Origin of the sequence: Maricaulis sp. (assembly GCF_017642925.1) — a bacterium.
Classification (GTDB): domain Bacteria; phylum Pseudomonadota; class Alphaproteobacteria; order Caulobacterales; family Maricaulaceae; genus Maricaulis.
In genome coordinates this window covers 57,672-113,097 of the sequence record NZ_JAEPOL010000013.1, presented here as the reverse complement: position 1 = coordinate 113,097, position 55,426 = coordinate 57,672, and the positions used below count along the sequence as shown (strand labels likewise).

At 65.8% G+C, this 55,426-nt stretch carries 53 protein-coding genes and 1 tRNA gene (1 of these 54 running past the window's edge); 36 read left to right on the top strand and 18 right to left on the bottom strand.

Going from position 1 to position 55,426, the window contains the following annotated elements:
* The 9 genes from JJ918_RS12075 to serS all read left to right on the top strand — a co-directional run.
* Nucleotides 1-997, top strand: partial view of a deoxyguanosinetriphosphate triphosphohydrolase gene (locus tag JJ918_RS12075; RefSeq protein ID WP_291887579.1) — the 3' portion only. The gene continues 209 nt to the left of window position 1, outside the view; the window shows 997 of its 1,206 coding nt (coding positions 210-1,206); the start codon falls outside the window, past its left edge; its stop codon occupies nucleotides 995-997.
* 126 nt (nucleotides 998-1,123) lie between these two features.
* The gene (locus JJ918_RS12070) at nucleotides 1,124-1,981 is read left to right on the top strand and encodes an SPOR domain-containing protein (RefSeq protein ID WP_291887575.1); all 858 of its coding nucleotides are present in this window, start codon (nucleotides 1,124-1,126) and stop codon (nucleotides 1,979-1,981) included.
* The gene (gene nagZ, locus JJ918_RS12065; RefSeq protein ID WP_291887573.1) at nucleotides 1,978-2,997 is read left to right on the top strand and encodes a beta-N-acetylhexosaminidase; all 1,020 of its coding nucleotides are present in this window, start codon (nucleotides 1,978-1,980) and stop codon (nucleotides 2,995-2,997) included. The genes JJ918_RS12070 and nagZ overlap by 4 nt, the downstream gene beginning before the upstream one ends.
* A gap of 13 nt (nucleotides 2,998-3,010) precedes the next feature.
* A complete protein-coding gene (locus tag JJ918_RS12060; protein WP_291887570.1) occupies nucleotides 3,011-3,835 on the top strand; it encodes a ScpA family protein in 825 nt (274 codons plus the stop codon).
* A complete protein-coding gene (gene scpB, locus JJ918_RS12055; RefSeq protein ID WP_291887568.1) occupies nucleotides 3,828-4,634 on the top strand; it encodes an SMC-Scp complex subunit ScpB in 807 nt (268 codons plus the stop codon). Before JJ918_RS12060 ends, scpB begins: the two co-directional genes overlap by 8 nt.
* 67 nt (nucleotides 4,635-4,701) lie before the next feature.
* Nucleotides 4,702-4,917, top strand: a complete 216-nt coding sequence (locus JJ918_RS12050) for a twin-arginine translocase TatA/TatE family subunit (protein ID WP_291887566.1) — start codon at nucleotides 4,702-4,704, stop codon at nucleotides 4,915-4,917.
* A gap of 3 nt (nucleotides 4,918-4,920) precedes the next feature.
* Nucleotides 4,921-5,280 carry a Sec-independent protein translocase protein TatB gene (gene tatB / locus JJ918_RS12045; protein ID WP_291887563.1) on the top strand — a complete coding sequence of 120 codons (360 nt, stop codon included), beginning with the start codon at nucleotides 4,921-4,923 and terminating at the stop codon, nucleotides 5,278-5,280.
* 5 nt (nucleotides 5,281-5,285) lie between these two features.
* On the top strand, nucleotides 5,286-6,104 hold the full coding sequence (gene tatC, locus JJ918_RS12040; RefSeq protein ID WP_291887560.1) for a twin-arginine translocase subunit TatC: 819 nt from the start codon (nucleotides 5,286-5,288) through the stop codon (nucleotides 6,102-6,104).
* 69 nt (nucleotides 6,105-6,173) lie between these two features.
* On the top strand, nucleotides 6,174-7,448 hold the full coding sequence (gene serS, locus JJ918_RS12035; RefSeq protein WP_291887557.1) for a serine--tRNA ligase: 1,275 nt from the start codon (nucleotides 6,174-6,176) through the stop codon (nucleotides 7,446-7,448).
* Nucleotides 7,449-7,669: 221 nt separating this feature from the next.
* On the opposite strand, the gene JJ918_RS12030 is transcribed toward serS, so the two are convergent.
* Entirely contained in the window at nucleotides 7,670-7,936 is a 267-nt protein-coding gene (locus tag JJ918_RS12030) for a type II toxin-antitoxin system death-on-curing family toxin (RefSeq protein ID WP_291887554.1), read from the bottom strand.
* A 96-nt stretch (nucleotides 7,937-8,032) separates the two neighbouring features.
* Nucleotides 8,033-8,260, bottom strand: coding sequence for a hypothetical protein (locus tag JJ918_RS12025; protein WP_291887551.1), 228 nt, complete (start codon nucleotides 8,258-8,260; stop codon nucleotides 8,033-8,035).
* A 158-nt stretch (nucleotides 8,261-8,418) separates the two neighbouring features.
* On the opposite strand from JJ918_RS12025, the gene surE reads away from it, so the two are divergent.
* From surE to secF, 6 genes are all read left to right on the top strand, one after another.
* Entirely contained in the window at nucleotides 8,419-9,213 is a 795-nt protein-coding gene (surE, locus tag JJ918_RS12020; protein ID WP_271185197.1) for a 5'/3'-nucleotidase SurE, read from the top strand.
* Between the two features lie 41 nt (nucleotides 9,214-9,254).
* Nucleotides 9,255-9,896: a protein-L-isoaspartate(D-aspartate) O-methyltransferase gene (locus JJ918_RS12015; RefSeq protein ID WP_271185198.1), complete on the top strand. Its 642-nt coding sequence runs from the start codon at nucleotides 9,255-9,257 to the stop codon at nucleotides 9,894-9,896.
* 195 nt (nucleotides 9,897-10,091) lie between these two features.
* Complete coding sequence (locus JJ918_RS12010; RefSeq protein ID WP_291887547.1) at nucleotides 10,092-11,018, top strand: M23 family metallopeptidase; 927 nt, start codon at nucleotides 10,092-10,094, stop codon at nucleotides 11,016-11,018.
* A 136-nt stretch (nucleotides 11,019-11,154) separates the two neighbouring features.
* Nucleotides 11,155-11,457, top strand: a complete 303-nt coding sequence (gene yajC, locus JJ918_RS12005) for a preprotein translocase subunit YajC (protein WP_271185200.1) — start codon at nucleotides 11,155-11,157, stop codon at nucleotides 11,455-11,457.
* 34 nt (nucleotides 11,458-11,491) lie between these two features.
* Nucleotides 11,492-13,147: a protein translocase subunit SecD gene (secD, locus tag JJ918_RS12000; protein WP_291887543.1), complete on the top strand. Its 1,656-nt coding sequence runs from the start codon at nucleotides 11,492-11,494 to the stop codon at nucleotides 13,145-13,147.
* Between the two features lie 11 nt (nucleotides 13,148-13,158).
* Complete coding sequence (gene secF / locus JJ918_RS11995; protein WP_291887542.1) at nucleotides 13,159-14,112, top strand: protein translocase subunit SecF; 954 nt, start codon at nucleotides 13,159-13,161, stop codon at nucleotides 14,110-14,112.
* A 171-nt stretch (nucleotides 14,113-14,283) separates the two neighbouring features.
* Here the strand turns inward: secF and JJ918_RS11990 are convergent, their stop codons facing one another.
* The gene (locus tag JJ918_RS11990; RefSeq protein WP_291887540.1) at nucleotides 14,284-15,552 is read right to left on the bottom strand and encodes a serine hydrolase; all 1,269 of its coding nucleotides are present in this window, start codon (nucleotides 15,550-15,552) and stop codon (nucleotides 14,284-14,286) included.
* Nucleotides 15,553-15,645: 93 nt separating this feature from the next.
* A complete protein-coding gene (locus JJ918_RS11985; RefSeq protein ID WP_291887537.1) occupies nucleotides 15,646-16,248 on the bottom strand; it encodes a superoxide dismutase in 603 nt (200 codons plus the stop codon).
* Between the two features lie 107 nt (nucleotides 16,249-16,355).
* Here JJ918_RS11985 and JJ918_RS11980 point away from each other — a divergent pair, with 107 nt between their 5' ends.
* Together JJ918_RS11980 and JJ918_RS11975 are read left to right on the top strand one after the other, a co-directional pair.
* Nucleotides 16,356-17,171 (top strand): squalene/phytoene synthase family protein, encoded by an 816-nt coding sequence (locus tag JJ918_RS11980; protein ID WP_291887534.1) that lies wholly within the window; start codon nucleotides 16,356-16,358, stop codon nucleotides 17,169-17,171.
* A gap of 87 nt (nucleotides 17,172-17,258) precedes the next feature.
* The gene (locus tag JJ918_RS11975) at nucleotides 17,259-17,954 is read left to right on the top strand and encodes an SDR family oxidoreductase (RefSeq protein WP_291887531.1); all 696 of its coding nucleotides are present in this window, start codon (nucleotides 17,259-17,261) and stop codon (nucleotides 17,952-17,954) included.
* Between the two features lie 21 nt (nucleotides 17,955-17,975).
* Here JJ918_RS11975 and JJ918_RS11970 read toward each other — a convergent pair whose 3' ends face one another.
* The 6 genes from JJ918_RS11970 to JJ918_RS11945 form a co-directional block, all read right to left on the bottom strand.
* On the bottom strand, nucleotides 17,976-19,808 hold the full coding sequence (locus JJ918_RS11970) for an alpha/beta fold hydrolase (RefSeq protein WP_291887528.1): 1,833 nt from the start codon (nucleotides 19,806-19,808) through the stop codon (nucleotides 17,976-17,978).
* A 196-nt stretch (nucleotides 19,809-20,004) separates the two neighbouring features.
* Nucleotides 20,005-21,969, bottom strand: coding sequence for a S9 family peptidase (locus JJ918_RS11965; RefSeq protein WP_291887526.1), 1,965 nt, complete (start codon nucleotides 21,967-21,969; stop codon nucleotides 20,005-20,007).
* A gap of 66 nt (nucleotides 21,970-22,035) precedes the next feature.
* A complete protein-coding gene (gene trmFO, locus JJ918_RS11960) occupies nucleotides 22,036-23,448 on the bottom strand; it encodes a methylenetetrahydrofolate--tRNA-(uracil(54)-C(5))-methyltransferase (FADH(2)-oxidizing) TrmFO (RefSeq protein WP_367277700.1) in 1,413 nt (470 codons plus the stop codon).
* Nucleotides 23,449-23,470: 22 nt separating this feature from the next.
* Nucleotides 23,471-24,823, bottom strand: a complete 1,353-nt coding sequence (locus JJ918_RS11955; protein ID WP_291887520.1) for a M48 family metallopeptidase — start codon at nucleotides 24,821-24,823, stop codon at nucleotides 23,471-23,473.
* Complete coding sequence (locus JJ918_RS11950) at nucleotides 24,813-25,616, bottom strand: DUF898 family protein (protein ID WP_291887518.1); 804 nt, start codon at nucleotides 25,614-25,616, stop codon at nucleotides 24,813-24,815. The genes JJ918_RS11955 and JJ918_RS11950 overlap by 11 nt, the downstream gene beginning before the upstream one ends.
* Nucleotides 25,616-26,002 (bottom strand): DUF898 family protein, encoded by a 387-nt coding sequence (locus JJ918_RS11945; RefSeq protein ID WP_291887515.1) that lies wholly within the window; start codon nucleotides 26,000-26,002, stop codon nucleotides 25,616-25,618. The genes JJ918_RS11950 and JJ918_RS11945 overlap by 1 nt, the downstream gene beginning before the upstream one ends.
* Nucleotides 26,003-26,204: 202 nt before the next feature.
* On the opposite strand from JJ918_RS11945, the gene JJ918_RS11940 reads away from it, so the two are divergent.
* From JJ918_RS11940 to JJ918_RS11920, 5 genes are all read left to right on the top strand, one after another.
* Complete coding sequence (locus tag JJ918_RS11940) at nucleotides 26,205-27,335, top strand: energy transducer TonB (RefSeq protein ID WP_291887512.1); 1,131 nt, start codon at nucleotides 26,205-26,207, stop codon at nucleotides 27,333-27,335.
* A 70-nt stretch (nucleotides 27,336-27,405) separates the two neighbouring features.
* On the top strand, nucleotides 27,406-28,305 hold the full coding sequence (locus JJ918_RS11935; protein ID WP_291887510.1) for a hypothetical protein: 900 nt from the start codon (nucleotides 27,406-27,408) through the stop codon (nucleotides 28,303-28,305).
* Nucleotides 28,306-28,406: 101 nt separating this feature from the next.
* Entirely contained in the window at nucleotides 28,407-29,456 is a 1,050-nt protein-coding gene (locus tag JJ918_RS11930) for a hypothetical protein (RefSeq protein WP_291887507.1), read from the top strand.
* Nucleotides 29,457-29,526: 70 nt separating this feature from the next.
* On the top strand, nucleotides 29,527-30,408 hold the full coding sequence (locus JJ918_RS11925) for a hypothetical protein (RefSeq protein WP_291887504.1): 882 nt from the start codon (nucleotides 29,527-29,529) through the stop codon (nucleotides 30,406-30,408).
* A 48-nt stretch (nucleotides 30,409-30,456) separates the two neighbouring features.
* Entirely contained in the window at nucleotides 30,457-31,089 is a 633-nt protein-coding gene (locus JJ918_RS11920) for an exopolysaccharide biosynthesis protein (protein ID WP_291887502.1), read from the top strand.
* A gap of 7 nt (nucleotides 31,090-31,096) precedes the next feature.
* Here JJ918_RS11920 and JJ918_RS11915 read toward each other — a convergent pair whose 3' ends face one another.
* The gene (locus tag JJ918_RS11915; protein WP_291887500.1) at nucleotides 31,097-31,633 is read right to left on the bottom strand and encodes a hypothetical protein; all 537 of its coding nucleotides are present in this window, start codon (nucleotides 31,631-31,633) and stop codon (nucleotides 31,097-31,099) included.
* A gap of 112 nt (nucleotides 31,634-31,745) precedes the next feature.
* Between JJ918_RS11915 and JJ918_RS11910 the strand changes: the two genes are divergently transcribed.
* Nucleotides 31,746-32,486 (top strand): cytochrome b/b6 domain-containing protein, encoded by a 741-nt coding sequence (locus JJ918_RS11910; RefSeq protein WP_291887497.1) that lies wholly within the window; start codon nucleotides 31,746-31,748, stop codon nucleotides 32,484-32,486.
* Between the two features lie 14 nt (nucleotides 32,487-32,500).
* Here the strand turns inward: JJ918_RS11910 and uvrA are convergent, their stop codons facing one another.
* Nucleotides 32,501-35,374, bottom strand: coding sequence for an excinuclease ABC subunit UvrA (uvrA, locus tag JJ918_RS11905; protein WP_291887494.1), 2,874 nt, complete (start codon nucleotides 35,372-35,374; stop codon nucleotides 32,501-32,503).
* A gap of 602 nt (nucleotides 35,375-35,976) precedes the next feature.
* On the opposite strand from uvrA, the gene ssb reads away from it, so the two are divergent.
* The 6 genes from ssb to JJ918_RS11875 all read left to right on the top strand — a co-directional run bounded on the left by ssb (nucleotide 35,977) and on the right by JJ918_RS11875 (nucleotide 42,305).
* Nucleotides 35,977-36,471: a single-stranded DNA-binding protein gene (gene ssb, locus JJ918_RS11900; RefSeq protein WP_291887490.1), complete on the top strand. Its 495-nt coding sequence runs from the start codon at nucleotides 35,977-35,979 to the stop codon at nucleotides 36,469-36,471.
* A gap of 345 nt (nucleotides 36,472-36,816) precedes the next feature.
* Entirely contained in the window at nucleotides 36,817-37,212 is a 396-nt protein-coding gene (locus JJ918_RS11895; RefSeq protein WP_271185221.1) for a BlaI/MecI/CopY family transcriptional regulator, read from the top strand.
* Nucleotides 37,209-38,864: a M56 family metallopeptidase gene (locus JJ918_RS11890; protein WP_291887485.1), complete on the top strand. Its 1,656-nt coding sequence runs from the start codon at nucleotides 37,209-37,211 to the stop codon at nucleotides 38,862-38,864. The genes JJ918_RS11895 and JJ918_RS11890 overlap by 4 nt, the downstream gene beginning before the upstream one ends.
* Nucleotides 38,865-38,931: 67 nt before the next feature.
* The gene (locus JJ918_RS11885; RefSeq protein WP_291887482.1) at nucleotides 38,932-40,485 is read left to right on the top strand and encodes a serine hydrolase; all 1,554 of its coding nucleotides are present in this window, start codon (nucleotides 38,932-38,934) and stop codon (nucleotides 40,483-40,485) included.
* A 60-nt stretch (nucleotides 40,486-40,545) separates the two neighbouring features.
* Entirely contained in the window at nucleotides 40,546-41,841 is a 1,296-nt protein-coding gene (locus JJ918_RS11880) for an NAD(P)H-binding protein (RefSeq protein WP_291887479.1), read from the top strand.
* Nucleotides 41,841-42,305 (top strand): DUF2269 domain-containing protein, encoded by a 465-nt coding sequence (locus tag JJ918_RS11875; RefSeq protein ID WP_291887476.1) that lies wholly within the window; start codon nucleotides 41,841-41,843, stop codon nucleotides 42,303-42,305. Before JJ918_RS11880 ends, JJ918_RS11875 begins: the two co-directional genes overlap by 1 nt.
* A gap of 4 nt (nucleotides 42,306-42,309) precedes the next feature.
* Here the strand turns inward: JJ918_RS11875 and JJ918_RS11870 are convergent, their stop codons facing one another.
* From JJ918_RS11870 to JJ918_RS11860, 3 genes are all read right to left on the bottom strand, one after another.
* Complete coding sequence (locus JJ918_RS11870; RefSeq protein WP_291887474.1) at nucleotides 42,310-42,873, bottom strand: superoxide dismutase family protein; 564 nt, start codon at nucleotides 42,871-42,873, stop codon at nucleotides 42,310-42,312.
* A gap of 29 nt (nucleotides 42,874-42,902) precedes the next feature.
* Nucleotides 42,903-43,943: a hypothetical protein gene (locus tag JJ918_RS11865; protein WP_291887472.1), complete on the bottom strand. Its 1,041-nt coding sequence runs from the start codon at nucleotides 43,941-43,943 to the stop codon at nucleotides 42,903-42,905.
* Nucleotides 43,944-44,008: 65 nt separating this feature from the next.
* Nucleotides 44,009-45,280: an ectonucleotide pyrophosphatase/phosphodiesterase gene (locus tag JJ918_RS11860; protein WP_291887469.1), complete on the bottom strand. Its 1,272-nt coding sequence runs from the start codon at nucleotides 45,278-45,280 to the stop codon at nucleotides 44,009-44,011.
* Between the two features lie 251 nt (nucleotides 45,281-45,531).
* Between JJ918_RS11860 and gyrA the strand changes: the two genes are divergently transcribed.
* The 4 genes from gyrA (at nucleotide 45,532) to JJ918_RS11840 (ending at nucleotide 50,362) form a co-directional block, all read left to right on the top strand.
* Nucleotides 45,532-48,384: a DNA gyrase subunit A gene (gyrA, locus tag JJ918_RS11855; RefSeq protein ID WP_367277699.1), complete on the top strand. Its 2,853-nt coding sequence runs from the start codon at nucleotides 45,532-45,534 to the stop codon at nucleotides 48,382-48,384.
* A 69-nt stretch (nucleotides 48,385-48,453) separates the two neighbouring features.
* Complete coding sequence (gene coaD, locus JJ918_RS11850; RefSeq protein ID WP_291887463.1) at nucleotides 48,454-48,942, top strand: pantetheine-phosphate adenylyltransferase; 489 nt, start codon at nucleotides 48,454-48,456, stop codon at nucleotides 48,940-48,942.
* A 2-nt stretch (nucleotides 48,943-48,944) separates the two neighbouring features.
* Nucleotides 48,945-49,904 carry a peptidylprolyl isomerase gene (locus tag JJ918_RS11845; RefSeq protein ID WP_291887461.1) on the top strand — a complete coding sequence of 320 codons (960 nt, stop codon included), beginning with the start codon at nucleotides 48,945-48,947 and terminating at the stop codon, nucleotides 49,902-49,904.
* A gap of 5 nt (nucleotides 49,905-49,909) precedes the next feature.
* The gene (locus JJ918_RS11840) at nucleotides 49,910-50,362 is read left to right on the top strand and encodes a peptidylprolyl isomerase (protein ID WP_291887459.1); all 453 of its coding nucleotides are present in this window, start codon (nucleotides 49,910-49,912) and stop codon (nucleotides 50,360-50,362) included.
* 73 nt (nucleotides 50,363-50,435) lie between these two features.
* On the opposite strand, the gene JJ918_RS11835 is transcribed toward JJ918_RS11840, so the two are convergent.
* On the bottom strand, nucleotides 50,436-51,332 hold the full coding sequence (locus JJ918_RS11835) for an endonuclease/exonuclease/phosphatase family protein (RefSeq protein WP_291887456.1): 897 nt from the start codon (nucleotides 51,330-51,332) through the stop codon (nucleotides 50,436-50,438).
* Nucleotides 51,333-51,478: 146 nt separating this feature from the next.
* Here JJ918_RS11835 and queA point away from each other — a divergent pair, with 146 nt between their 5' ends.
* Both queA and tgt read left to right on the top strand, forming a co-directional pair.
* Nucleotides 51,479-52,540, top strand: coding sequence for a tRNA preQ1(34) S-adenosylmethionine ribosyltransferase-isomerase QueA (gene queA, locus JJ918_RS11830; RefSeq protein ID WP_291887454.1), 1,062 nt, complete (start codon nucleotides 51,479-51,481; stop codon nucleotides 52,538-52,540).
* Nucleotides 52,537-53,688, top strand: a complete 1,152-nt coding sequence (gene tgt / locus JJ918_RS11825) for a tRNA guanosine(34) transglycosylase Tgt (protein WP_291887451.1) — start codon at nucleotides 52,537-52,539, stop codon at nucleotides 53,686-53,688. The genes queA and tgt overlap by 4 nt, the downstream gene beginning before the upstream one ends.
* A 98-nt stretch (nucleotides 53,689-53,786) precedes the next feature.
* Here tgt and JJ918_RS11820 read toward each other — a convergent pair whose 3' ends face one another.
* Together JJ918_RS11820 and JJ918_RS11815 are read right to left on the bottom strand one after the other, a co-directional pair.
* A complete protein-coding gene (locus JJ918_RS11820) occupies nucleotides 53,787-54,392 on the bottom strand; it encodes a PRC-barrel domain-containing protein (RefSeq protein WP_291887449.1) in 606 nt (201 codons plus the stop codon).
* 127 nt (nucleotides 54,393-54,519) lie between these two features.
* A complete protein-coding gene (locus tag JJ918_RS11815; RefSeq protein ID WP_291887446.1) occupies nucleotides 54,520-55,122 on the bottom strand; it encodes a hypothetical protein in 603 nt (200 codons plus the stop codon).
* Between the two features lie 143 nt (nucleotides 55,123-55,265).
* On the opposite strand from JJ918_RS11815, the gene JJ918_RS11810 reads away from it, so the two are divergent.
* Nucleotides 55,266-55,341, top strand: a tRNA-Lys gene (locus JJ918_RS11810).
* Nucleotides 55,342-55,426 lie beyond the last annotated feature (85 nt).

Below are 55,426 nucleotides of genomic sequence, written 5' to 3'. Positions count from 1 at the left end.
TCAGTACCGCACCCGCCTGACCCACTCCCTGGAAGTCGCCCAGATCGCCCGCACCCTGGCGCGTACGCTGGGGGCCGACGAGGACCTCGCCGAGGCGCTGGCCCTGGCGCACGATCTGGGGCATCCGCCCTTCGGTCATGAGGGCGAGCGCGTTCTGGCCCAGCGCATGAAGGATTATGGTGGCTTCGACCACAACGCCCAGACTCTTCGCGTCGTGACCAAGCTGGAGGTCCGTTATCCGCAGTTCGAGGGGCTGAACCTGACCTGGGAGACGCTGGAAGGCGTGGTCAAGCATAATGGCCCGCTGCTCACCGAGGCTTCGGGCGAGGCGGACCTGGCCTGGGCTTTCACCGATTACGACGGCTGGCGCGAGCTGGAACTCGACACGCATGCCGGCCTGGAAGCCCAGATCGCGGCCCTGTCCGACGACATCGCCTACAATAATCACGATATCGATGACGGGCTGCGCTCGGGCCTCCTGCAGTTGGAGCCACTGCTGGAACTGCCGCTGGTCGGCGAGATTTTCCGCCGCGTCGAGAAACGCTGGCCCGGCCAGCCGCGCACCATCGTCATCCACGAGGCCGTGCGCGATCTGATCGGCGTCATGGTGGGGGATGTTCTGGAAGAGACGCGCCGGCGGATCGATGCGGCCCGGCCGGAGACGGCGGAGGATCTGCGCCGGCTCGACCAGCCCGTCGTGGCCTTCTCCGAGGAGATGGTGCTGCACCTGGCCGCGCTGCGCCGCCATCTCTTCGCCCATATGTACCGGCACTACAAGGTGAACCGGATGATGAGTCAGGCGGGTCGTGTGATGCGTGATCTGTTTGATCTTTATCTCAACGATCCCGGCGTCTTGCCGACCGATGTTCAGGCGGGGATGCAGGGCGCCGGCACGGCCGAGTCGGCGCGTCATGTCTGCGATTACATCGCCGGCATGACCGACCGGTTCGCCGTTGAGGAACACCGCCGCCTGTTCACGGTTCAGGGATATTTCTGAGCCAGGCTGCCGGATGCGGCCGCACCGGGCTGCACCGGCGCATGAATTGCGGCGCCATCCGGTGCTATCGTTTTTCGCGCGGGAAGCGATTCGCTTGCCGCAAGAGCTGTGAGACGCCAGAGCACGATGACCGACAAGGATGATGACAGCCGCATCGGCGCCTATGCCCCGCCAGCGGACGAGTTCTCCACTTTCGATGCGCGCGAGGAAGACGCGCGCCGCGGCCCGCTGCTGCTGACGGCAGCGCTGGCGGTGTTCATCCTGTTCCTCGGTGTCGTCTGGAGCGCCTATAATCAGGGTCTGCGCGAAAGCGGCCGTGATGGCGCACCGCGCCTTGTTCCGAACGAAGAGCCCTATCGCGAACGTCCGGCCGATCCGGGCGGCGAGGAGACGCCGGACACCGATCTGGAAGTCTATGACCGCCTGACCGGCGACAGCGATGAGGGGGACGGTCCGGTCTCCCTGCGCCCGGCACCGGAAGAGCCGATCGAGGACAGCCGTCCGGCCCTGCGGGTCGAGACGGTCGATGCCGACGAGACCGGCGAGGACGTCACGCCGCGCCCGGCGCCCGAGCGTCCGGCCGAGACCCAGCCCGATCCCGAGCCGCAGGAAACCGCACCGGCGCAGAGCGAGCCGGAGCCCGAGCCTGCTACGCGCGATCCGGAACCCGCCGCCCCGGCGGAAACCCGACCCGAACCCGCACCGGCTCAGACGGCCCCGGCAGTGAACCGCAATGGCGACTGGGTGGTCCAGATTGCCGCCTTCCGCAGCGAAGCCGACGCCGAAGCGGCCTGGGTCGCCTTCCGCACACGCTTTTCCGATATCGCGTCGGGCCTGGCGCCGGATGTGGCGCAGGTCGAGATTCCCAATCGCGGCACTTATCACCGCCTGCGCATCGCGGCCTTCGAGACGCGCGATGATGCGGTCAGCTTCTGCTCGACCCTGCAGGGGCGCGGACAGGACTGCCTGGTGGCGCGCCGATGAGCGGCGTGTCCTCGGCGATCTATGGCCTGGCCGGCCTGACGCTCGATCCGGAAGAAAAGGCCTTCTTCCGCGATGCCGACCCCTGGGGCTTCATCCTGTTCGCCCGCAATGTCGAAGGCGTGCGCCAGCTGTCTCGTCTGACGCTGGAGCTGCGCGATTGCGTCGGCCGGGATGCCCCGATCCTGATCGACCAGGAAGGCGGGCGCGTGGCGCGTCTGAAACCGCCAACCTGGCGGGCAGCTCCTGCGGCCCAGCGTTTCGCCGATCTTTATCTCAGGGACGAGGAAGCCGCGATCGAGGCGACGCGGCTCAATCATCGCCTGCTCGCGCACGAGCTGCGCGCGGTCGGGATCGATGTTGATTGTGCGCCCGTCGCCGACCTGCGCATCGAAGGCGCCGATGCCATCATCGGCGATCGCGCCTTCGGGACGACGCCGGAACCCATTGCCCATCTCGGCCGCGCCGCGATGGAAGGGCTGATGGCGGGCGGTGTCGCTCCGATCATCAAGCATATTCCCGGTCATGGCCGGGCGAAGGCCGACAGCCATCTGGAATTGCCCGTCGTGCCGGAAGAGCACGGCCTGCTGGCGGAGACCGATTTTGCGCCCTTCAAGGCCCTGAACGATGCGCCGATGGCGATGACGGCCCACATCGTCTACGCCGACATCGATGACAGCGCCCCGGCGACCCAGTCGCGCGAGGTCGTTGAAAAGGTGATCCGCGGCGAGATCGGTTTTGACGGTCTCCTGATGACCGACGATCTGTCGATGAAGGCGCTGGAGGGGACGTTCCGCGAGCGTGGTGAGCGGTCCTTGAAGGCCGGATGTGATATGCTGCTCCACTGCAATGGAGACATGGCGGAGATGAAGGCTGTCGCCGAAGGGGCTGCGAGGCTGGACGGCAAGCGCCTGGAACGGGCCGATGCCGCCGCCGCGGCGCGCGGGACGATCGAAGAATTCGACCCGCAGGACGCCGAATCGCGGCTGAATGCCTTGCTTGAACCTGTCACAGGCTAGCGGGGCGGCTTACGTGTCGGAGCGAAACTTGATCGAGGAGTTCGAGGAGGACGTCCGGTTTGAAGCCGCCGAAGAGGCGGAAGCCGACGCCCTGATCGTCGATCTGGACGGTTTCGAAGGTCCGCTCCACCTGCTCCTGGCTCTCGCCCGCAAGCGCAAGGTCGATCTCGCCCGGATCTCGATCCTGGAACTGGCCGAACAGTATCTGCAATTCATGGAAGCAGCGCGCCGCCGCCGGCTCGACCTGGCGGCCGACTATCTGGTGATGGCGGCCTGGCTGGCTTTCCTGAAATCGAAAATGCTGCTGCCCAAGCCCAAGAAGGATGAGGACGAGGCGCCGGCCGAGGTCATGGCCGCGGCGCTGGCCTTCCGTCTGCGGCGTCTGGAAGCCATGCGCGCCGCCGGGGAAGCCCTGTTCGCCCAGCCACTCTTGCACACGGATGTGCATCCCGGCGGGCAGCCGGATGGTGTGCGCTCAACCCGCTCGGTGATCTACGAGGCCGACCTGCACGATCTCCTGTCGGCCTATTCGCGCCGCCGGATCCGGCAGGCGCGCTCGTCCTACCGGCCGCCATCGCCGCGGGTCTACCAGCTCGATACCGCTCGCCAGCGGCTGGACAAGCTGATGCCGGAAATCCGCGACTGGCGGGATCTGGATACCCTGTTGCCGGATATGGGGGAATTGGGCGCCAATCCACCGCCCCTGCGCTCCGTGCGGGCCAGTTCAATGCTGGCCGCCCTTGAAATCACCAAGGAAGGCCATGCACGATTGCGTCAGCGCGAGGCCTATGCCCCGCTCTACGTTCGGGCGGCCGGGGACAACGCAGAGCATGACTGACGACGAAGACGGCAAGACCGGCGACGCGATTTCCGATGCGATCGCGGCGCTGCGCGAACGCGCGGACCGGCAGGGGCCGTCCGTGCTGGCGGATGACGAGGCGTCCAAGGCGCTGGGCGTACATCTGGCGGTGAACACCGAGCGCCAGAATCTGCGCATTCTCGAAGCCCTTCTGTTCGCCGCCAACGAGCCGCTGGACGAGGAGACCCTGATCGGACGTTTGCCGCTCGAGGCGAATATCCAGGTCCTGCTGGCGACGCTGGCTGCCGAATACGAGGAGCGCGGTGTGCGGCTGACGGAAGTCGGCGGGCGCTGGCGTTTCGAAACGGCGCCCGACCTTGCCGATGTGCTCACCGAAGTCCGCCAGGAACCGCGCAAACTGTCCCAGGCAGCCCTGGAGACCCTGTCCATTATCGCCTATCACCAGCCGGTGACGCGGGCCGAGATCGAGGAGATCCGCGGTGTTGCCGTGTCCAAGGGCACGCTGGACCTCCTGTTCGAACTGCGCTGGATCCGGCCGCGCGGCCGCCGCCGCACGCCGGGCCGCCCGATCACCTACGGCACCACCTTGCAGTTTCTTGAATATTTCTCGCTGTCGACGATCGGCGACCTGCCCGGCATGGCCGACCTGAAGGCCGCCGGCCTGCTCGATGCCCGCCTGCCGCCCGATTTCACCGTACCCGATCCCTCACGCGTCGAACAACCCGAATTGATCGAGGATCCGCTGGACGACGAGGAAATTCACGCCTTCCATGTCGACTTCATGGAAAGCGACGACGATCCGGACGGCGCCGCCTGATGCCGGGATTGGACGCAGCGCAGCAAACGCAGTAGATCAGAACGAGTTCTTCAAGTCGGAGGGGCATATGGCTCCGGGTATGTGGCAAATCCTGCTGGTCGTCCTGCTCGCCGTTCTGCTGTTTGGCGGGCGCGGTAAGATCGCTTCCGTAATGGGTGATTTCGCCAAGGGTATCACGAGTTTCCGCAAGGGCCTCAAGGATGAGGACGACAGTCAGTCGGCCTCGAACGAGGCGTCCTCGATCGGCAGCGAAACCCGCGACGACGAAAAGACCGGGAGCTAGGCGATGAGCCCCGGCATCGGCATGCCGGAACTGTTGGTGGTTCTGGTGCTGGCGCTTGTTGTCGTCGGGCCGCAACAGCTGCCTGTGATGATGCGCAAGGTCGGCCAGATGATGGCCCAGATGCGCGCCATGGCGAAGGACTTCCAGAACTCCTTCGAGGAAATCGGCCGCGAGACCGAGCTCGCCGAGCTGCGCAAGGAAATCGAGGCGCTGAAGAAGTCCAACCCGGTCGAGGAAATCCGCGGCGAGGTCGACAAGGTCGCCTATGAAGCGCGCTTCGGCGACGACGAGGTGCGCCGGCAGAAGATCGCCGCGGCGCAGTCGGACAAGCCGGCCAGCCTGCCGGAACGGGGTGACGGTTAGCCGCCATGGGTCATGTCGAGGACGATGAAGTCGAGGCGAGCCGGGCACCGCTGATCGACCACCTGATCGAACTGCGCTCGCGGCTGATCATCATCATTGCCTGCCTGACGGTCGGCTTCATCACCTGTTTCATCTTCTCCAGCCAGCTCTACCAGCTACTGCTCATCCCCTATCGCGATGCTGCCGCGGCCGTGCGGGGCGTGCCGGTGGAGGAGCTGAACCTGACGGCGAATTTCTTCGCGCCGCTGGAATTCTTCTTCGTGCGCCTGAAGCTCTCGCTGGTCGGCGCGATCATTGTCATCTTCCCGGTCATCGCCTGGCAGGTCTACGGCTTCGTCGCGCCCGGCCTCTACAAGAATGAGCGCGGCGCCTTCGCGCCTTTCCTGGCGCTGTCGCCGCTGCTGTTCGGCATCGGTGTGGCCTTCGTCTACTATTTCGTCCTGCCCATGGTGATGCGCTTCTCGCTGGGTCAGGAACAGGTGCCGGAGCTCGCGGGCACACGGATCGAGCTGCTGCTGAACGTGTCCGATTACATGAACCTGATCACCACGCTCATGCTGGTGTTCGGGATTTCCTTCCAGATGCCGGTTTTCCTGATGCTGCTGGCCAAGGCGGGCATCCTGCGGGCACAGACCCTGCTGAAAGGCTGGCGTTTCGCGGTGGTCGGTATCGCGCTCTTCGCCGCCTTTGCGACGCCGCCGGATCCGATCAGCCAGATCATGCTCGGCGGTGCACTCCTGCTGCTCTACTTCGTGTCGATCGGGGCGATGCACCTGATGGAACCGAAAGAGCACGGCGAGGACGAAGACGCCTCTGCCTCCTGATCCGGTTTACGCCGCGCCCGGGCGCGGCTATAGCCGCGTTTTCACCTGTTCCAGACAACGGTTCCAGCCATGCACGATATCAAGCTCGTTCGCGACAATCCCGAAGCTTTCGACCAGGGCCTCGCCCTGCGCGGCCTGGAACCGCAATCCTCCCAGCTGGTCGCCCTGGACACACAGCGCCGCGAAGCCCTGACCAGGCAGCAGGAAGCCGAGACTGAGCGCAATGCACTGTCCAAGCAGATCGGCAAGGCGAAGGCCTCGGGCGATGAGGACGAATTCAACCGTCTGCGCAGCGAAGTCGACCGCCTCAAGATCGTGCTGGAAGAAGCCGGTCAGCAGGCGCGCCATTTCGACGAGACGCTGAGCCAGCATCTCGCTGCGCTGCCCAATCTGCCCGAAGAGGGCGTGCCGGCCGGCGAAGACGAGGCCGGCAATGTCGAACAGCGCCGCTGGGGCACACCGCGCGAATTCGATTTCGAGCCGAAGGATCACGTTGATCTGGGCGAGGGGCTCGGCCAGATGGATTTCGAGGGTGCCGCCGCCCTGTCGGGTGCGCGTTTCGTGGCGCTCAAGGGCCCGCTGGCGCGCCTGGAGCGTGCACTCGCGCAATTCATGCTCGATCTGCACACGTCCGAGCATGGCTATCTGGAAGTCTCGCCGCCCTACATGGTGCGCGACGAGGCGATGTTCGGCACGGGGCAATTGCCCAAATTCGCCGACGATCTCTTCCGCACGACCGACCATCGTTGGCTGATCCCGACGGCTGAAGTGCCGCTGACCAATCTGGCGCGCGAGGCGATCCATTCGGAAAGTGCGCTGCCGATGCGCATGACAGCACATACGCCGTGCTTCAGGGCCGAGGCCGGTTCGGCCGGCCGCGACACGCGCGGCATGATCCGCATGCACCAGTTCCACAAGGTGGAAATGGTGGCGATCGCGACGCCCGACGAAAGTGCGGGCGAGCTGGAGCGCATGACCGGCTGTGCGGAAAAGGTGCTGCAGCTGCTGGGCCTGCCCTACCGCGTGATGCTGCTGTGTTCGGGCGATATGGGCTTCTCGGCCAAGCGCACCTATGACCTGGAAGTCTGGGTGCCGAGCCAGAGGAACTATCGCGAAATCTCGTCCTGCTCGAACTGCGGCGACTTCCAGGCACGACGCATGAATGCCCGCTTCCGCAAGGAGGGCGAAAAGCGTCCGCTCTTCCTGCACACGCTGAACGGTTCCGGCGTGGCGACGGGCCGCGCCCTGCTGGCGGTGATGGAGAATTACCAGAACGCCGACGGTTCGATCACCGTGCCGGACGTTCTGCGTCCGTATATGGGCGGAGTGGAACGGATCGGCTGATCGTTTTCTTCCCCGCGGCACGTGGGGAAGTCGGGCGATGCGGAGCATCGGGTTGAACGGGGCGCGGCCGAGCCTGATTAGACATTCCGCCTGCGCTTCGCTCCAGCGGCCCCTCCGTCTCGCCGCATTGCGGCGATCCACCTTCCCAACTCACGTTGGGGAGGAAAGGGGGACAGGGAAGTCTTCCGGGGACGCGTACCGCAGGTACACGTCCCCATGATTTAGCGCGTTGCGGTATGCGCCCGCAGCCAGGGCTCTAGCTTCTCGAAGCGGAACTCCCCAGTGTCGTAGAGACCGAGGATGAAGTCGATAGACTCGTCGACGGAAACCGTGATCTCCAGACCATTCAGACTGAGGAAGATGTCGACGGACGAGAAAGCTGTTCGCTTGTTCCCGTCGATAAAGGGATGATTCTGCGAAAGGCTCTCCCACAGCGCGGCGGCCTCCGCGATCAAGTCGACGTAGTAGCCCGTCTGTGGGCGACTCAAGCCCCGCTTCGTCCCGGAGGCCGTCGCTGCCGCCAAACATCTCGATCTGACGCCTGTGAATGAACAGGACACTCTGTTTCGTCAAATAGGTGCGGGTCACTCGGCAAGCTTCCGGTAGAGCTTGTCGTATTTCAGTATCGACTGGTCCAGCAGCTCCGCAACGCCGGGCTGAGCTTCCGGCGCGCGCTTCTGGGCCAGCAGCCCGGCAATCGCCTCATCGACCAGCACCCGGAGCTCGCGCCCTTCCGCTTCGGCGAGCGCTTTCAGCTCGGCGAGCTGGGCGGCGTCGAGATCGGCGGAAAAATGTTCGCGGGGCTGGCCCATGATCGACTCCTGAATATCTTTGCCTGTGATATCACGAAATATGCGTTCGTGAAACGTTCCGTCTGGCGGGAATGTGATCGCGAAACTGATGCATTGATTGCCGCCTTGCCGGGAACCCCCTAGAAGCGACCGAAAGAAAGCCGAAGGACGCCCAGCCCATGATCCCTGACAATCCGCGTATTCTGCTCACCAATGATGACGGCATCCGGGCCCACGGGCTCAAAGTGCTGGAGAAGATCGCGCGGGATCTGTCGGACGATGTGTGGATTGTGGCGCCGGCCGAGGAACAGTCCGGTGCCGGGCGCTCGCTGACCCTGCATTCGCCGCTGCGCGTGCGCCAGTATGACGAGCGGCGTTTCTCCGTCTCCGGTACGCCGACCGACTGCGTGCTGATGGGCGTGCAGGACATCATCCCGGGCAAGAAGCCGGATCTGGTGCTGTCCGGCGTCAATCGCGGCCAGAACATCGCCGAGGACGTGACCTTTTCGGGCACGGTCGCCGGTGCGATGCAGGGCATGCAGCTGGGCATCCCCTCGGTCGCGCTGTCGCAGGCCTATGGCTTCAAGAAGGGCGATCCGATCGAGTGGGAGACGGCTGAACTCTACGGTGCGCCGATCCTGCGCCGTCTGTTCGATCTGAAATGGCCCGAGGACGTGCTGATCAATATCAACTTCCCCGACCGCAAGCCGGAGGATGTGACCGAGGTCGAGGTGACCCGCCAGGGCCGCCGCGATCAGCACATCCTGCACGCCGAGCACCGCACCGACCCGCGCGGCATGGATTACTACTGGCTTGCCTTCAAGGGTATCCTGTCCAATCCGCCGGAAGGCGTGGACCTGAAGGCAGTCTATGACGGCAAGATTTCCGTCACCCCCCTTCACATGGACCTCACGCACGGCGAAACTCTGGGCAATCTGAAGCGGATGCTCGGCGGGGTTCCGCCGAAGAGCTGAGCCGCTTGCGCGCAACCGCACGGCATCGAAGGGACGATCCGATGAACCTGCCCGATCCGCGCATGATCCAGCTGGTCATGAGCCTGCGTGGCGGTGGTGTGACCGACGCGAAGGTGATGGGCGCGCTCGAGCGCACGCCCCGCCATCTCTTCGTGCCCGACCGGTTCGGCGACCAGGCCTATGACGACCGGGCGCTGCCGATCGACTGCGGCCAGACCATCTCCCAACCGCTGATCGTCGCCCTGATGACGCAGGCCCTGAAGCTGGACGATCGCTGCAAGGTGCTGGAGATCGGGACGGGGTCGGGCTACCAGGCGGCCGTGCTCGCCCGGCTGGCGCGGCGGGTCTACACGGTCGAACGCTATCGCACGCTGTCGCGCGAGGCCGAGGCGCGGTTCGAGGCCTTGCGGCTGACCAATATCGTCACCCGGATCGGCGACGGTACGCAGGGCTGGCCGGAGCAGGCACCGTTCGATCGCATCATCCTGACGGCATCCGCGCCGCAGCGTCCGGACGCGATTCTCGAGCAGCTCAAGGATGGCGGTATCGCGGTGGCACCGGTCGATCGGGACATCAAACAGGTGCTGGTGCGCTATGTGCGCGAGGGCGATAATATCGTCGAAACGGATCTGATGGATGTGCGTTTCGTGCCGCTTGTGAAGGGCGAGGCGAGGGCGCTCTGATCTGTGACGTGCCGATCACAGTCGTACCCGCTTTTTCGCCCCATTTTCCGCCGCATTGTCAGGCAAGTCTGGACGCTCGCGATGGGGCGTCCATAATAGTTGCCGTCAGGGGTTGAACCGAAGCCTTGGATAACTGGCGGTTAAGCGTTGTCATGGATTGATGGCGCGGTTCGATTCAGGAGCTGGATTCTCGCGATGCGTCTTTCGACAATGACTTGCCTGATTGCGGCCCTGTGCGCGGGGCTTGCCGCCTGCGCGACAACGCCGCGCGAACCGGCACGCGTCGAGAACCGCTATCCTACCAGTGCCAACACGCGCCCCACGCCGCCGGCACGGGTGACGCCGCGCGATTGCGGCAGCGCTTACACGGTGCAGCGTGGTGACACCCTGTCCGAGATTGCGGTGATGTGCAGCGTGCCGATGGAGGAGCTGGCGGCAGCCAACAGTCTCTACCGGCCCTACACGCTGAATGTCGGGCAGGTCCTGTCGATGCCGCGGCCGCTGATGCATGTCGTGCAGCGTGGCGAGAACCTCTACCGGATCGGCCTGCGCTATGGCATTCCGTTCCAGCAGCTGGCCGCCCACAACGGTATTTCTGCGCCCTACAATCTGGAAGTCGGCCAGCAGATCCGGCTGCCGCAGGGGGCGACGGTGGTCAATCTGGCCAGCCGCGATCCGTCGGCCAGTTCCCGCTCGACCGCGGCGTCGCCGCCGCCCGAGCAGCGCCGCCCGCCGGCCACCTCCGGCACGCCCCGGTTCGACTGGCCCGTGCGCGGATCGGTCCTTTCCAGCTTTGGCAACAAGCCCGATGGTGGCCGCAATGACGGCATCAATATCGCTGCGCGTGCCGGCGAAAGCGTCCGTGCTGCCGCCGCAGGCCAGGTCGTCTATGCCGGCAGTGAGCTGGCCGGCTATGGTCAGCTCGTGCTGGTGCGTCATACGGGCGGTTTTGTCACAGCCTACGCCCATAATTCCCGGCTGCTTGTCAGCGAGGGCGACCAGGTCAGCCAGGGGCAGGTCATCGCCGAAGCCGGTTCGACCGGCTCGGTCGACAGGCCGCAGGTGCATTTCGAGATCCGCAACGGCGTCAATCCCGTGGACCCGATGAACTACCTGCGATGACCGCCGGACAGGCCGGTTACAGTCAGGCCTTGTTGCAACACAGCCCTGCACCGATATAGTCCCGCGCTAATCTTTTCCTGGCGCGGGTGGTCCAGCCGGTCCCCGTCGCCCAGCCATCCGGGGTCTTTGCGTTATCATGGAAGCCTTTCTCGCCTCTCCGATCCCCATGCTCATCCTCATGGGCCTGGTGTTCTATTTCCTTCTCATCCGCCCGCAGCAAAAGCGCGCCAAGGAACACCGGGAAATGGTGGAAGGCCTCAAGCGTGGTGACGAGGTCATCACCCAGGGCGGCCTGATCGGCAAGATCGCCAAGGTCGCCGACGAGGAAGTCACGATCGAGCTGTCCGAAGGCGTGAAGGTGCGCGTCGTTCGCCAGACCATCGCCACGGTGCGCGGACGTCCCGAGCCGAAGCCGGCCAACGACGCCAAGTCCGACTGATCTTCAGACCGTCTAGCTGAAAAGGCCGCGCGTCATGCTGCATTTCGGGCGCTGGAAACTCCTCACCATTCTTCTCGTGGTTCTGGCCGGGGCGCTCTACACCCTGCCGAACCTGGTGCCCGAAACGGTGCGCTACCAGATCAACGAGGCGGACGGCAGTCGCGAACCGCGCGGGATCTGGCGCTACATCCCCAGCAGCACCATCAATCTCGGTCTCGACCTTCAGGGCGGTTCCTACATCGTCTTCGAAGTCGACATGAACGAGGTGCGCACGGCCCAGCTGGAAAGCCTGGCAGCCGATGTCCGCCAGACGCTTCGCAACGATCCGCCGCTCCTGCCGCGCTCCGTCGCGGTGGTGGGCGAGGAAGTCGTCGTCCTGATGATCCGCGAGGAACAGCGTGACGAGGCGTTCGAGCGTCTGCGCGAGCTCAACGGCCCGGTGACCACCGAACTGGGTCAGCCCGGCCTGGCGCAGATGTACGACATGCAGCGCGATGGCGAGGATCCCAGCGCGATCCGCATTTCCGTGACGGACGAGCAGTTCACCGCGATCCGCCAGCGCACGCTGAGCCAGTCGATCACGGTGATCCGCCGTCGTCTCGACGGTCTGGGCACGACGGACCCGACGATCGCCCGCTCCGGCGCCGATCGCGTCATGGTCCAGGTGCCCGGCGCCGACGATCCGCAGGAAATCATCGATCTGGTGGGGACGCAGGCTGCGTTGAGCTTCCACCTGGTCGACAACACCATCAATCCGGGACCGAACGGCCAGGCGCGCACGCCGCCGGGACGGACGATCTATCCGGTCGCCAATACCCAGCCGGTGCAGTATCTCGCGGTGGAGACACGACAGCTGCTGACTGGTGAGAACCTCACCCAGTCGAACGTCACGCAGCATCCCAGCTATGTCGGTCCGGTGGTCGGCTTCCGGCTGGATACGCAGGGCGCGCTGATCTTCGGTGATGTGACCCGCAACAATCGCGGCCGCCAGTTCGCCATTGTGCTGGACAACGAGATCATCACCGCGCCGCGGATCAATGAGCCGATCCTTGGCGGTTCCGGTGTCATCGGTGGCGGCTATACCTACGAGACGGCATCGCAGCTGGTCATCCTGCTCAATGCCGGCGCCCTGCCGGCCACGCTCACGCCTGTGGAACAGCGCACCGTCAGCGCCAGCCTCGGCCGCGACCAGATCGAAAGCGGAACGCTGGCAATCGTCATCGGCTTTGCGGCCGTGATCGTCTTCATGCTGGCGGCCTATGGCATTTTCGGCGTCTTCTCGACGCTCGCCCTGCTGGTCAATGTGGTGCTGATCCTGGGCGGCCTGTCCGGGCTGGGCATGACGCTCACCCTGCCGGGCATTGCCGGCATCATCCTGACCATCGGTATGGCGGTCGACGCCAACGTGCTGATCTTCGAGCGCATACGCGAAGAGAGCCGGCACGGGCGCACACCGGCCAATGCCATCCAGGCCGGCTATGAGCGGGCCCTGGCGGCGATCCTCGATGCCAACATCACCACCTTCATTGCGGCGGCCGTACTGTTCATGCTCGGGGCCGGTCCGGTACGCGGCTTTGCCGTGACACTGGGGGTCGGCATTGTGACGTCGGTCTTCACCGCCTTCGTGTTCTCCCGCCTGCTGGCGGTTCTCTGGCTTCGGGCATTCAAGCCCAAGTCGCTGCCGCTGTAAGGGAGGCTGAGATGTCGCTTGCTCTCGTCAAATACCTGCCGGTCACCGGCAATGTCCCCTTCATCCGCATGCGCTTCTTTGCGCTCGGCCTGTCGGCACTCGTGCTGCTGTTCTCGCTGTTCGAGTTCGCCAATGTCGGCATCAATTTCGGTATCGATTTCCGCGGCGGTATCCAGACCGAAGTCGAAACGGCGCCGGAAACCTCGATCGAGGACGTGCGGACCGTCGTGTCGGCGCTGGAGCTCGGTGAACCGCGTATCCAGGAGGCCGGCAATTCGCTGGAGGCCCGCCACACGATCCTGATCGCCCTGCCGCTGCAGCCGGGCGAGGGCGCGGAAGCGGAACGCGCCAACCAGGCTGCGCGCGAAACGCTGGAAGCCGCCATCGCCGAGAACTTCCCGGATGCGCAGCTGCGCGGAACGACTGTCATCGGCGGTGCTGTTTCCGGCGAGCTGGTGGTGACAGGCTTCACCGCGATCGGCGTCGCGCTCTTCCTGATGCTGATCTACATCTGGTTCCGCTTCGAGTGGCAGTATTCGGTCGGCGCCATCGTCGCCCTGATCCACGACGTGATCGCGACGGTCGGCATGTTCTCGGTCACCCAGATGACCTTCGACCTCGCGACGGTGGCGGCGATCCTGACGATTGTCGGCTACTCAATGAACGACACCGTGGTCGTGTATGACCGGATCCGGGAGAATCTTCGCAAGTACAAGAAGATGCCGCTTCCGGAAGTGCTCAACCTGTCGATCAATGACACGCTGTCGCGCACCATCCTGACCTCGGCGACCACGCTGGTCGCGCTGATCTCGCTCTACCTGATCGGCGGAGCATCGCTGGAAGGCTTCGCCTTCGCGATGATCTGGGGCATCGTGATCGGTACCTATTCCTCGATCTTCGTGGCATCGCCGCTCCTGCTCTTCACGCAGGTGCAACGCGACAGCGGCGAGAGCTCCGACCAGTAGAGTATCGTCTCCCGCAGTATTCCGGACACAAACAGGGCCCGCCATCGGCGGGCCCTGTGACATGTCAGGGGGGACATGTGAGCGAGACGGACAGGGGAACAGGGAGGGGCGTCCGTCTCGCCTGTTCAACGCCGCTGTCCGGCATCTCCGTCGCGCGGGTTCTGCACTTTGTCAGTCGAAGGCGAAGCTCGCATAGACCATCGGGCGGAAGACGGCGCTGGTGCGCGGCTCTGCGCGATAAGGACCAGGCTGGATCTGCGTCATGATCACGGCGCTGACATCGGTGGCCGGGCTGATGAAGAAGTCGGTATCGAACATCCCGCCCCAGCTGAAATCGCCGGGAACACCCGCCGGGTCGGCACCCTCGGCCGGCGGCAGGACCACATCGACACCAAAGCCGTAGCTACGGCCCTGCCAGCTCTCGCCCAGCTGCTCGGCCGTGACCTGCGGGCTCGCCATGAGGGCCAGCGTTTCCGGCTCCAGGATCCGCACATCGCCCAGGGCGCCGTCATTGGCGAGCATCATCGCAAAGCGGATATAGTCGCTGGCCGTCGAGACCAGGCCGCCGCCACCGGACGCCCAGTCCGGCATGAAGGCCTCGGCGTATTCGATCAGGCTGCCGTCTTCTGCATGCACGTAGAGCGGCGACATGTCGGCTTCGTCGAAGTTCACATCCTCGAAGAAGAAACCGGTCGCGTGCATGCCCAGCGGCTCGAAGATCTCGGTCTCCATATAGTCTTCGAGCGGCATGCCCGAGGCGACCTCGACCACGCGGCCCAGCACGTCATTGGCGTAGGAATACTGCCAGGTATCGCCGGGATCGTTGTAGAGCGGCAGGGCAGCCAGCTGTTCCATGCGGGCTTCCAGATTGCCCTCGCCGGAATAGAGCGAGTTCTCGATATAAAGCCGACCCAGATCGGTCTGGTTCTCGAAGATATAGCCCAGGCCGGACGTGTGCGTGAGGAGGTGACGAACCGTCATGACGGTCTCTGGCGGACGCGTCTGGATCTCGCCCGCCTCGTCTGCCATCAGGCTGACGGCGACCTCGATATCGGCGAAAGCCGGAATGTAATCGCTGACCGGATCGTCCAGCCCTACCAGGCCGTCCTCGACCAGCATCATCGTCGCCACAGCCGTCACCGGCTTGCTCATCGAGGCGATGCGAACGGGGCTGTCGACCGTGAAGGGCGCACCGGTCTCGATATTGATGAAGCCGGCCTCGCTGATATGGGCGATGCGGTCGCGGCGCGCGATGATCGCGGCATAGCCCGGGCGGGCCTGTTCTGCAGCGAGGGCATCGAGCCGTGCATCCAGCGCTTCGAAGGCGGCAGGATCGAAGCCGAGCGCCCGCGGATCGGGCACGGCTTCGGCAGTTTGGGCATGAGCGGTGAAGCCGCAGGCGGCAAGGGCCAGCGCGGCGGTAGCGGTGCGGAACGCCATTAAGAACTCCCCCTCGGGATTATTATCGACCGAGGGGGAGGTTAGGGCGGGGCCGCCGGGTTGGCGACCCCGAATTCGCCGGGAAATGGCGGATCAGGCGGCGGCGAGGTTCTCGGCCGCGAATTCCCAGTTCACAAGGTGATCGAGGAAGGTGGAGATGTAGTCCGGACGGCGGTTCTGATAGTCCAGATAATAGGCGTGTTCCCACACATCCATCGTCAGCAGCGGCGTCACGCCGGCTTCGGTGAGCGGCGTTTCCGCATTCAGCGTCTTGCGCACATCCAGCTTGCCGTCAGCCAGCACCAGCCAGGCCCAGCCTGAGCCGAACTGCGTTGCGCCAGCCTTGGCAAAGGCGTCCTTGAAGGCATCGAAGGAGCCGAAATCACGATCGATCATCTCGGCCAGCTTGCCCGTCGGGGCGCCGCCGCCATTGGGGCGCATGGACTGCCAGTAGAAGGTATGGTTCCAGATCTGGGCGGCATTGTTGAAAATGCCGGCCTTGTCGGCCGTGCCGGCCGTGTCCTGGATGATGTCCTCGAGCGACTTGGAGGCCATGTCGGTCCCCTCGACGAGGCCGTTCAGATTGTTCACATAGGCGTTGTGGTGTTTGCCATGGTGGAAATCCAGCGTCTCAGACGAGATATGGGGAGCCAGCGCATCTTTTGCGTAGGGCAGATCGGGCAGGGTGAAAGCCATGAGAACCTCTCGTTGGACCAGTGGTGGGACACTATTTGGCCTTTTCGGCCGTCTTTCTATGACCGGACATATGGTGTGGCCGGCGGCTCTGTCTACCGGTAAGTCGCATGCAGGACACTGATTTCGACAAAATGCTGCAATCCTCGGACCCGGACCGGCGCCTTGCAGCGCTGTTCGCGCCGGCACAGGTGCGCGCCCGCCTTTTCGCCCTGTATGCCTTCAATCAGGAGATCGGGCGGATTGCCGAAGCGACCTCGGAAGGCATGATCGGCGAGATGAAGCTGACCTGGTGGCACGACGCGGTCGCCGACCTGTATGCTGACACGCCCAAGGTCCGCCGCCACGCCGTCACGGAGGGGCTGGCCGAGCTGACCGGCATGATTCCCCTCGAGGAGCTGCAGGGGCTGATCGATGCGCGTTTCGACGATATCTCGGCGCGGCCCCATGCGTCGCTGGATGCGCTTCTGGATTATGTCGACGCGACGGCCGGCCGGCTGATGGGCCTCGCCCTGCGCCTGTGCGAGGCGGAACTGGCGCCCGAAATCCTGCAGGCTGCGGGACGGGCCTGGGGGCTCACCGGGCTGCTGCGCGCCTTCCCGGTACGCGCGAAGATCGGACGCGCACCTGTGGGCGGTGACGATCTGTCGGACACGGGCGCGACGCCGGCCATGCTGGCGCAGGGCCTGGGCGAGGATAAGGTGAAGCGCGCGGTGATCCCGGTACGTCGCGCTGCCGAACAGGCGCTGGCCGATCTCAAGGCTGCCGGAGCCTTGCCCGCAGCGGCCCTGCCGGCCACCGGCTATGCGGTCCTGGCGCGCGGCTATCTGGATACCCTGCCGGACAATCCCTACCTGATCGCGCCGGAGCGGCCGCTTCTGCCGCGGCAATTGCGCCTGTCCTGGCTGTCCCTGACGGGACGGTGACATTTCCGGCTGCAGCACTAGAGTTGAAGCCGCGGGCGGGATGGCCCATCACGGTCGCGCTGAATCGGGAACAACGGAGAAGACGACATGTTTCACGCCCTCATCACCGGTGCCAATCGCGGTCTCGGCCTCGAGCACGCCCGGCAATTGCTGGAGCGGGGCTGGCATGTCACGGCAGCGGTGCGCGATCCGGATGCTGCCAGCGAGCTGAAGGCGCTGCCGCAGGGCGAGGGCAAGCTGGACGTGGTGGCGTACGACGCCACGGATCTTGACGCGCCGAAACGCCTGGCCGCTGAAATCGACGGTCCTATTGATCTCCTGTTTGCCAATGCCGGCATGATGTCGCCGGAAACGCGCAGCTTCGGCAGCGCGGCCGGTGAAGCCATGGCGCTGGAATTCCGGGTCAATGCGATCGCGCCGCTGGCCCTGGTCGAGGCGTTCGCCGACAAGGTGGCGGCTTCGGAGATGAAGGTCGTTGCCCTGCAGTCCTCGCGCATGGGCTCGATTGCCGACAACGGCTCCGGCGGCGGCTATGGCTATCGTGGTTCCAAGGCAGCACTGAACGCCATCGGCAAGTCGCTCAGCCATGATCTGGCGGATCGCGGTATCGTCGTCCTGATCCTGCACCCTGGGTGGGTACGCACCGATATGGGCGGTCCGAACGGCCAGCTGACAGTGCAGGAAAGCGTGGAAGGCCAGCTGGACCTGATCGCCCGCGCCTATGGCAATCCGGCGATGTCCGGCCGCTTCTTCCACGTCTCCGGCCAGGACCTGCCCTGGTAGGGCAGGTCCTGCTGTGGCGGGCTATTGCTGAACGCCGATATGTTCGGCGAGGAAGCGTTCCAGGGCGCCATAGACCTCCCGGCGCATCTGCGTGCTCGTCAGCCAGTGGTCGCCATTGTCAACGGCCACAAGTTCCACATCCTTGTGCTCCCGGCGCAGGGCCCGCTGCATGATCTGGCTTTGCGAGAAGGGCACGACACTGTCGTCCCGGCCATGGATCAACAGGATGGGGGCCTGGGCATTCTCGGCAAAATTGGCGGGCGAGATGGCGCGCATGGCGTCTGCGAGGGATTGATCGCCTTCGCCGGTAAAGCGATCGGCCCAGGCGGCGCCAAGCCAGTGGCGGCGGCCATAGCGGTTCTCGACGAGTTCGATGAGTTCCTCGACATCGCTGACGCCCGCAATGGCGACCGCGCAACGGTAGAGGTCCGGCGTGAAGACTGCGCCGGCCAGAGCAGCATATCCTCCGTAGGAGGCGCCCACGATGCAGACCCGGGCGGGATCGGCGATGCCGGCCGTCGTCAGGGCCGCCACCGCGTCGGAAAGGTCGTGCTGCATCACGCCCGTACCCCACTCGCCATGGCCCGCGAATTCCCAGGCATCGCCATAGCCGCCGGAGCCGCGGAAGTTCGGCTGGACCACGGCATAGCCGCGTGAGGCGAGGAAGTGCGCAAGCGGGTCAAACCCGCCCGTATCTCTGGAGGCCGGCCCGCCATGTGGCAGCAGGACGGTCGGGAAAGGCCCTTCGCCTTCCGGCACGGTCAGATAGGCCTCGATCTGGGTTCCGTCGCGCGCCGGATAGGTGATGTGCTGGCGCGGTCGCAGGCTGCCGGCCGGCAGGCCCGCATGAGTCTCGGCAAGCGGATGGATGGCGGGGTTCACCGTATCGAACAGGTAGTAGACCGGCGCCTGGGCCTCGGATTGTGTCAGGAAGAGCACCCGGGAGAGATCGCGCGACCAGCTGATAATGGCCGGGTTCTGGCCGGCCGCAGCCTGGTCCAGCACCGCCTGGATTTCCGCGAAGCGCGGATCGAACCATTCGACCCGCGGAAAAGCTTCATCCCAGCTCACGCCGAGCACCTGCTGCGTGTAGGGATCGGAAATCACGCCGGTGATGTCGAATTCAGGATGTTCGAAAATCGCCCCCGTGATCTCTCCGGTTTCCAGCGAGAAGGCATAAAGTCCGCGGCGGCCCGATCCATTGGCGAAAGTCGTGGTAACGGCAAAGCGGCCGTCCGGCATCTGTCCGGCCAGGCCGAGGCTCGGGCGTTCGATGCCGTTTTCCTCGGAGATGATACGCCAGCCTGATCCGTCGGGGACGCGAATAGTCTCGCGCTGGACCTCGCTCGCATAGTCGATGCGGGCCAGCACCTCGCCATCGGCTCCCATCTGCCAGTCGCGCGTCCAGCGGCTGCCGCGGAAAGCAATGCGGGAACTGCCGGACCGGGGGTCCACGGACATGAGGTTGATGTCGAAATTCTGGTCCAGAAGCGGCACGAAAATGCGTCCACTATCGGCATCGAGGCCGACCAGACGACCGCCGCTGAAATTGATCGCCGCGCGCCGGACATTGCGCAGCAATTGCCGGCTCGACAGGCCGTCCTGGGTGTCGATGGCCACGATGGCGCTGAAGTCGAGCGTCCCGCGCAGGCCCAGATAGGCCGTCACATCGCTGGCCATTAGGAGCAGCATGCGGTCGTCAGCCCAGCGAAGATCGATGGGCCGCACCTCCGACACATCGACCGACTGGCCTTGCTGGTCGACAAGGTCGTGAACAACAAGTGTCAGCCGTCCGTCGGTCTCGGTCGTGAAGGCCAGATGGCGTCCGTCCGGCGAAAGCTCGGCCAGTCGCATGTGCGGCTCCTGGACAAAAGCTTCGAGCGGTTGTGCCAGAGCGCCGCTGCTGCTGACGGCAAACAAAACGGCAATCCACGAAAAAAGACGCTTACAACGCATCGGCAATCCCCTCTGTCCCTGCCGGGAGTTCACGACAGGGGGACAGGCAATACAACCTTTATGTGTAGCTTTGTGCACAAGACGCTGAGGCTTTTCAGTGCGGTGTTTCCTGTCCGATATGCTCGGCGAGGAAGGCTTCTATCTCGCTCAGAACGCGGCGGCGCATCTCGGTGCTCGTCAGCCAGTGGTCGCCGTCATCGAGCGTGATCAGCTGGACGTCGCGGTTTTCCCGCCGCAGCGCGCGTTCCATGATCCGGCTCTGGTCGATGGGAACCACGGTGTCATTGCGACCGTGGATCAGCAGAACCGGCGCGCTTATCCGCTCGGCATGAGCCGCCGGCGAGACGGCCCGCAGCGCGGCTTGTGTCCGGGCCTCGTCGCCCCCCGAAAGACGGCGTTCCCAGCTGTCGAGAATCCAGTGTGACGGTCCGTAACGCTCGCGCACATAGCCCATCATGTCCGGCAGATCGCTGACACCGGCAACGGAGATGCCGCAGGCATACAGGTCCGGTGTGAAGGCGACGCCCGCCAGCGCGGCATAGCCGCCATAGCTCGCGCCGACGATGCAGACCCGGTCCGGGTCGGTAATGCCGGCGTTGACGAGACGATCCACCGCATCGCTGAGATCGTGCTGCATGACGCCGGTTCCCCATTCGCCATAGCCGGCCTCCAGCCATCGATAGCCATAGCCGGAGGAGCCCCGGAAGTTCGGCTGGACCACGGCATAACCCTGCGAGGCAAGGTAGTGCGCGAAATCGTCATATCCGCCGCGATCGCGCGCGGCCGGGCCACCATGCGGCAGAACAACGGTCGGGAACGGCCCTTCGCCTTCCGGCTGAGTGAGGTAGGCCTCGACAGAGACGCCGTCGCGGGCCTCGTAGCGGATATGCTGGCGCGGCTGCAGGACGTCCAGTGTGATGCCGGGATAGGCAGCGCCAAGCAGGTCGATAGACTGTGCCTGGACGTCGTAGAGATAATAGACCGGCGGCATTTCGCCGGTCTCCGCAACAACAACGAAGCGGGTCCGGTTGCGGTCCCAGCTTTGCAGCCGTGCATTCTGGCCGGGCAGGGAGGCGTCTACCACATCCTGCCGCGCTGCGAGATCGGGATCGAACCAGGTGGTTCGCTCGAAATCCTCGATCCAGGCAACGCCGACAACCAGGTTGGTGTAGGGATCCATGACGGTGCGCACATAGTCATACTGTGCGTGTTCGAACAGGGTCTCGCCCAGCTCTCCGGTCTCCAGCGACAGGACGAACAGCCCGCTCCGCCGGTCCGGTGCGTTCTGGCCGGGAACCGGGCGTGTTGACACGGCAAGGCGGCCGTCGGGCAGGAAGCCGCGCAGGGAATAGGACGGGCGCTCACGCTCGTCCTGATCGATCGCGGCCCAGCCACCGCCTTCGCCGGGGATGCGCAGGGTCTGACGGTTCCGGTTGTTGGAATAGTCGATACGCGCTGCCGGCTGGCCGCTCGCATCCACGACCCAGTCCAGTGTGTCACGACTGCCGCGGGCTGCAGTCCGGGCCGTCCCTTCTGCGGGGTCCACGGAAAGCAGGTTGAGCCGCCGGTCGTCATCGAAGGCGGGGATCATCAGGCGTCCCGTCTGCGTATCGATACCAGCAATGCCGGCGAGGTTGAGATTGAGACCGAGCCTGTTCGAACGACGCAGCAGCTGGCGATAGGACATGCCGTCGGCTGTGTCGAAGGCCAGCAGGGCGCGATAATCGACCCGGCCCTCCACCCCCCAGATATCGGTCACCTCGCTGGCTGTGAGAAGGAGGATCCGGTCATTCGCCCAACGCAGGCCATGCGTGCGCAGTTCGTCGATACGGCTGCCCTCGATCTCGCCGCTGGCCAGGTCGCGAACGATCAGAACCGAAACGCCGTCCTGCTCCGTGGTGAAAGCCAGCCGGGTCCCGTCGGGTGACAGCCGGGCGTGCCGCAGGTTCGGTGCTTGCACAAAGGCCTCGATGCCGGGCTGCCGTGCTTGTGCAGGCGACAGGCAGGACACCAGAACGCCGATCATGGCCAGAACGGCAAGTATACGAAAACGCGACATGTTTACCCCCAGTGCTGGAGGTATTTAAAAGCGGCTCGCGGCCGAGCACAACTTACCGATGTGCCATTATCCCGCTTCGCTGTCGCGGATCCAGCTGGCGAGGTCGTCCAGCGCCCGCGCGCTCAGGGCCATCTTGCGGGCCGGGGTCTTGGCCTTGCCCTTGATGCGGTTTCCGTTGGCGTCGTGGGTCGGCTGGGCGATGGGCGGGAAGAGGCCGAAATTGACATTCATCGGCTGGAACGAACCCTTGCCGCCATCCAGATGACCGCCGGTCACGTGGGCGATCAAGGCGCCCAGCGCGGTGGTCGCAGGCGGTGCATCGAGCTGACGTCCGTGTCGCATAGCGGCAGCATAACGCCCCGCCAGCAGCCCCATAGCGGCACTCTCCACATACCCTTCCACGCCGATCAGCTGACCGGCGAAGCGCAGGCGCGGCTGTGACTTCAGACGCAGCTGGCTGTCGAGCAGTTTGGGCGAGTTGAGGAAGGTGTTGCGGTGGATGCCGCCGAGGCGCGCGAACTGGGCCTCTTCCAGACCGGGGATCATGCGGAAAATGTCGGTCTGGGCGCCGTATTTCATCTTGGTCTGGAAACCGACCATGTTGAACAGCGTGCCCAGAGCGTTGTCCTGGCGCAGCTGCACGATGGCCCAGGGCTTTACGGTGGGATTGTGCGGATTGGTCAGCCCGACCGGTTTCATCGGCCCGTGGCGCAGCGTCTCGCGGCCGCGTTCGGCCATCACCTCGATCGGCAGGCAGCCATCGAAATAGGGCGTGTCGGCTTCCCACTCCTTGAACTCCGTCTTCGGCGCGGCCAGCAGCGCGTCGATGAAGGCCTCGTACTGCGCCTTGTCCATCGGGCAGTTGAGATAGGCTTTCTTCTCCGCCTCCGTCTCGCCCTTGTCGTAGCGCGACTGGAACCAGGCCTTCTCCAGGCTGATGCTCTCGCGGTGGATCACCGGCGCGATGGCGTCAAAGAAGGCGAGCTCACCTTCGCCGGTCTCCTCCAGGATCGCCTTCGAGAGACTGTCCGAGGTGAGGGGGCCGGTGGCGATGATCACACTGTCCCAGTCTTCCGGCGGCAGGCCGGCAATCTCGCCGCGTTCGATCGTGACCAGCGGATGCTCGCTCAGGCGTTTCGTGACGGCCTGGGAAAAGGCATCGCGATCGACCGCCAGCGCGCCGCCGGCGGGCAGGCGGTTATTGTCGCCCTCTTCCAGGATGATCGAGCCGAGACGCCGCATCTCCTCGTGCAGCAGACCGACCGCATTGGTGCGGTGATCGTCCGAGCGGAAGGAGTTGGAACAGACCAGTTCGGCCAGACCGTCGGTCTTGTGGGCGTCGGTTTCCTTCACGCCGCGCATTTCGTGCAGGATGACGGGGACGCCCTGGCGCACGAGCTGCCAGGTGGCTTCGGAGCCGGCCATGCCGCCGCCGACGACGTGTACGGGTTTCATCGCTTGATCGGTCATGCGCGGCATATCGAGCGCACATCGCGTGGAGTCAATGGGGCGGGGTAGCTGGCGGTTGGTCTGCGCCGCCGGTTTCGGTCCGTGACTGCCCATTCTCCGGCTTGAACACGTCGTCGATCCGGTTGCGGACGCGTTCCAAGGGGGTGTCGCCGGGGATCGAGCCGTCGGAGCAGACGGCCTGGAGCGCGGCCCATTCGGTCTCGTTGAGCGCCGGCTCGCCGGACCAGCCGATCTGCCCGGCGGCGGCGCGGGCCCGTTCGGCGCGGGCGCGGGTGTCGGGATGGGTGCGCAGCACGCTGCTCAGCCAGCGCTCATTGCCGCCGTCGCCTGCTTCGGCAGAAGGTTCTGACGCGTCCTCGGCCGGCATGTCGGTGCTGGCGCCCGTATCCTTACTTTCGGCCTCTGCGCCGTCGCCCTCGGCCTCGGTCTCGGTCTGGCCTTCCAGCACCGCCTGCATGCGCTCGAAGAAGTCGGCGAGGCCGTGCGGGTTCATGTCGGCGGCGACGAGGTATTGCAGCGCGTAATCGTCGGCTTCGCTTTCCGCGCCGCGGGTATGGCGCAGGCTTTCCAGCGTTGCGCCGGTGCGGGCGATTTCCTGGCCGGCGCCGGAGCCGCCGCCGATCAGGAGTTCCAGCAGCACGCCGAACCCCATCTCGCGCAATTGCGCCGCCATGACATGGCGCTGGGCGACATGGGCGGCCTCGTGGGCCAGCACGCCGGCCAGCTCGTCCGGGCTTTCCATCTCGTCGATCAGCTCGTCGGTGACCAGGATGCGGCCGCCGGGCAGGGCAAAGGCGTTGGGGAAGCCGGCATCGACGATGCGCAGGCGAAATTCGAAGGGCGAGCCGGAGACGGCGTAGAGCCGGGAGCCCAGGCTGTCGAGCGCGGCGCGGGCTTCCTCGCCGGTTTCGCATTCGTCGGTGAACCAGGTGACCATCTGGTTGGTCTGCTCGCCCATGCGGCGTTCCACATCCAGCGGCACGGCGTGGGCGAGGGGGCGCGACAGAAGCGGCAGGCCGACAAACAGGAAGGCCAGGCTGGCGACGGCGATGCCGGTGAGCGCCGCGCCCAGGATCAGCGTGCCGCGCCGCGTCCGGCCGGGCGCGAAGAGCCGCGGGAACCAGGTGCGCAGCACATCCCGGTCGCCGGCCGCGACCCACAGCCGGGCATCGGAGCCCTTTTCGCTGATGACGGCGGCGCCGTCCGGCCGGTCGGGCAGGCGACGGAGTTTCGCCACCTGCCAGCGCACGGCGACACCCTCGCCATCGAGGGCGAGGGTGTCTGCATCGAGCGATACCGTTGCAGCATGAAGACGGGCGCTCTCGCCGTCGGCATAGGTGCCGGCCAGGGCCGGCCGGCCGGGTGTGTGCGTACTAGATGACATTGCCGATATCGAATGCGTCCGCCAGTCCTTCGCCGGCCTTGGGTCCGCGATCGGCATTCTGGCGCACGGCCTCGATGTCGATCTCGCCCTCGGCTTCCAGGCGTTTGAAGATATAGCGCCACAGGCGCAGCTGGGCGACGGGCAGGCCGAAGCCCAGGGTGAGGGCGATGATCAGGAAGTTGGTGACATAGATCCAGCCCAGGCTGAGCGATCTGGCATCGAGGCGGAAGGTCAGGCCTTCCAGCCCCAGGAACTGCGCCTTGCGCCGAAGCAGCGCGGCGGCATAGGGCAGGCTCGCCAGGCCGACAAACAGGGCATAGACCAGTGCCAGGCCGTAGATCTTGGCGATCATCATGGCATCGGGAATAGGCGGCGTGTCGCCGATGTTCTCGAAGCCGCCGAACAGCACATACATATAGGCCCAGATGAAGCCGAAATAGCCAACGACCCCGGCGATCCAGGCGAGGGCGAAGGCGGGATAGAGCGGTCCGGCCAGACCCTCGTCTTCCTGCAGGATCCGGAACTGGCGGTCACCGTAGAAGGTCTCGCGCCACAGGCGGCGGGTCAGGCGCATCTCGGCCGCCGGGGCGTACCAGCCCAGGGTGATCCCGCTCAGCAGGCCATACCCCACCGAGGCCCAGGCATAGGTATTCGCCGAGCCGGCCTGGCCGAAGCGGATGCCGCGCCAGGTGGTACGGCTCAGCCGGTAGCGGCGTGCGATCCAGACGGCGAGGCCGAGCAGCCAGGAAAAGAAGATCAGGATGGGGATGTAGGCGAGGCCGAAGACCAGCATCACGGTTTCCGGCGGCAGCAGAAGCTGGGCCGCGAAGAACACGCCGTAGATGGGCAGGAAGACCGAACCATCACCACGATGAAGGAGCGGAACAGCTCCCAGCCCGAGCCGGTATATTCCATCGGCGTGCCGTTGATCGTGGTGGTCGACCAGAGATAACGCCGCACCCGTGTGCGGCCCCAGAAGCGCCACAGGGTCAGGGTGACGATGTTCAGGAGCGCGTTCAGGAGGGTAATCGGCAGGATGCCGCCGATCGTTCCGCTCTGGGCAAAGACCAGGCGTTCGCCGCCGTTGCCGGCCGGTTCGCTGGCGGGTGTCGCCGGTTCGGCGGGTCCGTTCTCGTCGGGCACATTGCTGCCGCTGGCGGGCGTGGGCTCGTCTGTCATGGAATTCCCCCTGGATCGATCGGAAAATCGCGGTCCCCGGCGGGAGGTTATCCGGCAGGTATGACGCGTCAATGTCAAAATGGAGAGCGGAGTTAAAGCAACTTGACGTCGTGCGGCGAGACCGCATGATCGTGAGGCATCAATCGGGGGCAGAATGTTGAACGGGATTGTCAGGCTTTGTGTTGCCGTGTGGCTGGTGACCATGACGAACGGAGCGTTGGCGCAGGGACTGCCGGCGTCCGTCACAGCACCTTATCAGGAATACCAGGCGGCCATGGAAGCGGGTGATGCCGTGGCGCTTCTGGATGCGGCAGGGCGTGCGTACGAAGCCGGAGAGGCTGCCCGTATCGATACGCTGACACTTGCCACGCTGGCGGAAAATTACGGTTTTGCGGCCACGGCAAACCAGCAGTTCGAGACGGCGCTGGATGCCTGGCGGGACGCCGCGCGGCTGTCTGACCGAGGCAATGCCGATCCGGTCGACCGGGCCTGGCGCTGGCACAATGCTGCCGTGATCGCCTTGCAAAATTCAAACAATGATGACGCCTATGCCTGCTCGCGCAATGCGGTGCAGGCACTGGAAGACCTGGATGGGGATTACAGCGAGGCCTCGGACTTTGCCGCCGATGCATTCCTGACGCGATCCATGCTGGCCATGGGGCGCGGCCGGATCAGTGATTCCGGCGCCGCCGCCCTGCAGGCGATTGGCTTGTTCGAGCGCCATCTGGACGCGCCGGATACGCGCTATGGTCTCGCCTTGCTCTATGCCGGCGTCTCCCAGACGCTGGATCAGGAATTTGAGCTAGCGACCTATTCCCTGCACATGGCGCGTGATGTCCTGTCCGACGTTTCCCCCGGGCATTCCAACGCCGCAACCCTGCGTGCCGCGCTGACATCGGCCCGGCTGAACCTTTACCACGATGACGAAGCGGAAACTGAAGCGGCTTTCGCGCGCCTTTATGACCGGTTGGCGGCAAACCGGTTTCACGCCGAGCGCTACAGCGAGTCAGCGGACGTCCGGGCGGCCGCTGAGCAGGCAGAAGCCGAGGAGCGACCGTGCTGCGACGCTGAGCCCCTGGCTCGCCGCGAACCGCGCTATCCGGAAGACGCTTTGTGGTCGGATCTGGATGGGGTGGTCTATGTGCGCTTTGACGTGACGGCCGAAGGCCGGACGGACAATGTCGAGGTGATCGGCGCCTTTCCGCCGGGAGTGTTCGATCAGGCATCCATCCGGGCCGTCCGCGACTGGCGCTATGAGCCGGCAACCCGTGATGGCGAACCGGTGTTGCGCGAGAATGTAGAGACCCGCTTCGACTTTCGCATAGCGCGCTAGCGCGACCGCCCGCCGCGCTTGATCCTTGCGGTGGGGCTTGTATCTCTGGCGCCAACGTCCGGAGAGCCTCATGACCCCACCCCCAACTCCCGTCCCCGTCCTGCGCAGCGTGTTTGCCGCCTATGCCTTCTTCCTGGTGCACTGGCGCAAGATCCTGATTGCGGCGATCCCCTACACCGCAGCCTATGCGGCGCAACTCGCGCTGATGCCGATGACGGCTGCCAGCAGCGAGCCGTCGGCGCTGGACCTGGTCGTGGCACTGCTGTCGCTGGCGACCGTCGTGGCCAGCGTGGCGCTCTCGGCAGCGTCGCTGCGCCTGGCCGTGCGCGGCGAGATGCCCGGCTGGCTGGGCCTGCAGCTGGGCCATGAGGAATTGCGGGTCTTTGCGGTCTATATCCTGATCAGCCTCCTGATCGTGATCGTCTTCGTGCTGGTCTTCCTGTTCTGGGGCACGCTGTTCGGGACAGTGACCATGGGGGCGCTGGAGCGCGCCGGGATCGACCCGGAAGCGTCCGGCTTCGATGTCGCGGGTGCAACGCAATACATGGGCGCGTCGGACTGGGTGGTCGTCGTCGCGGCCGGTCTCGCCGGTCTCGCCATTGTGACCTGGCTGTCGGCGCGCCTGGTGCTGGCCCTGCCGGCGACGATCGCGTCGAAGCGCATCCAGGTGATGAAGGCCTGGCCGCTGAGCGATGGCAATGGCTGGCGGATCGCGGCCACCCTGGTGCTGGCCGGCCTGCCGCTGACCCTGTGCGAACTGGCGCTCTACGAACTCCTCAGCACCGTGCTGGGTCATCGCGTGATCGACGTGTCGGCACTGATTTCGGCCGACCTGTCCGGCACGCCCGGTGTCGCGCGGGCGCGCGAGTACGGGCTCTGGCTGGGCCTGTTCGCGGCCGTGAACTATCCGGTGATGTCGGGGCTTTACGCCTATCTCTACCAGAAGCGCACCCGCACCCCGGCCGCTTAGGTCGTTGCCTCCGGGACACGGGCAGGCGTTTTCCCTCTGGCCTGTTCCCTGCGATCCGTCATGATGGCAGCGGACAGGGAAGCGGCCAGCAGGGGGCCTTCATGACCGTACGATCATTCGATATCGGCAATGCCATCTTCCATTTCTTCAAGCGCTTCGGCGAGAATCCCGGCGGTGCGCTGTGGATCATGATCTGCCAGACCGTGCTGGTGGGGCTGCTCGCCGCGGCGGGCGTGGCTCTGTTCGTGCCTGTCTGGGACAATCTCTCCCAGCTCATCATTCTCGACGAGGCCGGACAGCTCAGCGACGAGGAGGCCGTGCGGCGCGTCTTCGGCATGCTGATGCCGATCATGGGCTTCATGCCGTTTATCGCGCTGGCAGGGATCGCGCTGGCGCTGATGAGCCAGGCAGCCTGGCTGCGCTTTCTCACCCGCGGCGAGGTCAAGCCGGGTCTGCCCTTCCGCCTGGGCGGTGACGAGTTCCGCCTGCTGGGCGTGAATCTCCTCTACTGGGTGATGGGCGTGGTGCTCTATTTCGGCTTCATGACCTTTTTCGCGATCTCCGTCGTCGGGGCCGGCGTGGCGGCTGGCGGCCGGGATGCGAATGTCTTCACCGGCGCGGCCGGCGGCCTGATTGTCGCGCTGATCGTTCTGGTGCTGCTGATCGCCGTGCTGGTGATCGCGGTGCGCATGGCCTGCGCGCCGGCGATGACCGTGCACCAGTCGCGCTTCCGCTTCTTCGAGAGCTGGACAGCGACGCGGGGTGTCTTCTGGCACATGCTGGTCTCTTACATTGCAGTGGCGGTGATGGCCCTCATCCTGTCCTCCATCATCGGCGGCTTCATCCAGCTGGCCTTCCTGGGCGCGCTCTGGCCGGTGCTGATGGAGTTCATCATGATGGAGGTGTCGGGCGCCGGGGCGGACCCGCAGCAGGTGATCGACGCAATCAACAATGCGTTCTCCAATCCCGTCACGATCGGCATGCTCGGGCTGGGCTTTGTGCTCAGCTATTTCATGCAGATCGTCTGGGAAGGCATGTGGCATGGCGTTGCCGCCTACAACGCCCAGCGTGTCGGCGAAGAGGGCAGTGCCGACGACCGCACCGTGCTGGACCAGGATCACCCGATGGGCGCCTCGCCCCGCGAAGGCTAGCGGCCGAGGGGTTGCGCTGATAGATTGTTCTGCGGAATCATTCTCGCTCAGGATGTTTGGAGCTGGCAGCGTGACCCCACCGAAATTCCGCCCCTTCACTGCAGCCTTCTACGGTGTCTTGCTGATCAGCCGGAAGCCCGTAGCGGCGGCGGTTCTTTTTGCCGTATCGCTGGTGCTCGCCACCCTGGCAGCCTGGGCCGGATTTACCGCTTACTGGCAGTTGGGCCTGGGCGAAGCGGGGATGGGGCTCAGCCTTGGCCAAGCCGGGATCGGCCTCGGTCTGGGGCTGGCGGCGCTGGCACTTCAGCTGTCAATCAGCGCGGCATGGCTTCGCTTCCTGGTTCGGGGCGAGGCGGGCCTGTTTCCCTTCCGGCTGGGGGATGACGAGGGGCGGCTGTTGCTGACCGTTCTGCTCCAGTCCCTGATCCTTCTCCTTGCGATGCTCCCCGCCATTCTGCCCGTAGCTGCACTTGCGCTGTTAGACAGTCTCGTTGCGGATGTTGCGCTCCCTCACGCGATCGCCATCGCGCCCGTATTCATCGCTTTTGTCTGGGCCGGCGTCAGGGTGGCGGCCATGCCAGCGCTGACAATTCGCGACCGGCGCATCTGGGGCATGGAGGCCTGGTCTGTCACGCGCGGCGTTTTCTGGACAGCGCTGCTCGGCTATCTCGTCGTGCTGGCCATTGGCGAGTTCGTTCCCTTCAGCGGCAGCGGTCTGACCGGGCAGTTCCAGCTGATGAGCGATATGGATATCGAGGCCGTTGCCACGCTCTGGCGGTCGCCGGATGCGGCCGGCATGCTGCGCTGGATGGCGCTGGCCGTCCTGGCTCTGGCGGCACACATTTTCGGGCTCGGCTATTCCGCCTACATCGCGCGCTGGGATGCGTTGCAGCTGCGCGAGCCTGTGGCTGACGATGCACTCTTGCGTATGCGTGACGTCGCGGCATCCTGATCCCGGCCGCCGCGGGCGGCCTGGTGGCAGGATGCGAGGCGAGGCTGAATGACAGACGCAGGACGGTCCGGTCCTTCCGGTGATGCACCAGACACTGATGCGGACGGCCCGCAGAAGCTGGAAGCCCTGTTCAACGAACTCGCCGCCGCCGCCGACGGCACCTCCATCACGCTGGGCGAAATCCTCGATGCCCTGGAGAAGCGCTCCTTCGGGCCGCTCCTCCTTCTGCCGACCCTGGTCTCGATCATGCCCGTCATCGGCATGCTGCCGGGCGTCACCTGGGCGATGTCCGGGCTGACCCTGCTGATCTCGCTGCACTTCCTCGCCAATTCCCGCCGGCTCTGGCTGCCGCAGCGCGTCCGGCGGTTCGAGGTCTCCGCCGACGCCTTCCGGCGCGGCGTCGACTGGGTGCGGCCCTGGCTGCGCCGGGTCGACCAGGTGATCGAGCCGCGCTTCCACATCCTGTTCGACTGGCCCTGGACGATGGGGTTCGCCGCGCTGTGCGTGGTGATGTCGCTGGCCATGTTCGCCGCGTCGATCGTGCCGGGCGGCGTGGTCGTGCCCGCCCTGGGCATTGTCATCATGGCCGCCGGCCTGACCGTGCGCGACGGCCTGGTCCTGGTGCTCGGCGCTATCGCCTCGGCCAGCGCCCTGTGGGCGGTCTGGCTGATCGTGGGGTAGGGCGGGCTCAGGCGGCGTTTACGCCCTCGGCGGCGTCTTCGGCCCCGGCAGCTGGCAGCAGGTCCTCCAGAAAGAAGGCCGACAGGGCATGACGCCCTTCCAGGTCCGCCTTGCGGTAGAGTGCACGCGCCTGTTCGCGCACCGTCCGCTCGCTGGTGTCGCGCAGGGCCGCGATCTCCTTCAGGCTGAGCCCCTTGAGCAGGAACAGGCCGATCTCGCTCTCCGCCGCGGTCAGGTGCCAGCGCTCGAACTGCTGCAGGATGGCATCCCCCAGACCGCGCACCAGCGCCCGGTTCTCCGCGCGCCAGCGGTCGGCCTCGGCCTGCGCCGCAGCGAGATCCAGACGCGCCTTGCCGACCCGCCGCCACAGGATCGCTGCGCCGGCCGCCGCGGCGACAAGCACCAGGGTCTCCACCGCCAGGTGCAGCAGGCTCGCGCCTTCGCCGCGATCGGTCACCAGATCGCCGGCAATCAGCACGGCGATGAGGGCGAAGAGCGCAGCCGCGCCATGCGTGCGGTGGTTCGCGCCGTGATCCTCTTGCATGGTGAATGCTCCTGCTGGGCTAGGCCTGGCGGGCCCCGTCTGTCGGATGACGTATGGCGGCCGCGCATGGCGCGCGCGACATCGGTGTCCAGTTAAGACGCGGAGACCGGTAATGGACAAGCATGACACAAGGGCGCAGGACGCTGGCGCGGGTGGTCGCGCGAACGGGCAGGTTCGGGTCTGGGACCCGCTGGTCCGGATCGGCCACTGGCTGCTGGTGGCTGCCTTCTTCACCGCCTATATCGCCGGCGACGACGCCCAGACGGTGCATGTGTGGGCCGGCTATACGGTCGCCGCGATCATTGCCTGGCGGATCGTCTGGGGTGTGGTGGGCAGCCGGCATGCGCGCTTCACCGACTTCGTGCGCGGACCGGGCGCAGCCCTGGCCTATCTGCGCGGCATGGCGAGCGGCAAGGCGCGCCGCCATCTCGGGCACAATCCCGCCGGCGGTCTGATGATCCTGGCCCTGATCGCCAGCCTGGCGGGCACCACGCTGACCGGCATGTCGCTCTATGCGGTCGAAGAGGGGCGTGGCCCCCTGGCCGGCCTGATCGCTCCGGCCGCGGAGACAGCGGACGGTGCCGACATGCAGCCGCTCGTCCACGCAGCGCCGGCTGCCACGACGTATCGCGAAGACGATGACGACGATCACGAGGGCGAGGGTCATGAGGATGGCGAGCATGAGGGCGGCGGCGATCTGCTGGAAAGCCTGCACAAATTCTTCGTCTACCTCACGCTCGGCCTTGTCGGCCTGCACGTGCTCGGCGTGCTCGCCTCAAGCCTGGCCCATGCCGAAAACCTGGTCCGCGCCATGATCACCGGCCGCAAACGCGCCGACGACGCAGAGGAGTGAGACGGGGCGGGCGATCAGCCCGCCTTCGCCCGCAATTCCTTGTCGCGTTCCAGCATCGGGGCGAGGTAGCGGCCGGTCCAGCTGGCTTCGACCTTGGCGACATCTTCCGGCGTGCCCTGGGCGACGATCTGGCCACCGCCATCGCCGCCTTCCGGGCCCAGATCGAGCAGCCAGTCGGCGGTCTTGATGACGTCGAGATTATGCTCGATCACCACGACGGAATTGCCCGCATCGACGAGTTCGTGCAGCACTTCGAGCAGTTTGCGGACATCCTCGAAATGCAGGCCTGTTGTGGGTTCGTCGAGAATGTAGAGCGTCTTGCCGGTGGCGCGCTTGGAGAGTTCCTTGGAGAGTTTCACGCGCTGGGCCTCACCGCCGGAGAGCTGGGTGGCCGGCTGACCGATCTTCACATAGCCCAGACCGACGCGTTTGAGGGTTTCCATCTTGTCGCGCACGGCGGGCACCGCCTTGAAGAAGTCCGCACCTTCCTCGACCGTCATATCCAGCACGTCGGCGATGGACTTGCCCTTGAACTGCACTTCCAGCGTTTCGCGATTGAAGCGCTTGCCGTGGCACACATCGCAGGGGACGAAGACGTCGGGCAGGAAGTGCATCTCGATCTTCACCACGCCATCGCCCTGGCAGGCCTCGCAGCGCCCGCCCTTCACATTGAAGGAGAAACGGCCGGGCTTGTAGCCGCGGGTCTTGGCTTCGGGCAGTTGCGCGAACCATTCCCGGATCGGGGTGAAGGCGCCGGTATAGGTCGCCGGATTGGAGCGCGGTGTGCGGCCGATCGGCGACTGGTCGATATCGATCACCTTGTCGAGCCGGTCGAGCCCCTCGACGCGGTCGTGCGGGGCGGGGACCTGCTGGGCTTTCTGAAGCTTGCGGGCAGCCGCCTTGTAGAAGGTCTCGATGGTGAGGGTGGACTTGCCGCCGCCGGACACGCCGGTCACGCAGGTCATCACGCCGAGCGGGAATTCCGCATCGACGCCCTTGAGATTATTGCCTGTGGCGCCGACGACTTTCACCGTGCGCTTCCTGTCGATCTTGCGGCGCTTCTCCGGCACTTCGATACGGCGCGTGCCGGCGAGATACTGGCCGGTCAGGCTTTTCGGATTGGCCATGACTTCCTTGGGCGTACCCTCGGCGACGATTTCACCGCCATGCACACCGGCCGCAGGACCCAGATCGACGACATAATCGGCGGTCAGGATGGCTTCCTCGTCATGCTCGACGATGATGACCGTATTGCCCAGATCGCGCAGCCCCTGCAGGCTTTCCAAGAGGCGGGTATTATCGCGCTGGTGCAGGCCGATGGAGGGTTCGTCGAGCACGTAGAGCACGCCGGTCAGGCCCGAGCCGATCTGGCTGGCCAGGCGGATGCGCTGGCTTTCCCCGCCCGACAGCGTGCCCGAGGCGCGGTCCAGGGTGAGATAGTCCAGACCCACATCGACCAGGAATTTCAGGCGTTCGCGGATCTCCTTGAGGATGCGCTCGGCGATCTGCTTGTCCTTCGGCGACAGCGTCTCATAGACCGCGGTGAACCATTCCTCGGCCTTGCGGATGGAGAGTTTCGAGGCGTCGGAAATATCCTGGCCGTCGATCTTCACGCTCAGCGCTTCCGGCTTCAGGCGCCGGCCGCCGCAGGTCTCGCAGGGCTGGGAGGACTGGAAGCGGGCCAGATCCTCGCGCACCCAGCTCGAGTCCGTCTCGCGCCAGCGCCGCTGCAGATTGGGGATCACGCCTTCGAAGGGTTTCTGGGTCTCGAATTTCCTGAGCCCGTCCTCATAGACGAAGGTCACTTTCTCCTTCGTGCCCCACAGCACGACCTTGCGGAATTCCTCCGGCAGGTCACGCCAGGGCTGGAACATGTCGCCGCCGAAATGCTCCGCCAGGGCCTGCAGGGTCTGCTGGTAGAGTTTCGAGGTGGCCCGGCTCCAGGGCGCGATGGCACCGTCGGACAGCGGCTTGTCGCCATCCGGCACAACCAGGTTCTCGTCGAATTTCAGCGACTGGCCGAGACCGTCGCAGCTGGGGCAGGCGCCGACCGGATTGTTGAAGGAGAAGAGGCGCGGCTCGATTTCCTCGATGGTGAAACCGGAGACCGGACAGGCGAACTTCTCCGAGAAGATCATGCGCTCGGCCTTGCCCTTGTCGTCGGTGCGGTCGGCCGACTCGGCCACGGCAATGCCGTCGGCCAGGCGCAGCGCCGTTTCCAGACTGTCGGCGAGGCGGCTTTCAAGGCCTTCCTTGATCACCACGCGGTCCACCACGACGTCGATATCGTGCTTGAACTTCTTGTCGAGCGCGGGGACCTCCTCGAGCGTGTAGAACTCGCCATCCACCTTCACGCGCTGGAAGCCGGCCTTCAGCCATTCGGCGAATTCCTTGCGGTATTCGCCCTTGCGGCCGCGCACCACCGGCGCCAGCAGGTAGAGGCGGCTGCCCTCGTCCAGGGCCATCAGCCGGTCGACCATCTGGCTCACCGTCTGGCTCTCGATGGGCAGGCCGGTGGCGGGCGAATAGGGCACGCCGACGCGGGCCCACAACAGGCGCATATAGTCGTAGATCTCGGTGACCGTGCCGACGGTGGAACGCGGGTTCTTCGAGGTCGTCTTCTGCTCGATGGAAATCGCCGGCGAGAGACCCTCGATCGAGTCCATGTCCGGCTTGGCCATCAGCTCCAGGAATTGCCGCGCATAGGCCGACAGGCTTTCCACATAGCGCCGCTGGCCCTCGGCATAGATCGTGTCGAAGGCGAGCGACGACTTGCCCGAGCCCGACAGGCCCGTGAACACGATCAGGCTGTCACGCGGCAGCTCGACGGAAACATTCTTCAGATTGTGCTCGCGTGCGCCCTGCACGCGGATTTTGTCGAGCGCCATTCAGCGAAGTCCCCGGAGAAGTCAGAAGCGTTGAACAATTAGAGAACGCGCGAGGCGGCGTCCAGTTCGGCGCGGCAGCCTCCTGACAGTACGTAGGCAGGAGGGCCGGTCTGGCAAGGGGTGGAGGCTTGCCTTCGGTGGCAGTCTTGCAGCCGCGTTGCGATCCACCGAAAGCGTGTTATATTTCTGGAGTGAGGACGGACCTCTCGGCCCGCCCTCCTTTCCCTATAGAATGAATAGGACCCGGATTCGTACTTGCCAGCCGATCCGGGTCTTTTTCATGTCCAGGGCGATGATAAGCGGAAAACATCCCATACCATCGTCTCCAGTTTGAAAGCAAAGCCGTTGCTACGGTCAGGGTGGCTCATCCTCCCTGATGCGCCGCTGGCCCGGCGCTGCTGCTTTCGCCTTCAAAACCGTTTGCGCCCATTCGCGGTGGCCGGCGTCACGATCGGCTGCGTCTGTGCTTTAGACCTCTCTGGACTCTCGCCAGCCCCTCCTTTCAAATCGGCGCGACTCGCGGGGCGCGTTGACCTGCGGAACATAATGTGAACAAATGGGCTGTCCGTAAAGGGCGGCCGCGACAAGACGGAGCAAGGGCGATGGCGGGAAGCGTCAACAAGGTAATCCTGGTGGGCAATCTGGGCCGCGACCCGGAAGTGCGCCGCATGAATAACGGCGACCCGGTGGTGAACCTCTCGGTCGCCACGTCCGAACAGTGGCGCGACAAGAATTCCGGCGAGCGCCGCGAGAAGACCGAATGGCACCGTGTCGTGATCTTCAACGACCAGCTGGCCAAGGTCGCCGAGAACTATCTGAAAAAGGGCATGAAGGTTTACATCGAGGGCCAGCTGCAGACCCGCAAGTGGACCGACCAGAACGGCCAGGAGAAATACTCCACCGAAGTCGTGCTGCAGCGTTTCCGCGGCGAGCTGCAGATGCTCGACGGCAAGGGCGAGGGCGGCGGTTCCTTCCAGGGCTCGTCCAGCGGCGGCTATGACAACAGTTTCGGCTCCTCCGGCGGCGGTTCGCGCCCGATGGAAGGCCCGAAGGAAGACTTCTCCAACGCCGACCTGGACGACGAGATTCCGTTCTAGCCGGGAATGCTCCGGCTGGTCGGAATGTAATCTGGCACCAGAGCATCGGCCGTCATCCCCCGGCTTGTCCGGGGGATCCAGGCTTTCCCGTCCGAGGGAGCCTGTTCTTTCGCAATACTTCAACCCGATGGATGAGATCCCCCGGACAAGCCGGGGGATGACGTACCCTGGGGGGAAGGCGTTCCTCCCGGTGGCGGTTCGCCCAGGCCTGTCGAGCCATTCCGATAGCCCCGGGGGGACGCGCCCACCGCCAATCCCGCTACCGTTTGCAGTCCATAACTAATTTTTTAGTTGAACGCGTCGCTGGCCGGGATAGGTTGGCTCTATCAACTAAGGAATTCGTAGATGGCTCGTCCTGCCTCTCCCCAGCTTACCGATGCCGAACAGCGCATCATGGCGGTCCTGTGGGATCGCGATGAAGCCAGCGTGCGTGAGATCACCGATGTGCTCGCGCCGGATCACGGCCTCGCCTACACCACGGTCCTGACGACAGTGCGCATCATGGCCGACAAGGGCTATGTCGGTTTCCGCAAGGATGGCCGCGCCCACATCTATCATGCGCTGCTGTCGCGCGAGGGCGCCCAGGCCTCGGCATTGGGTTCGCTGGTGAAATCCCTGTTCGGCGGGTCGGCACAGAGCCTGGCTCAGCACCTGGTGAAGGACGACCAGCTGACCCTGGAAGACATTGAGGCGCTGCGTGCCGAAGTGCTGCGCAAGAGCGGCGGAGAGGGCGAGCCATGATCGCCGCCCTGATCCAGTCCGCCGGTTTCGCGCTGACCGCCGCGGCAGTGCTGGCGGCCGGTATTGCCGTTTTCGACCGGTTCGCGCCGCAGGCCTGGCTGCGCGAGCGTCACGATCTGGCACTGGCGGCTATCCTGACCGTCCCCCTGGTCTTTCTTGTCGCGGTCTTGCCGCGGCCATCGGCGCCACAGGAGGCCCTGCCGGTCTATATCGAAACGCCGGTTGCGGCGGATATCGCGGACACGCCGGTCAAGATGCGTGAGCGCCTGCCCGAACTGCCCGATATCGAAGCGGCCAGCCTGATGGACGGCCTGCCGGTCTCGGCGGACCTGCTTGCCGGGGCAGGGCTGGCGGTCTGGGCGGCTGTCACCCTGGTGATGCTGCTGCGCCTGGGCGCCGATCTGGTTGCGCTACGGCGTCTGAAAGCGCGGGCGCGCCGCACGGTGCCGCCGGCCGAACTGGCGATGTCATTTGCCCTGCCGGTGGCAGAAAGCGATGAGGTGAACTGTCCCATGGTGGCCGGCTTCACCGCGCCGCTGATCCTGGTGCCGCGCGGCTTTTCCCTGGACGCCTCGGCCCGGCCCGTGATCGAGCACGAGATTGCCCATGTGCGCCGCGGCGACACCTGGGCCGCGCTGGGCGTGCGGGCCGTGATGGCGGTGTTCTGGTGGGCGCTGCCGCTGCGCTGGGTCCTGCCGGTGCTGGACCGCTCGCGCGAAGCCCTGTGCGACCGCCAGGCGGCCCGGATCACCGGTCAGCCCCGCGCCCTCGCCATGGCCCTGCTCGACAGCGCGGCAGCGGCCGTGAAAACCCCCTCCCTGGCCCTTGCGGCCGCGCCGACCCGCAGCGGTCTGGCCCGCCGTATCGGCCATCTCACAGCGCCCGGTGCGCTCGATCGAAAGGACAGTGTCATGCGTTTTGCCCTCATCCTGCCCGTGCTGGCCGCGGGAAGTCTCATCCTGACGCCGAGCGTCGGTGCCACCCTGGACGCGCCGGCCGCGGCGTCGCGCACGCTGGACGAGGCGCTGGATCGCGATGCGCGCCTGTTTCACGCCGCCCGCCGCGGCCGCACCGGCGAGGTCTCGGCCCTGCTGGCCGATGGCGCCGATCCGGATGTGCGTTTCTCCGGCGATGGCACGGCGCTGACGGCGGCCGTGCGCAATGGCGAGCGCGAGACCGCCCGCATCCTGCTGGCGGCCGGTGCCGATCCGGACCTGGGCGTGCGCGGTGACGGCAATCCGCTGATCGCAGCGGCTGCTCGCGGCGATCGTGAGATGGTGGAAATGCTGCTGTCCTACGGCGCCGATGTGAACGAGGCCTATTCCGGTGACGGCAATGCCCTGATCGCCGCAGCACTGCGCGGCCGTGTCGATGTCGTCGATCTGCTGCTGGAAGCCGGTGCCGACCCCGATGCCTACGTCCGGGGCGACGAGACCCCGCTGATCAATGCGGCCCAGGGCGGTCATGTCGATGTCGCCGAACGCCTGGCCGAGGCCGGAGCGGACCTGTCGCTGACCGTGCTCGCCAATATCCGCGACGGCCGCGAGGAATACCGCTCGCCGCTCAGCGAGGCGCGCCGCAACGGCCACCGCGACATGGTGCGCTGGCTCGAAGCGCACGGCGCCGCGCATCAGGCACCGACGGGCCGCTAGCCTCAGCTGCCATACCCGCCGCCAGCCCTCAAGGCGCGGCGGCGGGGTTCAATTTCCGGAGATATCCATGACAAAACCCTCTTTCGCCAGCCTGGCGAAACCCTTTGTGCTGGGCGCCTGTCTGGCCGTTGCGGCAACCACCATGATCGTTCTGACAGCCCAGGCCCAGCCTCCCGGCGAACAGGCCGCCGGTTTTGCCGATCATCTGCGCCCGCGCATCCAGCAGGCCGGAGCGCCGCAAAGCTGGACACTCGAAGAGCGCATGACGCACTACGCCGTGCCCGGTGTTGCTGTCGCGGTGATCGATGATGGCGCGGTGGTCTACGAGGCCGGTTTCGGTGTGTTGCAGGCCGGCGGTGACACGCCGGTCGATGCGCACACCGTGTTTTCCGCCGGCTCGGTCAGCAAGGTCGTCACGGCGACGCTGATCCTGCGGCTGGCCGAAGCCGGCCATCTCGATCTGGACGCCGACGTGCTGGACACGGTCTCGTCCTGGCAGCTGCCGGCCGAACGCGATGCCTTTGCCGGTGAACCGGTCAATCTGCGGGCCATTCTCTCGCACACATCCGGCTTCAACATTCACGGCTTTGCCGATTTCCAGCCGGGCGAGGCCCTGCCGGATGTGATCGCGACGCTGAACGGTGCCGCACCGGCCAGCGGCGAGCCGCTGGCGCGCGAATTCCGCACGGGGACCGGCTATCAGTATTCCGGCGGCGGTTACACGCTGGCGCAATTACTGGTCAGCGATGTGATGGGCGCGCCCTTCGAAACCGTGGCGCGCGATCAGCTGTTCGCGCCGCTGGGACTGATGCGCAGCACCTACACCAATCCGCTGCCGCCCGGGCACGGCAATATCGCGCGCGCCCACAATGGCGGCGGTGAACCGGTTGCCCTGCCGCGCGGCTATGAGGCCATGCCGGAGATGGCGGCGTCGGGCCTGTGGACCAGCGCCCATGATCTGGGGGCGCTGGTGGCCGGGCTGATCGACAGCTATCGCGGCGAGGCGGGTCCGCTGTCGCGATCCGGCGCCATCGCCATGATGACCCGTGTCGCACCCGGCGAGCACGGGCTGGGACCGCGGGTGACCGGCAGCGGCGAGAGCTTTGTCTTCCACCATGGCGGCACGAACAATTCCTATCGCGCCTGGATCGAGGGCCATCCGGCCACGGGAGACGGCCTGGTCATTCTGACCAATGGTGCCCGGGGGCGGTCCCTGATCGACGAGATCCGCAATGCGGTTGCCGACACGATGGACTGGCCGGTCAATGCGCCGGTCGTGGCACCGCAGCTGAGGCTCGATCCGGCCGTGCTGGCGGGTTTTTCGGGCACCTACGCCGTCGATTCCGGCTTCCCGGCCGATCTACGTGAACAGATGAGCGGCGGGTTTTTCGAACTGCCGCTGGCGGTGCGCGTCCAGGACGGTCAACTGGAAATCGGTCGCGCCGGCGGCGATCGCTACAGCCCGCTCACCCCGCTCTCGCCGACGCGCTTTGTTCTTGCTGACATGGCCGACACGATGGGTATCTGGGAGATCGAATTCCATCGCAATGCCCTGGGCGAGGCAACCGGCCTGACCCTGCGGCTGGAAAACGCCCTGTCGCACTACCGGCGCCAGGACTGATCTTCCGGCGGCGCCCCTGCGCTGTAGACTGGCTGCAGATTCGGCCGGAGGGGCGCCGCCTTGAAGATACTCATTGCCGGAGCGTCCGGCTTTATCGGTTCCCATATCGCGGCGCATCTTCACGCCGCCGGACACAGTGTCATCGCCGCGGCGCGCGGCGTCGGCACCGCCCGGCGGCGCGCACCCTGGCTCGACTGGATGGCCTGCGATTTCCGGCATGACCGCACCGAAGACTGGGCAGAGCGCCTGGCGGGCGTCGAGGCGGTGGTGAACTGTGTCGGCGTGCTGCAGGACGGGCTCGGCGATGACAGCCGGGCGGTCCATGTCGCGGGGGCGGATGCCCTGTTCGCGGCGTGCGAGCAGGCCGGTGTCCGGCGTGTGCTGCACATCTCGGCGGTCGGGGTCGATGCGGCAGCCGGGTCCAGCTATGCGCGGGACAAGCTGGCGGGGGAGGCGGCGCTGAAGGCCCGCGATCTCGACTGGCTGATCCTGCGTCCCTCGCTGGTGATTGCCCGCAATGTCTATGGCGGAACGGCCCTGCTGCGCGCGCTGTGCGGTATTCCCTGGATCACGCCGCTGGTCGGCGGGCAGCAGGTCTTCCGGCCCATCGGCATGGATGATCTGTGTGCGGCGGTCGCCGATCTTGTCCGGCCGGATGCGCCGTGCCGGCAGAGCTTCGATCTGGCGGGGCCGGAACGGGTCAGCCTGGCCGATGCGGCGCGCGGCTATCGCCGCTGGCTCGGCTTTGGCGAGACCCGCATCTGGCCGGTGCCGCGCTGGCTGGCCGCGCCGGCCTTCCGGGCCGGAGACCTTCTCGGCTGGCTGGGCGTGCGCACGCCCTTGCGAAGCAATGCCCTCAAACAGCTCGACTTCGATGTCGAGGGCGACCCGGCGTCCTGGATCGAGGCCACAGGTGCCCGGCCACGCGGCTTTCACGACTGGCTGGCGGCCCATCCCGCCGGTGTGCAGGATCGCTGGCAGGCGCGGCTGGGCTTTGCCCGGCCATTGGCGCGCTGGGTGCTGGGCCTGTTCTGGCTGGTGACGGGTCTTCTGACCCTGACGGTCGCGCGGTCCGGCGCGATGGATGTGCTGGCGGGAGCGGGGCTGAGCGGCCCGGCAGGCGCCGCCGTTTTCTGGCTGACCTCTCTGTTCGACATCGTGGTGGGACTTGCCATGCTCGCCAAATGGCGCGTGCGCAGTACCGCAGCGCTGATGATTGCGGGCACGCTAGGCTATGTCGCGGGGATCAGCTGGCTGGCGCCGGACCTGTGGGCCGATCCGCTGGGCCCGGTGATCAAGGTCTTCCCCGCGATGGCACTGGCGCTGCTTGTGGCGGCGACGGAGGATGAACGCTGATGGACCTCTATGTGATCGCCCGGCTCGTCCATATCCTCTCGGCCTGCGTCCTGTTCGGATCCGGCGCAGCGATTGCCTTCTTCATGCTCATGGCCTGGCGGTCCGGCGAGCGGGCCGGCTTTGCGCTCGCATCGCGGCACGTCGTGCTGGCCGACTGGCTGTTCACGGCGAGTGCGGTTGTCATCCAGCCCCTGTCCGGCATCGCCCTGGCGCATCTGGCCGGATGGCCGCTGACGGCGCCCTGGCTGCTGGCCAGCTACGGGCTCTACGGCTTTATCGGGGCCTGCTGGCTGCCGGTGGTGTGGATCCAGTATCGTGTGCGCGACCGGCTCGCGGCGGCGGAGGGTGAAGCCGTCCCGCCGGAGGTTCACCGGCTGATGCGGATCTGGTTCGTGCTGGGCTGGCCGGCCTTTGCCGCGCTCATCGCCATCTTTGTCCTGATGATCACCAAACCGGGCGTCTAGCGCGTCACTCGACCACGATGGCGCCGCAGGCGATGCGCGTACCGGCGCCGCCGATCGGCTGGGAGCTGTGATCGTCCGGACCGGCATGAATGACGATGGCGGAGCCGTCGCTGTCGAGCAGGGATACCCGGCCCGGTGCATCCGTGACAGTGACGCCGGTGGCGTAGAGCTCGGCGTGGATATTGCCGGCCGCATCGGCCCAGATATTCGGCAAATCGGCCGGGGCGGGACCCATCGGGTTGAGCAGGCCGTGCGCCACGCTGTCCGGATTGATATGGCCGCCCGAAGCCGTGAAGCCGCGGCCGGAGCAGTCGGCCGTCTCGTGCAGGTGCACGCCATGCCACTGGCCGCGCGCCTGGACCGGCAGATCGTTGACGCGCAGCCGGATCAGAACGCCCTGCGGGCCCTCGGTAAAGACGGCCAGCCCGGACAGGGCTTCGCCATTATGTCCGCTGATCGGTACGCGGACCGCCGCCGGTTCATCCCCGGATGCCGCATCCGGTGTCTGGGCCATGGCGGCGGGCGCCAGGGCGGTGAGGGCAAACGCGAGGATACTTCGGATCAGCATGGGAGGCTCCGGGAGGCTTCCCCTTCTAGTTAGGCGGCCGGAGCGTACACTTCCACCCCGCCGGTGGTTCCCCGGGCACTCGGGCCGGTCGCGCCGGCGATGGCGAAGATGCGATTGCCGATGGCGACACCGCCCAGCCCGTGGCGCGGCGTGCGCATGGGCGGGCCGGCCTGCCAGGCGTCGGCAGCCGGGTCGTAGATCCACATGTCCGGATAGACACCGCCGCCATCATCGCCGAACCACTCGCCGCCAAAGGCGTGGATCCGGCCATGGGCAACAGCCGCCGCGAGTCCACCCTGGCCCTGCGGCAGCGGGGCGAGCGTGTGCCAGGCGTCGGTCTGCGGATCATAGGCCTCGTGATGGGTCTCATTGCCTGCGCCGACACGGCGCCCGCCGATCACGTGGAAGCGGCCGTCCAGCGCGACGCCGGCGGCCGAGTTGCGCGGGTTCGGATTGGGGGCGGCCCGGCGCCAGCGATCCTCTGCGGCGTCGTAGACGAAATGCGCGCCGCTGTCGGTGTGGTCGGGCCAGTTGGCATTGGCCTCGCCTGCAGGCTGGCGGCCGGTGGCGACATGAATGCCCGAAGGCAGCGAAACGGCGCAGGTCTCGGCAAAGGGCTCCGACAGGGGCGCGACCTCCTGCCAGGTGTCGGCTTCTGGATCGTAGCGCGTGTTGGTGGAGAGCATGTGCCAGGCACCGCCCTGGGCCGCATGAAATCCGCCGATCGCGAAGACGGCGTCGTCATGACCGACCAGATTGGGGTGGTGGCGCGGTTCGGGCAGGGCGGTGATCTCGGCCCAGCTGCCGCCGGCATGCGGACCCGGTGACCAGCAGAAGACCCGGTTGAGAATACCCATGCCGCCCTGCGTCACCTCGGCATCGGGCGACAACCCGCCGGCCAGGTAGATGCGCCCGTGCAGCACGGCCGGATAGATTTCCTGGGTGCGCACCGGCAGCGATGTGGCCGGTATCCACGCGGATGTCTCTGCAGATGACTGCGCGAAGGCCGGCGGGACGAGCCCGGCGGCGAGGCTGGCGGAGACAAATCCGCGTCGTGTCAGCGTGTTCATGCATTTCTCCCGACAGGCGGGAGAAGTGAACCGGATACGACGCGGATTGACCAGTCCCCTGCGCGCTACTCGGCGGGGCAGTTGCCGCCGGTAATACGGGCGATCTCGGCCGGATTGCCATCGGTCGGTGCCGGATCCAGGTCGAGGGCACAGGCGATGATGCCGTACACATTGACGTTCTCGAACGCCGTCGGACGGGTGCCCTGCGGGAAGATCGGCCCGGCGCCGATGAAGGTCGCGCCCATGCTTTCGGCGCGGTTGTCATAGCCGTGCATACCGTGCAGCGAGGCGTGGTAGGGATTGCTCAGATCGGTGCTCGACGTGGTGATCAGCCAGTCGGGCTGGGCCAGGATGAAAAGGTCGGGACCGCGATCCGGGTGGTCGAAATGCCAGTGATCCGGATAGTCCTGGCGGCGATAGGCCATGATGCGCGGATCGGCGCCCTGCAGCGCCTGGTAGACGCGATTGACGTCTTCCTCGCTGCCATAGCCCATCAGGAAGGGCTCCAGCCCCATGCCGTAGGAGCCCATGCCTTCCTCGAACAGGATGCCGTCGAGACCGGCCAGTTCGTCGATGCGGATGACGCGCTCGGTCGAGACGGCCGACATGCCGTGGTCGGACACGATGATGATATTGGTGCGGTCCAGCAGGCCGCGGGCTTCGAGACCGTCGACGATCTCGCCGACCAGGCGGTCGACTTCGGCGACGGCCTGGCCTTCTTCCGGCGTGAACGGGCCGGCGCGGTGGGTGACAGTGTCGACATGGTCGAAATAGACGGCGGCAAAGCGCGGCTGTTCGCCGGCCGGGGCGTCGAACCAGGCGAGAACCTCGTCGACCCGCTCGTCATAGGGCTTGTTGTGCTCATACGGATGCCAGACGCTGGCCATGTCGCCATCGACCGGGCTTTCCGAACCCAGCCAGAACATGATGTGGCTGCGTACGTCCTGGCGCTCGGCCGTGATCCAGATGGGCTCGCCCTGCCACCAGAACGGGTCCTGCGGGCTGCCTTCGGCATTGTTGAAGTGACGGCGGGCGGCCGTATCCCAGGGCGAGTTGGAAATCATGCCGTGATGCTCGGGATAAAGGCCCGTGGCGATGGAATAGAAATTCACGAAGGTCTTGGACGGCATGACGGGAATCATGCGTTCCGGCCGCGTGCCGCGATCCGCGAGCGCCTGCAGGTTCGGTGCATCCCAGCGGTCGATCGCGTCATAGCGCAGGCCGTCCAGGCCGATCATCAGAACGATCGGATCGTCCTGCGGCGCCTGTGACGGAACGTGGCTGCAGGCGGCCAGAATGGCCGTGGCGGCAAGGGTGGCAAAGGCGGCAAGACGCATATCGGGTTCCCCAACACGAGATGAAGCTGGCACGGGTGTAAGCGGGGATTGTCACAAACGGAAGACAGCGCCTGTCAATTGCGCCGCGGCCAACCGACGCCGGTGTTTGCGCCAGCCCCCCCCGATTGTTAAGACTTGGCGACAGGCCTGCCGCCTGATTCACGCGCTTTTCCGGCTTTTGCCGCGAGCTGCGTGACGGCGGCGTTTTTCGTGGATGCCGGCCGGGCGGCCGGAACCCGCGAAACCAGCACATGAGGACCGCCTTGAGCGATCACGACGACGAGCTTCCGCCGGTTGGCGACAATGCCGGCCTTCCCGACGGTATCGGCAATATCTCGATCGAGGAGGAGATGCGCTCCTCCTATCTCGACTATGCGATGAGCGTCATCGTCAGCCGCGCGATCCCGGACGCGCGCGACGGGCTCAAGCCGGTGCACCGGCGCATCCTCTACACGATGCACGAGAACGGCCAGACGCACGAAAAGTCCTACCGCAAGTGCGCCACCGCCGTCGGTGACGTGATGGGCCGCTATCACCCGCATGGTGACCAGGCGGTCTATGACGCCCTTGTCCGCCTGGCCCAGCACTGGTCGATGCGCGTGCCGCTGATCGACGGTCAGGGCAATTTCGGCTCGATCGACGGCGATCCGCCCGCTGCCTACCGTTATACCGAGGCGCGGATGGAGAAGGTGGCTCAGTCGCTGCTCGCCGATATCGACAAGGACACGGTGAATTTCGTCGACAATTATTCGGCCGAACGCCGCGAACCGGTGGTCCTGCCGGCGCGCTTCCCGAACCTGCTGGTCAACGGCGCCAACGGTATCGCCGTCGGCATGGCCACGAACATCCCGCCGCACAATCTGGGCGAGGTGATCGACGGCACGCTGGCGCTGATGGACAATCCGGCGATGACCGACAGCGAGCTGCTGGAATACATTCCGGGACCGGACTTCCCGACCGGCGGTCTGATCCTGGGCCGTACCGGTGCGCGCAATGCGCTGGCGACGGGGCGCGGTTCGGTGGTGATGCGCTCGCGCACCTCGATCGAGGAAGTGCGCAATGGCCGCCAGGCGATCATCGTCCATGAAATTCCGTACCAGGTGAACAAGGCCTCGATGATCGAGAAGATCGCGGAACTTGTCCGCGACAAGAAGATCGAGGGGATCGGCGATCTGCGCGACGAGTCCGACCGGACCGGTCTGCGCGTGGTGATCGAGCTGAAGCGCGACGCCAATGCCGATGTGATCCTGAACCAGCTCTATCGCTGGTCGCCGATGCAGACGAGCTTCGGCGCCAACATGCTGTCCCTGGTGGGCGGCCGTCCGCAATTGCTGGGTGCGCTGGATATCCTCAAGGAATTCCTGCGCTTCCGCGAAGAGGTCGTGGCCCGCCGCTGCAAGTTCGAGCTGAACAAGGCGCGCGACCGGGCGCATGTCATCGTCGGCCTGGCGCTCGCCGTGGCGAATATCGACGAGGTGATCGCCCTGATCCGCCGCGCGCCGAACCCGGCCGCAGCCCGCGAGGAATTGATGTCGCGCGACTGGCCGGCCCTCGATGTGGCACCGCTGGTCGAGCTGGTGGCCGATCCGCGCTCCGTGCTGACCGACGGCAATACGCTGCGCCTGACCGACGAACAGGCCCGCGCCATCCTGGAACTGCGCCTGAACCGCCTGACCGGTCTGGGCCGCGAAGAGCTGGGCAATGAGGCCAAGACGCTGGCCGAGCAGATCGCCGATCTTCTCGACATCCTGCGTTCGCGCGATCGCGTCCTCGACATCATCCGCGACGAGATGCGCGAGGTTCGCGAGAACTACGCCACGCCGCGCCGCTCCGAATTCATCGATGCCGAGCTGGACTTCGAGGACGAGGACCTGATCCCGCGCGAAGACATGGTGGTGACGGTGACGCATGGCGGCTACGTCAAGCGTACGGCCCTGTCCGACTACCGGGCCCAGCGCCGCGGCGGCAAGGGCCGCTCGGGCATGTCGATGAAGGATGAGGACTTCGTGTCCACGCTCTTCGTCGCCTCCACCCACGCGCCGCTGCTCTTCTTCTCCAATCGCGGCATGGTCTACAAGACCAAGACCTGGCGTCTGCCGATGGGTGCGCCGAACACGCGCGGCAAGGCGCTGGTCAACATGCTGCCGCTGGAGCAGGGCGAGACGATCACCTCGATCATGGCGTTGCCCGAGGACGAGAGCGTCTGGGCGGAAATGGACGTCATGTTCGCCACCAACAAGGGCACCGTCCGCCGCAACAAGCTGTCCGATTTCGTCCAGGTCAATCGCAACGGCAAGATCGCGATGAAGCTGGAAGGCGAGGACGACCGGATCGTCAATGTCGTGCTGTGCACCGAGGACGACGATGTCTTCCTGACGACCGAGAAGGGGCGCGCGATCCGCTTCCCGGCCACCGACGTCCGCGTCTTTGCCGGCCGGAATTCCGTCGGCGTTCGGGGCATCCGCCTGGCCGAGGGCGATACGCTGATCTCCATGGCGATCCTGCGCCATGTCGACGTGACCTCGCCGGAAGCCCGCGCCTACATGAAACACGCCACCGCCATGCGCCGTGCATTGGGCGATGACGAGGAGGCCGATGCGCCGGTGCTCGAGGCCGACGAGGACGGCAGCGATGACGAGGCGGCTCTGACGACCGAGCGCCTGGCCGAGCTGGGGGCTGCCGAGGAATTCGTGCTGACCGTCGGCTCCGACGGCATGGGCAAGCGCTCCTCCGCCTATGATTTCCGGGTCATGGGCCGCGGCAATCAGGGCGTCGCCGCCACCGATGTGAAGCGCGAGATCCCGCTTTCGGCCAGCTTCCCGGTCGAGGATGCAGACCAGATCATGGCTGTCACCGATGGCGGCCAGCTGATCCGCTTCCCGGTCGATACCGTGCGGATCGCCAGCCGCTCGTCGCGCGGTGTGCGTCTCATCCGTCTCAATGACGGCGAGAATGTCGTCGCCGTGGTCCGCATTCCCGATGCCGGGGATGACGCCGGGGACGAGGATGGCGAGGCACCGGAGACGGGTGAAGGCCCGGCCGGTGAAGCGCCCGACACTGGCGCGGACGACACCTCCGGCGCCGCGGATGACAGCGAGGCCTGATCCCGAAACGCTTTGAAGGCGCTCGCAATCCCGCTACAAGCAGCGGCGGCAGCCGGCCAGGAGACCGACATGACCCGAACCGCCCTCTATCCCGGGACGTTCGACCCGATCACCAACGGCCATCTCGATATCATCGGCCGGGCCGTGAAACTGGTCGACAAGCTGGTGATCGGTGTCGCCATCAACGAGGCCAAGAAGCCCTTGTTCTCGCTGGAAGAACGCGTCGAGATGGTGCGTGACGAGGTGGCGAAGTTCGAGGCCGGCGCGGCGATCGAGGTCCGGCCCTTCGACGGCCTGCTGATGCATTTTGCCGAGGAGATCGGCGCGGAGTCGATCATGCGCGGCCTTCGCGCCGTGTCCGATTTCGAGTACGAATTCCAGATGGTGGCGATGAACCAGCGCCTCAATGACGATATCGAGACCGTCTTCCTGATGGCCGACCCGCGTCACCAGGCGATTGCCTCGCGCCTGGTCAAGGAAATCGCTTCCCTGGGCGGACGCATCTCCGATTTCGTGCCGCCTGCCGTGGAAGCCCGTCTCAAGGAGCGACTTGCGTGATCATGCGACTGACCCTTTCTGCCACTTTCGCCCTGGCCCTGACGGCCGCTGCCTGCGGCCGGGAAGCGGCTACCGAAGCCGAGACCGAAGCCGTGGCCTCTGCCGCCAGCACGGCGGTCGTCGCCACCCAGGCCGAGCCCGCCGCTGCGGAACCGGCCTATGATTTCCCTGCTGACGCCTGGCGCACGGTCGATCAGGACCGCCTGCTCTATATCGATACCGATCACGGCATGGTGGTGGTCGAGCTGGCGCCGGAATTTGCGCCGAACCACGTCGCACGCCTGCGCGAACTGGTTAGTGAGCGCTTCTATGATTTCCTGGTCTGGCACCGCGTGATCGACGGCTTCATGGCGCAGGGCGGTGGTGCACGCGCCAATCCGGGCCATGCCGCCGACAAGCCGCCGATGGAAGCCGAATTCACCATCCGCCGCGCCGGCGAGCCGGCTGTCAGCGAGCTGCAGGACCGCGTCGTCAATCCGGGCCAGATCCCGCAGATGGCGAAGGCCGGTTTCTGGAACGGCTTCCATGCCGGCACCCAGACCGCCGCGCTGGCCGGAATCACCGGCGACGGCATGGTCCAGTCCTGGCTGCTGCATTGCCGCGGCGCCGCCGCCATGGCGCGCACCAGCGACCCGAACTCGGCCCGCAGCCAGTTCTACATCACCACCGGCAGCCCCGATCACCTCAATGCGACCTACACGGTCTGGGGCCGGGTGCGCCATGGCATGGACGCCGTCGACCAGATCGCGGTCGGCTCGGCAGCGGAAGACCCGGATTTCCGTCCGGACGTGATCCGCTCCATGCGTATCGGCAGCGAGCTGCCGGCCGAAGACCAGATCGAGATTGAAGTCGTCGACACGGACAGCGAGGCCTTTGCGGGCTATCTCGACACGCTGCGCAATGCCCAGGGCAATCTGCCCGACATCTGCGAAATCACCGTGCCGTCCCGAATTGCGGAGTAAGATAAATGGCTGAAGAACAACTCGTATTCACGCTCGAAGGCGGCGATGTCGTCATCAAGTTGCGCCCGGACCTGGCGCCCAAACACGTCGAACAGATCACCAAGCTGGCCAGGGACGGCTTTTATGACGGGCTGACCTTCCACCGCGTCATCGACGGTTTCGTTGCCCAGGGCGGCTGTCCGAATGGCAATGGCATGGGCGGTTCCGGCACCAATATCCCGGCCGAATTCTCCGCCGAGCCGCACCAGCGCGGCACGATGTCGATGGCCCGTGCGGCCGATCCGGATTCGGCTTCCAGCCAGTTCTTCATCTGCCTGGACGCCGTACCCTATCTGGACAATCAGTACACCGTCTGGGGCGAAGTTGTGTCCGGCATGGAACATGTCGACGCGCTGCCCAAGGGCGAGCCGCCGGCCAAGCCGGGCAAGATCGTCAAGGCGAGCGTCGTCGAGGCGTAAGCCCGGCGAACCGCTGCAGTGACAAGAGAAGGGCTGTCCTCAGGGGGCGGCCCTTTTTCATTTGGGCGGCCGGTCAGCGCAGCTGCAATGTTGCCGCGACCGGACGGTGATCGGAGCCGGTCTGCGGGCCGGTTTCCACCGAGACGGTCTGCCAGGCCTCGCCGGCGAAGATGTGGTCGATCCCCAGCACGGGTTCCGGGACCAGCCGGCCGGAGGGAAAGCTCGGCAGGGCGAGCGTGCGCCGGTCGAGGCCGAGATCGCGCTCCAGGCGTGACAGCGCATAGGACGGGGCCGCCGCATTGAAATCCCCCATCACGATCATCCGCTCTGCCGGCAGCGCGCCCAGGAAACGCGCCAGGCCGCCGCGCTGGCAGTCCTGTGTCGCGCCGGGGAAGGGCCAGGTCAGGTGGACCGATGCGACAATCGTGTCCGAACCGTCGGGCAGGCGGATGCGGGCCCAGGTGGCGGGCGGCACTTCCCGGTCGCAGGGAATGGTGCTCCGGAACACGGCCGGATCCGGCGGATGCACACAGCCGCTCTCTAGGATTTGCAGCCGGCTGAGTATCCGGGTCGAGCGGCAGCGGGCCACAAAAGGATAGGCCTGTTCCAGCCGGTCCCGGGCGGGCTGCGCATTCGCGAACGCCTCCTGCAGCGCCAGAATGTCGGCATTGAGGGCCAGCAGCGTATCGGCGGTGGCGTCCGGCGCAGTGTTCCTGACCCACATATTCTGCGTTGCGACGCGCAGGGCGATGGCGGTGTCCGAGGGCGCGGCCCGGTCGGCTGTCAGCCGGCGCACCGGCTCGCCCAGACCGGGCAGCCAGATCAGCAGGGCGATAATGGCCATCGGCCAGCGGGCAGTGCGGTGGCGCATCAGGACAATCGCGGCCAGCGCGATCAGGGCGAGCACCGCCCAGAGCGGCCAGAGCTGGCGGAAGGCATCGAAGCCGCGCCAGAGAGGTGCCAGCCACACTGCGGCGGCGACCCCGGCGAGGCCAGCAAGCGGAAGAAACACGAGACTGGAAAGACGCAAGGCAGGATGGTCCGGGTGCGATGGGTGTGCGGCCACTACACAGCAGAGATTGCGCAGCTGCAAGCTGCCGGATAGACCCCAGCGCCATGCGCGTATCCGATTTCGACTTCGAGCTCCCCGAGGAGCGTATCGCCCTGCGTCCCGCGCGTCCGCGCGATGCGGCGCGGCTGCTGCACGTCGCCGGCAATGGTGTGTTCGCCGATCGCGGCGTGTCCGACCTGCCCGAACTCCTGCGCGAGGGCGATCTGATGGTGTTCAACGACACCCGAGTCATTCCCGCCGCGCTGAACGGTGTGCGTCCGGCACGCAGTGTGGGCGGTGGCGGACCGGTCGATGTCGAGGTCAATCTGCACAAGCGTCTTGATGCCAGCGGCTGGCGCGCCTTTGTGCGTCCGGCCAAGCGTCTGCGCGTGGGCGATGTGATCGCCTTCTCGCAGGATCTGTCGGCCGAAGTGACCGGCAAGTCCGAGGGCGGCGATACGCGGCTGGTCTTCAACCGCACCGGTGCGGCGCTGGACGAGGCCATTGCCGCGACCGGCGTGCCGCCTTTGCCGCCCTATATCGCCCGCAAACGCGAGGTCGACGCGCAGGATGTCGAGGACTACCAGACCCTGTTCGCCAAGCAGGACGGGTCGGTAGCCGCGCCCACAGCCGGCCTGCACTTCACCGAACGCCTGCTGACGGCGCTGGCCGATCGCGGCGTCCAGCACACGCATGTGACGCTGCATGTGGGGGCGGGCACGTTCCTGCCGGTCAAAGCCGACGATCTCGCCGATCACCGCATGCATGCCGAATGGTGCACCGTGTCCGCCGCGGCAGCCGATGCGATCAACGCGGCCAAGGCCGAGGGCCGCCGGGTGATCCCGGTCGGCACGACGGCGCTGCGCACGATCGAGAGCCTGGCCTCCCGGCCCGGCGTGATCGAGGCGGGCAGCCGCGACACCGATATCTTCATCACGCCGGGCTATGAATTCCGCATCACCGACGCGCTGATGACGAATTTCCACCTGCCGCGCTCCACCCTGTTCATGCTGGTCAGCGCGCTGGCGGGACTGGACGTGATGAAGCGGGCCTATGCGCACGCCATCCGCTCGGGCTACCGTTTCTATTCCTACGGCGATGCCAGCCTGATCGAGCGGAGCGCATGACCGGTTTCCCCTTCGACATCCATGCCACCGACGGCGCGGCCCGCACGGGCGTCCTGAAGACGACGCGTGGCGAGATCCGCACACCGGCCTTCATGCCGGTCGGCACGGCCGGCACGGTGAAAGCGCTCTACATGGATCAGGTGAAGGAGACCGGGGCGGACATCATCCTGGGCAATACCTATCACCTGATGCTGCGCCCGGGCGCAGAGCGCGTAAAACGGCTGGGCGGGCTGCACACATTCTCCACCTGGCAGGGCCCGATCCTCACCGACAGCGGCGGCTTCCAGGTCTGGTCGCTGTCCAAGCTGCGCAAGATGACCGAGGAGGGCGTGACCTTCCGCTCCCACATCGACGGATCGGAGCACAAGCTCTCGCCGGAACGCTCGATCGAGATCCAGGCCGACCTCCTGGGCGCCGACATCTCGATGCAGCTGGACGAGTGCACCGCCTTCGGGTGCTCGAAGGCCGAGGCGAAGGCCTCCATGGATTTGTCCGTGCGCTGGGGCGAGCGCTCGAAGACGGCGTTCGGCGAGCGCGAGGCGCAGAACCTGTTCGGCATCGTGCAGGGTTCGGTGTTCGAGGATCTGCGCCGGGAAAGCGCGGAGCGCCTGATCGAGACCGGCTATGACGGCTATGCGATCGGCGGGCTGGCTGTGGGCGAGGGCTTCGAGACGATGTGCGAGGTGCTCGACTTCACCACGCCGCACCTGCCCGCGGACCGCCCGCGCTATCTGATGGGTGTGGGCAAGCCGATCGATCTGGTGGAATCCGTGGCGCGCGGTGTCGACATGTTCGACTGTGTCCTGCCGACGCGGTCCGGACGCCACGGCCAGGCCTGGTCGGATTATGGCCCGATCAATATCAAGCGCGCCGAATTCATCGAGGATGACCGTCCGCTCAACCCGGCGATCGACTGCCCGGCCAGCCGCGACTACTCCCGGGCTTACCTCAACCACCTCTTCCGTTCGAGCGAATACCTCTCGGCCATGCTGCTGTCCTGGCACAATATCGCCTATTTCGAGGACCTGACGGCGCGGATGCGGGCGGCGATTGCCGCAGGCACATTCGACGCCTTCCGCCAGGAATTCCGCGCGAAATGGGACGAGGGCCGCGCCGCCATCGAGAGCGGCGAGAACTTCCCCGGCTGAGCTGCAGATACAGAAGCGGCGCTTCCGGGAGGCGGAAGCGCCGCTCAGGGGCTTCAGGTGCGGGGAGGGACCTGAAGCAGGGCCTTTGGATGTCCGGCTTACTGGCTGGGATCAGCCGGGCCGTCATCGAGCTCCATATCGTTTTCATTGTCACCGTAGTCGTCATCCGACAGCGGATACTCGGTTGCCGCATCCTCATTGAAGTCCGGCATGGCCTCGAATTCCGCACGGGTGTGCTCGATCACGGCGACCGGGCGTTCACCCTCGGGTGCAAAGCTCACTTCGTCGGCATCGACCAGCACCTCGCGGCCACCGATGTCCAGCGTACCGCCGCTCTCGACGACGATGGCTTCGACATCGCCTTCCGCGCCCAGACGGACACGCTCGATCTCGCCGAGCTCGCCGCCATCCTCGGATTCAACCCGCAGGTCGATCCAGTGGTGGTCATCGGTGTAGGGCGCGCGGTCGAGGTCCGAATTGTCCCAGGCCTCTGCGGTCTCGCGCAGCAGGTCATTGTCCTGGATCGTCTCGTTCGGCGCCGGGGCGTGAGCCTGGCCTTCAACGGTCATCTGCTCGTCCACCACGGGCTTTTCGTCCTGGTGAAGATCGTCCTGGGCCAGGGCCGCAGCGCCGGCCAGCGCGGTCGTTGCGCAGGCAAACGCCGAAGCAGCGGTTGCAGTCGTCAGGGTAGTAAGGCGTTTCATGTCTACCTCCTGTCTTGCTCCATCTGCCGGCTTCAGCCGGGGACAGCTCTGTGCCTGCCATCCGGACCCGAAACGGACAGCCGCCACGAAAAGTTGCGAAGATTACAGGAATGTAATGCAGTGAGGCTCAGTCTTCGGCCGCGGTTTCGACCAGGCCATAGGCCTCGAAAGCGCGCCGCATCTGGTGCGCCGGACAGCCGAAACCGTCATACAGACCACGCAGATAGGCGCGGCGGCGCTGAGCCATCTCGCGGCGCTCGCGGGCCTCGTCCTCGATCCGGCCGGCGCCGCCGATGAAGCGGATCACCGGACGTACCGGGTTCAGGCCTACAATCGTGGAGTGATACAGGCTGCGCGCGCCGTCGGCCGCCGCATCGGGCGCCTGGGCGGCCAGTCCGCTACCCCGGTCGAACCAGCTGCGCTCTTCCCGGGCCTCTTCCTCGGCCTGGCGTTCCTCTTCCTCGATATCGGGGCCCAGGACCACGGTCAGCCGCGCGACATCGCGTGCCACGGTCGAACAGCGCCGGCGCGAGCCTTCGCCGCCATAGGGGGTCGGAACGGTGTCGTCGCCCTCGTCGACCATGATCGGGCCCGGCCGTTCGCGCGGCAGGCCGACCGCGTCTTCCAGTGCGTCGGTGGTTTCGACCCGGGCCATGCTGGCGGTTTCGCCGGCATCCGGACGGGTGGACGAGCATGCTCCGGCAGACAGCGCCACCGCGAAGCAAACCATGGCTGGAATCAGGACCCTGTTCGTCATGCCGGCGAGTTTACCGGCGATTGCGGAAAAATCTTGGCCGAAATGCTGATATCCGCCGGTAAAGCCGCATTGACCCTCCGGAATCGCCCGTATAGGTTCCGCGCTCCTCGTGAGGGGAGCCGATAGCTCAGCTGGTAGAGCAACTGACTTTTAATCAGTAGGTCCAGGGTTCGAATCCCTGTCGGCTCACCATTTTTGCCTAAACAGTTGAAATAGTTAGGTGAAATTGTTCAAGGTTAGTCACTTTCGGGTCGGTTAGCCAGTTTTGATCTGGCTA

Coding starts and splice junctions, on each gene's coding strand:
- JJ918_RS11820 (WP_291887449.1), bottom strand. CDS start 54,392: ATGAAACGCCTTACTACCCTGACGACTGCAACCGCTGCTTCGGCGTTT.
- uvrA (WP_291887494.1), bottom strand. CDS start 35,374: ATGGCGCTCGACAAAATCCGCGTGCAGGGCGCACGCGAGCACAATCTG.
- secD (WP_291887543.1), top strand. CDS start 11,492: ATGCTGCATTTCGGGCGCTGGAAACTCCTCACCATTCTTCTCGTGGTT.
- JJ918_RS11875 (WP_291887476.1), top strand. CDS start 41,841: ATGGACCTCTATGTGATCGCCCGGCTCGTCCATATCCTCTCGGCCTGC.
- nagZ (WP_291887573.1), top strand. CDS start 1,978: ATGAGCGGCGTGTCCTCGGCGATCTATGGCCTGGCCGGCCTGACGCTC.
- JJ918_RS12010 (WP_291887547.1), top strand. CDS start 10,092: ATGCGTCTTTCGACAATGACTTGCCTGATTGCGGCCCTGTGCGCGGGG.
- JJ918_RS11980 (WP_291887534.1), top strand. CDS start 16,356: ATGCAGGACACTGATTTCGACAAAATGCTGCAATCCTCGGACCCGGAC.
- JJ918_RS11845 (WP_291887461.1), top strand. CDS start 48,945: ATGCGACTGACCCTTTCTGCCACTTTCGCCCTGGCCCTGACGGCCGCT.
- queA (WP_291887454.1), top strand. CDS start 51,479: ATGCGCGTATCCGATTTCGACTTCGAGCTCCCCGAGGAGCGTATCGCC.
- JJ918_RS11955 (WP_291887520.1), bottom strand. CDS start 24,823: ATGTCATCTAGTACGCACACACCCGGCCGGCCGGCCCTGGCCGGCACC.
- JJ918_RS11885 (WP_291887482.1), top strand. CDS start 38,932: ATGACAAAACCCTCTTTCGCCAGCCTGGCGAAACCCTTTGTGCTGGGC.
- JJ918_RS11990 (WP_291887540.1), bottom strand. CDS start 15,552: ATGGCGTTCCGCACCGCTACCGCCGCGCTGGCCCTTGCCGCCTGCGGC.
- JJ918_RS11950 (WP_291887518.1), bottom strand. CDS start 25,616: ATGCTGGTCTTCGGCCTCGCCTACATCCCCATCCTGATCTTCTTTTCC.
- JJ918_RS11910 (WP_291887497.1), top strand. CDS start 31,746: ATGGACAAGCATGACACAAGGGCGCAGGACGCTGGCGCGGGTGGTCGC.
- JJ918_RS12015 (WP_271185198.1), top strand. CDS start 9,255: ATGAACCTGCCCGATCCGCGCATGATCCAGCTGGTCATGAGCCTGCGT.
- JJ918_RS11815 (WP_291887446.1), bottom strand. CDS start 55,122: ATGGTTTGCTTCGCGGTGGCGCTGTCTGCCGGAGCATGCTCGTCCACC.
- surE (WP_271185197.1), top strand. CDS start 8,419: ATGATCCCTGACAATCCGCGTATTCTGCTCACCAATGATGACGGCATC.
- JJ918_RS12025 (WP_291887551.1), bottom strand. CDS start 8,260: ATGGGCCAGCCCCGCGAACATTTTTCCGCCGATCTCGACGCCGCCCAG.
- JJ918_RS11930 (WP_291887507.1), top strand. CDS start 28,407: ATGACCGTACGATCATTCGATATCGGCAATGCCATCTTCCATTTCTTC.
- JJ918_RS11860 (WP_291887469.1), bottom strand. CDS start 45,280: ATGCGTCTTGCCGCCTTTGCCACCCTTGCCGCCACGGCCATTCTGGCC.
- scpB (WP_291887568.1), top strand. CDS start 3,828: ATGACTGACGACGAAGACGGCAAGACCGGCGACGCGATTTCCGATGCG.
- JJ918_RS11915 (WP_291887500.1), bottom strand. CDS start 31,633: ATGCAAGAGGATCACGGCGCGAACCACCGCACGCATGGCGCGGCTGCG.
- JJ918_RS12070 (WP_291887575.1), top strand. CDS start 1,124: ATGACCGACAAGGATGATGACAGCCGCATCGGCGCCTATGCCCCGCCA.
- JJ918_RS11940 (WP_291887512.1), top strand. CDS start 26,205: ATGACGAACGGAGCGTTGGCGCAGGGACTGCCGGCGTCCGTCACAGCA.
- JJ918_RS11985 (WP_291887537.1), bottom strand. CDS start 16,248: ATGGCTTTCACCCTGCCCGATCTGCCCTACGCAAAAGATGCGCTGGCT.
- ssb (WP_291887490.1), top strand. CDS start 35,977: ATGGCGGGAAGCGTCAACAAGGTAATCCTGGTGGGCAATCTGGGCCGC.
- JJ918_RS11920 (WP_291887502.1), top strand. CDS start 30,457: ATGACAGACGCAGGACGGTCCGGTCCTTCCGGTGATGCACCAGACACT.
- JJ918_RS11975 (WP_291887531.1), top strand. CDS start 17,259: ATGTTTCACGCCCTCATCACCGGTGCCAATCGCGGTCTCGGCCTCGAG.
- JJ918_RS11870 (WP_291887474.1), bottom strand. CDS start 42,873: ATGCTGATCCGAAGTATCCTCGCGTTTGCCCTCACCGCCCTGGCGCCC.
- serS (WP_291887557.1), top strand. CDS start 6,174: ATGCACGATATCAAGCTCGTTCGCGACAATCCCGAAGCTTTCGACCAG.
- JJ918_RS11970 (WP_291887528.1), bottom strand. CDS start 19,808: ATGCGACTGGCCGAGCTTTCGCCGGACGGACGCCATCTGGCCTTCACG.
- yajC (WP_271185200.1), top strand. CDS start 11,155: ATGGAAGCCTTTCTCGCCTCTCCGATCCCCATGCTCATCCTCATGGGC.
- JJ918_RS11865 (WP_291887472.1), bottom strand. CDS start 43,943: ATGAACACGCTGACACGACGCGGATTTGTCTCCGCCAGCCTCGCCGCC.
- tgt (WP_291887451.1), top strand. CDS start 52,537: ATGACCGGTTTCCCCTTCGACATCCATGCCACCGACGGCGCGGCCCGC.
- secF (WP_291887542.1), top strand. CDS start 13,159: ATGTCGCTTGCTCTCGTCAAATACCTGCCGGTCACCGGCAATGTCCCC.
- gyrA (WP_367277699.1), top strand. CDS start 45,532: ATGAGGACCGCCTTGAGCGATCACGACGACGAGCTTCCGCCGGTTGGC.
- JJ918_RS11935 (WP_291887510.1), top strand. CDS start 27,406: ATGACCCCACCCCCAACTCCCGTCCCCGTCCTGCGCAGCGTGTTTGCC.
- JJ918_RS11965 (WP_291887526.1), bottom strand. CDS start 21,969: ATGTCGCGTTTTCGTATACTTGCCGTTCTGGCCATGATCGGCGTTCTG.
- tatC (WP_291887560.1), top strand. CDS start 5,286: ATGGGTCATGTCGAGGACGATGAAGTCGAGGCGAGCCGGGCACCGCTG.
- JJ918_RS11895 (WP_271185221.1), top strand. CDS start 36,817: ATGGCTCGTCCTGCCTCTCCCCAGCTTACCGATGCCGAACAGCGCATC.
- JJ918_RS11890 (WP_291887485.1), top strand. CDS start 37,209: ATGATCGCCGCCCTGATCCAGTCCGCCGGTTTCGCGCTGACCGCCGCG.
- JJ918_RS11945 (WP_291887515.1), bottom strand. CDS start 26,002: ATGACAGACGAGCCCACGCCCGCCAGCGGCAGCAATGTGCCCGACGAG.
- tatB (WP_291887563.1), top strand. CDS start 4,921: ATGAGCCCCGGCATCGGCATGCCGGAACTGTTGGTGGTTCTGGTGCTG.
- JJ918_RS11840 (WP_291887459.1), top strand. CDS start 49,910: ATGGCTGAAGAACAACTCGTATTCACGCTCGAAGGCGGCGATGTCGTC.
- trmFO (WP_367277700.1), bottom strand. CDS start 23,448: ATGCCGCGCATGACCGATCAAGCGATGAAACCCGTACACGTCGTCGGC.
- coaD (WP_291887463.1), top strand. CDS start 48,454: ATGACCCGAACCGCCCTCTATCCCGGGACGTTCGACCCGATCACCAAC.
- JJ918_RS12050 (WP_291887566.1), top strand. CDS start 4,702: ATGGCTCCGGGTATGTGGCAAATCCTGCTGGTCGTCCTGCTCGCCGTT.